Consider the following 56,662-nt stretch of genomic DNA (forward strand, 5'->3'; position numbering starts at 1 on the left):
CTCGCCAGCGGCGCTGCTGACCTGGATCCTGGTCGGCCCGTGGCAGGGACGCAAAGTTCTGACTGCGCGGCTTGGCGAAGACGCCGGTGATCCGATCGACGAATTGCTCAACGCGGCGATGGCCTTTGCCGCCAGCCATGTGCCCAGCCTGGCGGGGTTCCTGCACTGGTTTGCCGCTGGCGACGGCGATGTGAAACGCGAAGCCGGCGGGCAGGGCGGCCTCGTGCGCGTGATGACGGTGCATGGCTCAAAAGGTTTGCAGGCGCCGATCGTGATCCTGGCCGATGCGACCGCCAATCCCGACAATGCGCGCAGTGCGCCGGTCGATCTGGACGATGGCGACACGCGGACCGTACCCCTGCCGCCGTTGCGCAAGGACGAAAAATCCTCAGCGATCCGCCTGGCCGAAACCGCGGCGAAAGAGGCCGACCGCGCCGAACACTGGCGCCTGTTGTACGTCGCGATGACCAGAGCCGAAGAGGCGCTGTTCGTGACCGGCGCGCTCGGGCCGGCCGACAAGGGCGTGGTGCCGATCGAAAGCTGGTTCGGCGCGCTGGCACCGGTGATGAACGATGCGGCGCCGCTGCCCGACCTGATCTGGGGGCGGCGCTGGCAACGCGGCGCGCTGGCCGCGCTGCCCCCGCGCGATCCGGGTACGCGCGCGGCCGAACCGGTCGCACTCCCCGAGACCCTGCGCAAACCGATCGGCCCCGAACCGCGCCCGTTGCGCCCGCTGGCGCCAAGCGCGTTGGGCGAAGACGCCGCGCCATCGGCCCCGACCCGGGCCGGGCCCGGCGCGCGCCAGGCCGCGCGGCGCGGCACATTGCTGCACCGCCTGCTCGAACGCCTGCCCGATGTCGAGCCGATCATACGCGAACCGGCGGCGCTGGCGTGGCTGGCACGGATGGCGGCGGACATGCCCGAGCCCGAGCGCGCCGCGATGGCGCGATCGGCGCTGGCGGTGATCGCCGAGCCGCAGTGGCAGGCGGTGTTCGGCCCCGGATCACTGGCCGAAGTGCCGATCGCCGCGCTGGTTGGTGCGCGCATGGTCAATGGCACGATCGATCGCCTGTTGATCACGCCCGACGCAATCCGCATCGTCGATTTCAAGACCGATCGCCGCCCGCCCGATGGCCTGGGCGCGATACCGACGGCCTATCTGCGGCAGATGGCGGCCTATGTCGCCGCGCTGAAGGTCATTTACCCCGGCCGTGCTGTCAGCGCTGCGCTGTTGTATACCGCTACACCGCAGCTTTTCGCCGTGCCCAACGATCTGCTCGCTGCGCAAAAGCTGGGCCTCGGCGCCGACGAGGAAACCTTTTCCCCCTGAAGCGCGTTGCACCCGTTGCAAGCGCCGCGCGGCACCCTAGATTACGCGGTACACAAATTCATGCGGAGTTCCCAATCATGTCGACCAAAGCCGTCACCGATGCCAGCTTCGCCACGGACGTTCTGGCCTCCGACAAGCCCGTGCTGGTCGATTTCTGGGCGGATTGGTGCGGCCCGTGCAAGATGATCGGGCCGGCGCTTGAGGAAATCGCCGACGAACTGGCCGACAAGGTGTCGATCGTGAAGATGGACATCATGGCCAACACCACGGTCCCCGGTGAAATAGGCGTGCAGTCGATCCCTTTGCTGGTGCTGTTCAAGGACGGCAAGCCCGTCGCGCAGAAGCTGGGCGCCGCGCCGAAAAGCCAGCTGAAGGGCTGGCTTGAAAGCGCGTTGAACTGAGCTTTCGGTGGTAACGTACGCCCCACACGTTACCCTGGACTTGATCCCACAAGCGCAGGGCTAAGCGATTTTCGACCCAAATTCCGGGTCCGCTCGTCCTGAGCCTGTCGAAGGACGCGCGCAACATTCGAGCCTGGCGCTAACAACGAAGCGCATTGGGCGAACGTCGCGCGTGTCCTTCGACGGGCTCAGGATGAGCGGATGTTGGAGGTTTGGTGATTAGCCCTACGCTTTGGGGATAAAGCCCAGGATGACGAGCGAGGCGGTGTTTGGGCCTGGCCCACGTGCCGCCTCAAATAGCGGCCAACCGCGCCGCCATCGCATCAAACAACGCGGGGCTCGCCGCCGCGATCAACCCCGGCTCGAGATGCTGGTCCACCCGGTATGCGCTGCCATCGGGCCGCGCCGCGCGCCCGCCCGCTTCGTTGACGAACAGCACCCCCGCGGCGTGATCCCAGGCCAGCGTGCGTTCGAAAATCGACACATCGTTGATGCCCGTCACGATGCGCGGATACTGCTCTGCGGCACAGCGCGGAATATCGACCAGTGTGTAATGCGGCGCGATCCGCTCTTTCATCGCCGCGCGGTTCGCAGCATCGAGGAACATCAGCGAGATCGCCGCGATGGGCGGGTCTTCGCCGGTTGGGCGCGCGCGCACCGGCTCGCCATTAATCCAGGCGCCATGCCCGCGATGCGCCGAACACAGCCGCCCGGTCAGCACGTCGTAGATCCACCCGGCAACAGCCTCGCCCTGTTCGGCCAGCGCGATCAGGATGCCGAACGGCGGGCGCCCGGCGGCGAAATTGTTGGTCCCGTCGATCGGATCGATGATCCAGCACAGACCGTCGCCGAGCCGGTCGAGCACGGCCGGATCGGCATGCGCGGCCTCTTCGCCCACGATTGCCGCCTCGGGCAGCAGGCGCGACAGTGCCTCGCTCAACAGGTCTTCGGCGTGGGTGTCGGCGACAGTGACCATATCGTCAACCGCCTTGGCGGTGATGTCGCTGTCTGCCAGATGCTGATAGCGCGGCAGGATCGCATCATTGGCGACGCGGGCCAGCAAGGGCCCCATTACAGCATCCAGTTTCAGCGTCATTGTCGCCTCACGTCAGCGGGATCATCACCTGGCTGGCAAAGCCGGGCCGTTCGGTCAGGCCTGCGTACCAGTCTTCCATGTTCGGTAGCGAAGGGCGCTCAAACGGCAGCGTAAAGAAGGTATACGCATAAACACCCATGGGAATGTCGGCCAGGCCAAACGCGTTGCCCGAAAGGAACGGGCGCCGCGCCAGTTCGGCATCGAGAATGCGCGCCTGTTCGATGGTCCTGGCGATCGAGGCGATCACACCGGGGTCGGATAATTGCTTGCCCCGCCGCACCAGGCCCAGAAACGCATCGACTTGCGCATCGGCAAACCCAAAGTGCCAGTCCATCCATTTTTCCGCCTGCGCGCGCGAGGCCGCATCCGGGTGGCGGAACTGCGGCGCGTGCGCATCGGCCAGGTAGCGCAGGATGGTGTTCGATTCCCACAGCGCAAAGCCGCCAGGCACGCTGTCATCCTCGATCATCGGCACCATCGCATTGGGATTGAGCGCCAGAAACGCGTCGGTAAACCCGAACTTGCCGCCCATGTCGATGCGCCGGTGCGGCAGGTCCATCTCGATCGCGGCCCATGCGACTTTCTTCACATTGTGCGAATTCAGCCGGCCCCAGATCGTGATCATGACCGGTAGTCCGCGTTGATCGCGATGTATCCGTGCGTCAGGTCGCACGTCCACACCGTCGCGCGGCCCTGGCCCAGCCCGATATCGACCTCGACCGAAATTTCGCGGCCTTTCAGATGTGCGGCGACCGGCGCCTCGTCGTATTCGGCCAACGGCTGCCCGTCGCGCGCGGCCCATGTCCCGCCAAAGCCGATCGACAGGCGGTCGCGGTCGGCGGGCTCGCCAGCCTTGCCCACCGCCATCACCACGCGGCCCCAATTGGCATCCTCGCCCGCAATCGCGGTTTTCACCAGCGGCGAATTAGCGATCGACAGCCCGATGCGCCGCGCGCTGGAGTCATCGACCGCGCCTGTGACCGACACCGTGATGAACTTCTGCGCCCCTTCGCCGTCGCGCACGACCAGATGGGCCAGGTCGCGGCACACTGCGTGGAGTGCGGCGGCAAAGGCGTCTGCGCCGGGCGAATTCTCGTCCTCGACGCGCGGATTGCCCGCCTTGCCGGTAGCGAACGCCAGCACGGTATCGCTCGTCGAAGTATCGCTGTCGACGGTGATGCACGAAAACGTCCGTGCGTTTGCCCCCGACAGCGCGGATTGCAGGAAGGCGGGGCTGATATCGGCATCAGTAAAAATGTAACCCAGCATCGTCGCCATGTCGGGCGCGATCATCCCCGATCCCTTGATGATCGCGCTAAGCGTCACGGTCACGCCGCCGACGATCGCCGTCGCTGTCGCGCCCTTGGGAAACGTATCGGTCGTCCCGATCGTCCGCGCGGCCTCTTCCCACGATGCCTCGGGCGCAGTCAGCGCAGCGGCAATCCCGGCGATCGCCTTGTCCTTGGGCAAGGGCACGCCGATCACCCCGGTGGACGACACAAACACCTGTTCGCGAGACGCATCGAGATGCCCGGCAACCTGGTCCATGATCGCCTCGACCGCTTCGCGTCCGCGATACCCGGTAAAGGCATTGGAATTGCCTGCGTTGACGACCAGCGCGCGCGCAAACCCTTGCGCGACATTGAGCCGACCCAGCTCGACTTCGGATGAACAGCACACGTTGCGCGTGAACACGCCCGCAACCGCAGTGCCCGCGTCCAGCTCGACAAACGTCAGGTCGGTACGCCCCCAATCCTTGTACCCTGCGCGCACGGTATGCAGGCGCACACCCGCGATCGGCGGCATGACGGGGAAGGGCAGGGCGAGTGGGGAAGGGGCGTCGGACATGGCACCGGCCTTTAACCAATGCGCGCAGGCGCGTCCATGCAGTTGGCCTGCGTTCGTTTTGCTGTTGGGTGGGCCCAAGGGAAAAAGGGGTAGGAGTGGCTTTTAGATCGGCAGGTCATGCAATGTGTGCGGCACTGATAATGCTGCCGGTCACGTCAGCGTTCGCGCGCGCGAATGATCAGCCGAGCTCAAACCCGACGCCGGGTGATGCGACACCGACGTCGCCAAAGGCGCAACCGCCCAAACCGCTTGGCCACCCCGGAGAATGGGTCACAGATCTCGACTACCCCAAAAGCGCGATGCGTATCGGCGCAACGGGTTCAAGCCGACCAGGAAGCACGTCGCGATAAAAACGCGCGCGGTGATCACGGATGTCCCATGATCTCATTCAGTCGCGCAAGCATCGTGGCCGTGCGTTTGGCAATGGACGGTTAAGCAATTTGCCCCTATCTGGCACAGCGATGCGTTTCCTGCTCATCCTCCTGGCCATGATTTCGGGCCTGTCGCTGGCCGATGTGGCGGTGGCGTCCTCGCCTGCGCATGTCGTGGGTCAGGCCGAACATGCCGCTGCGGAAGTGGCACCCGCCGCGATCGCGTGCCCGGTGCGCGCGCGGATCGCGCGGGCGCAATTGCGCCTCGACACGACGCGCAGCGTTTCCCCGGTCGAGGCCGGTTTTGCGCGTTCATGCGGTGTTACCACCGCCGACCAGCCGCACGAATAGGCTTTCGGCCCGGCGCTGCACGGCGCCTGTCCCAACAATCCGGTCGGGCGAGGGCGCTAGAGGCGCCCGGCCCAGCACACTCACCATACATCCAGGAATTTTGCGTATGTTCGGCAGCATTGCCAAGGCCATGTTCGGCTCGTCCAACGACCGCTATGTCAAATCGCTCGACAAAATCGTGCGCAAGATTGCCGATTTCGAGCCCGCGATGGAGGCGTTGTCGGAAGACGCGTTGAAGGCGCAGACGCAGAAATTCCGCGATCAACTGGCCAATGGGCAGACGATCGACGACATCCTGCCCGAAGCGTTTGCGACCTGCCGCGAAGCGTCGCGCCGCGTGCTCGGCATGCGCCATTTCGATGTGCAGATGATCGGCGGGATCGTGCTCCACCGCGGCGAAATCGCCGAAATGCGCACCGGCGAGGGCAAGACGCTGGTTGCCACGCTGGCGACATATCTCAACGCGATCGAGGGCAAGGGCGTTCACGTCGTGACGGTCAACGATTACCTCGCCAAGCGCGATGCGGGCTGGATGGGGCAGATCTACGAATACCTCGGGCTGACGGTGGGCGTGATCGTGCCCAACATGAACGAGGAAGAACGCCGCATCGCCTATGACAGCGACATCACGTATGCGACGAACAACGAACTTGGCTTCGATTATCTGCGCGACAACATGAAGCACGATCGCGGGATGATGGTGCACCGCCCGTTCAATTACGCGATCGTCGATGAAGTCGATTCGATCCTGATCGACGAAGCGCGCACGCCGCTGATCATTTCGGGGCCGACGGACGACAAGAGCGACCTGTATGTCTCGGTCGATGCGGTGATCAAGCGTATCGACCCGGTGCATTACGAAGCCGACGAGAAACAGCGCAGCGTCACGCTGACCGAAGACGGCGTCGAATGGGCCGAGCGCGAGTTGGAAAAGGACGGGCTGCTCGAAGGGTCGAACCTGTATGACATGGAAAACACCATGGTCGTGCATCACCTCGACCAGGCGCTCAAAGCCAATGTGATGTTCAAGCGCGACATCGATTACATCGTGAAAGACGGCAAGATCATCATCATCGATGAAAACACCGGCCGCATGATGGATGGCCGGCGCTGGTCCAACGGGCTGCACCAGGCGGTCGAGGCCAAGGAAGGTGTGCGGATCGAGCCCGAAAACCAGACGATGGCGACGATCACGTTCCAGAATTTCTTCCGCATGTATCCCAAACTGTCTGGCATGACCGGCACGGCCGCGACCGAAGCGCCCGAATTTTTCGACATCTACAAGATGAATGTCGTCACGATCCCGACCAATGTGCCGGTGCAGCGTGTCGATGAAGAAGACGAATTCTACAAGAACACCCACGACAAATTCGGCGCGATCGCCAAGCTGATCCGCGAGAAATACGAAACCGGGCAACCGGTGCTGGTCGGCACGGTGTCGATCGAGAAATCCGAACTGTTGTCCGAATTTCTCAATGCCGAAGGCGTGGTGCACAACGTACTCAACGCGCGCTTCCACGAGCGCGAGGCGCATATCGTGGCGCAGGCGGGCAGCCTTGGCGCAGTGACCGTCGCCACCAACATGGCCGGGCGCGGCACCGACATCAAATTGGGCGGCAATGCCGAATTCCGTATCGAGGACGAATTGGCCGGTGTGCCCGACGGGCCCGAGCGCGAAGCCGCGATCGCAAAGATCGAGGCCGAAGTCGACGAAGCCAAGCGCAAGGTCGTCGAGGCTGGCGGCTTGTGCGTGATCGGCACCGAACGCCACGAAAGCCGCCGCATCGACAACCAGCTGCGCGGCCGTTCGGGCCGCCAGGGCGATCCCGGCCTGTCGAAATTCTACCTCTGTCTCGAAGATGACCTGCTGCGCATTTTCGGCCCCGACACGATGTTTTCGCGGATGATGAATGCCAATCTGGCCGATGGCGAGGCGATCGGATCGCGCTATCTGTCAAAGGCGATCGAGATCGCGCAGAAAAAGGTCGAGGCGCGCAACTACGATATCCGCAAGCAGGTCGTCGAATACGACGACGTGATGAACGACCAGCGCAAGGTGATCTACGAACAGCGGTCGGATATCATGGATTCGGCGGCGGTCGGCGATGTCGTGATCGATATGCGCCAGGATACGATCAACGCGCTGGTCGGCGATGCCTGCCCGCCGGGATCGTATCCCGAACAGTGGAATATCGAGCAGCTGAAGACCCGCACACTCGAAGTGCTGGGCCTGCTGATCCCGATCGACGAGTGGATGCAGGAAGATCACCTTGAGCCATCGGTGATCGACGAGCGCGTGTGCGCAGCGGCCGACGCCCATATGGACGCGCGGATTGCCGCGTTCGAACCTGATGCCTGGGCGAACCTGGAAAAATCGATCCTGCTCGAACGGCTCGATCATCACTGGAAAGAGCATCTGGCCACGCTCGATGCGCTGCGCCAGGTCGTGTTCCTGCGCGCCTATGCGCAGAAAACCCCGATCAACGAATACAAGCAGGAAGCGTTTGGCCTGTTCGAGAAAATGCTCGACGGCATCCGCGAAGACGTGACGCGCATATTGATGACGGCCGAATTCCGCGCCGCGCCGATGGATGCGATGCAATTGCCCGACCTGCCCGATTTCCTGACCCAGCCCAATTTCGGGGGCCCGAATTTTGGCGAGAACATGGTGTTCAGCCATCTCGATCCATTGACCGGCCAGGACGACGCCCAGAGCCTGCGAACGCCGATCCCCAGCCCAGCCTCGGCGCTCGGCCTCATCGGATCGCCGGCCATGGCCGCGGGCAATCCCTGGGCGGGCCAGGATATCAGCCGCAACGCACCATGCCCGTGCGGATCGGGCGAAAAATACAAGCACTGCCACGGCGCGACGGTCTGACGGCACACAACGCTCGCCGACCGTCGTCCCTGGCGTCTTCGTCATTCCAGCCCTGGATCAGGTCCGGAATGACGAATTTTCAGGTGCGCGCGAGCCCCGCCAATGGCGCCAGATACCGGTTCATCGCGGCGGCGATCATCGCTTGCAGATGTGGCTTCGATTCGCCGTAATAGCTGACCTCGCACCCATGCGCCTTTTCTCCGACGACCAGGGCCTGGCACACCTCGATCACATTCATCGCCGGATTGCCTGGATCAAGCAATGCCGCCAGCGCGCGAATTTCACGCCCGGTCAGATCAGGATAATACAAACCCAGCAATTTCGCGCGCGAAATGGATTTCAGCGCAGCGGTCGCGGGATCGTTGTTGAACAGCGTGACATTGGCTCCATGCCGCCGCTTTCGCAGCACCACATCGGGTATCGCGCGAAACACGGCGCCGCGCGCCACGCATTCGATCCAGAATTCATGATCGATCCCCACGCGTCCGCGCGGCGGCGGCGGATAGCGCCAATGCTGCGCGCGCAAAAACGACAGCCGCGCCATCATCGTGGGATGAATCAGCGCCGACCCGTTCAGCAACAGCAGATTGGCCTTGATCTCGCCATCGCTCAGCGGGTGCTGCGGCCGGTCGATCTCGGTGGTGATGTCCGCTTGCGTGCGAATAATCCGCGCGCCCATGATATGCACATCGGCGTGATCGTCGAGAAATTGCGCCTGGATCCGCAACCGGTCGGGCAATGCAACATCGTCCGCATCCATCACCGCGAAATAGTCGCCGGCGGCGCAGGCCATCGCAACATTGTGCGCGGTCGCAATGCCGCAATTGGCGGGCAATGTGACGACACGAAGCCGTGGATCGCGGTATTCGGCCAGAAATGCGGCAGTGCGATCGGTCGAGCCGTCATCGACCACGATCACTTCGATATCGCGCAAGGACTGCTGCAGGATCGAATCGACTGCAGCTTTCACAAACGCTGCGGCGTTGAACGCAGCGATCGACACCGAGACTTTCATTGCAATCTTTCCCCCAGGCAATAGCGCTGGCGCGAATTATAACGATGAAGCATGATCAGATTAAGGCCGTGCCGTGGGCGCTGCGCCACAGGCATTGATGGTCCACCAACGCAATTGCAGCCATCCGGTGTGCACGATCACGCAAAGCCGATCACCGGTTTGAAATGCATCATAAACCTCCCATCGCACCTCGAACTTGCCCGATGCCGTGGTGTTTCCCAACGCTCCCGCAGCACCGCCAAGCACCATGTATGATGCCGCGCCCTTGCCATGTGTCTTAAACATCTGTCTCACGACGCCTGGCACCGAGCGGGACGGTGCAGTCTCATGCATGCCATTCGCCAGCAAAACCAGGGGCTGGAAAAAAAGCACCCCTACAAACCCGCAATAAAAAAAGCGCGGAAGCAAGTCTTCGACCCAATTCGATACGCCGATAGAACCACCGTTTTGGGCCTTCACTTTCAACGCCCTGAGTATGATCGCGAACGTTGCGAAAGACAGTGCGAGCAGCGCTCCCGTGATGAAAGGTGTGAATGAAGGATAGATGTCGAGCGTCATCTCTAGCAAGAAAACGCCCGGAATTATTGTGCAGAATAGCACGAGAAACTGAAGTATGATGCGCGATGCCGGGGTCTCGCGCGTCCTCTGCATCGCCTGTGCAGGTAGAAACGCAGCACCAACAATGCCGGCCAAAGTGCCGCAAACCGCAAATCCGATCATGGTGCCAAGACTTCCGGCTCCGCCCGGTGATGGAGGCGAACGGTTGTGCTGTTTCAGGGGCGCACCCGGAATTTGCCAATTGACCGTTTGATACGCTGTATAAATACTGCCGTTCTTGCGCTCCGTCGCCAGTATCTTGTAGCGGGCGCGGCGGCGCAACAGATCGCAGGTGGCCATGTCTAGCACCGCGCTTCCGCTCGATATGGCGACTTCACAGGCAACTGGCAGGCCCGAAGCGTTCACAGTCAATTTTGCCCGGACGATACCCTGTACGTTCGCTTCTAGCGCTTGCTTCGGATAATCGGCATCGACAATAGGCGATGACGAATTGATCAAGGAAAGCCCGGGGTCCGAAACGCCAGCGCGCGGGCTGTCGGCATGCGCTGCGTGTATGGCTATCACCATCGCCAATCCAAAGGCCAAAGCGGTCCATAGCCCGCACCACCGCGCGATTTTCAAACCCATACCTGGTTCCCCCGATCAGACGGTTCTAGCGCCAGAGCGGCAAGCGAGGCAATGCGCACGCGTCCTCGCGGGACAACGCTTGCCGTCAAAAATTAAGGGATGCGGGACGTCCTTACGACGTCGCCATAATACTGGAAAAAATGGCTCCCTGAGTAGGATTCGAACCTACGACCACTCGATTAACAGTCGAGAGCTCTACCGCTGAGCTATCAGGGAACGGCCCGGTTGCCCGGGGCAGGAGCGCGCTAATAACAGGCGAGCAGGGTTTGGCAAGCACCCAAATCGCGAGTTATGCGCAAAACGCTGATCACCAGTCGCATCTCTGTTTGCGAAAAACCGGTGCCCGCTTTTTCGCGCGATGCTCAGACCATGAACTGTTCGGCAAAGATGCGCTCGTCCAGGCTCTTGCCCTTGTCGAACAGCAGCGTCAGCTCGTGTTCGGGCCAGGCGCGCACGCGCACTTCGCTGATATCGCGCACTTCGGTCTGGTCGGCCACGACCGAGACCGGGCGTTTGACGGATTCGCGCGCGCGGAAAATGATCTCGGCATTGTCGGGCAGGATGGCGCCGTGCCAGCGGCGCGGGCGGAATGGGCTGATCGGGGTCAGCGCCAGCATTTTGGACCCCAGCGGCAGAATCGGGCCATTGGCCGACAAGTTATAGGCAGTCGACCCGGCAGGTGTCGCGACCAGCACGCCGTCGCAGCTCAGTTCGGGAATACGGACTTTGCCGTTCACGACGATTTCCAGCTTGGCCGTCTGGCGCGTTTCGCGCAGCAGCGACACTTCGTTGATGGCCCACGACGTGGTGACGGTGCCGCCATTGGTTGTTGCCTCCATCCACAGCGGGGACACCGCGATCGAGCGCGCGCGCGCGACACGTTCTTCCAGCGTGCGGCTCGATTTGTGGCGGTTCATCAGAAAGCCCACGGTGCCCAGGTTCAGGCCATAGACCGGCCGCACGCGCTCGGTTTCGAGCATGGTGTGCAGCACCTGCAGCATGAAGCCATCGCCGCCCAGCGCCACCACGATATCCGCCTGCTCCAAATCGGCCCAGTCATGGCTTTTGCGCAATTCGGCCTCGGCCTCTTGCGCGCGATCGGTCGGAGAGGCGACCAGCGCGAGCCGGGGCGGGGTTACGGGCATTTGGAAACTGGTCCCTCTGGTTGGTCTGCGCAGCGCGGCGAGACACTGTGACCGGGTCTATGGACCGCCCCATTGTGGTGCAATCCTTAATGACCCGTCGATTTGATCATATCGTGCGTTGATGAATTGCACAAAGTCTTCGACTATGGCGCAACACGATGGGGTCAAATTGCAATCATGCCTGAGTTTTCCGATTTTCTGACCGGTCTGGTCGGCGCCGGACCCGCGCGCGACTGGCTGGAAATGGCGGCCGGCACCGGGGCGGCCAAGGCGATGCTGATCAGCCTGCCGCGTCTGCAATCGGTCAATCTGGCTTACGGCAAGACCGCGGGCGATCAGGTGCTGGTCGAAATGGCGCATCGCATTCGCGAATTTGCCGAAAGCGAAATCGGCCCCGATACCCTGATCGCGCGCCTGGCCGGCGGTCAGTTCCTGATCGCTGCGCGCGGCACGATCGATGGCGATCGCTGGCACTACCTGGCCGAAGCGCTGGGCCGGGTGATCGGCAACGTGCAGACAGTCGAGGACGAGGCGCTGCATCTGGTGCCGCGCATCGCGCTGGCCGATGCGCAGGCAGGCGACAATGGCGAGACGATCATCGACCGACTGGCGCAGGCCGCCGCGCAACTGGAACGGCTGCCCGGGCGGCGCGTCATGTGGGCGGATGAAGGCGAGACCGTGCCGGGCGGCAGCATCGCGCTGCTGGAGGCGGACCTGCTTGGCGCGATGCACCGCGACGAAATCGCGATCCTGTTCCAGCCGCAGTTCGACATCCGCACCGGCGCGCTGTCGGGCGCCGAAGCGCTGGCACGGTGGCAACATCCGCGCTTTGGGCGGATCGCGGCGGAGACGTTGTTTGCCGTGGCCGATCGCGGCGATCACGTGGCGCAACTGTCGCACCATATCGCCAGGCGCGCGCTCGCGCTGGCGGCACGCTGGCCGGCAGGGCCGCTGCGGATGTCGCTGAACATCACGGCCGAGGATTTTGCGCAAGGCGATGTCGCAGGGCGCGTGCGCACGCTGCTGGCGCAAAGCGGATTTGCGGCCAGCCGGTTGACGCTGGAAATCACCGAACAGTCGCTGATCGGCGATTTCGATGCGAGCGCGCTCGCCTTGCGGGCGCTGGCCGATGACGGCGTGCAGATCGCGCTGGATGATTTCGGCACCGGGTATTCGAATTTCCGCGCCTTGAAAGTGCTGCCGCTCGATACGTTGAAGCTCGATCGCTCGCTCGTGCGCGATATCGCGCACGATCCGCGCGACCGTGCGATCGTGGCGGCGATGATCGCGATGGCGCGCACGCTCGATCTGAAAGTCATTGCCGAAGGGATCGAGACCGAGGCGCAACTGGCCATCCTGGGCGAACTGGGATGCGATCTGTTCCAGGGGTTTTTGCGCGCCGGGCCGGTTTCACCGCAGGAGTTTGCGGATTTGGCCGCCGAACAAAGCCCGCTCCTGCTTTAGCGCCGCCCCTCAGGGGAGGGCTTTTTCACGCGGCTTTCTTCGCTGCTTTCAGCACGATTGCCGACAGCCCGCGGGTCAATTGGACCAGGCCGTTCAGGCGCGCTTCGGCATTGCCCCAGGCGCGCTGGATCACCATCTTGTTGTCGGGGCGCAATTTGGCGACGCCGTTCAGGCGTTGCACATAGGCGAACAGGCCCTGCGGATCGGCGAACGTATCGCCGTGGAAACTGACCAGCACGCCCTTGGCGCCGACATCGATCTTGCTGATGCCGGCGACGATTGCCTGGCGCTTGACCTCGATCAGGCGCAGCAGGTTGACGGTCGGCGGCGGCAGGGGGCCGAAGCGGTCGATCATTTCGGCGGCCAGCGCCTCGACCGCTTCAGGCCCCTCGGCATCGTTCATCCGGCGATACAGCGCCATGCGCACGGCGAGATCGGGCACGTAGTCCTCGGGGATCATGATCGGCGCATCGACGGTGATCTGCGGGTTAAGCGCGCCGCGCTCTCGCAAGGCGCTGAAATCGCCCGCCTTGGCTGCCATGATCGCGTCTTCGAGCATCGATTGATACAGTTCGAAGCCGACTTCCTTGATATGCCCCGATTGTTCGTCGCCCAGCAGATTGCCGGCGCCGCGCAGATCGAGATCGTGACTGGCCAACTGGAACCCGGCGCCCAGTGAATCCAGATCGCCCAGGACTTTCAGGCGTTTTTCCGCAATCGGCGTCAGCGCGTGACCTTCTGGGTAGACCAGATAGGCATAGGCGCGCAGCTTTCCGCGACCGACCCGCCCGCGCAACTGGTACAATTGCGCCAGGCCGAAACGATCGGCGCGGTGCAGGATGATCGTGTTGGCGCTGGGGATATCGATCCCGCTTTCGATGATCGTCGTCGACAGCAGCACTTCGTATTTGCGCTCGTAAAACGCGCCCATGCGGTCTTCGACTTCGGTCGGGCTCATCTGGCCATGCGCGGATACGGCGCGGATTTCGGGGACGTTGAGCCGCAGCCATTCTTCCATTTCAGGCATGTCCGCGATGCGCGGTACCACGATGAAACTTTGCCCGCCGCGCTGGTGTTCGCGCAACAGCGCCTCGCGCATCACCAGATCGTCCCACGGCATCACATACGTGCGCACGGCGAGCCGGTCGACAGGCGGCGTTGCAATCGTGGTCAGTTCGCGCAGGCCCGACATCGCCATCTGCAAGGTGCGCGGGATCGGCGTCGCGGTCAGCGTGAGCACGTGGACATCGGCCTTCAGCTCTTTCAGCCGCTCCTTGTGCGTCACGCCAAACCGCTGTTCCTCATCGACGATGACGAGACCCAGGTTGCGGAACGCGATCGATTTTGCCAGCAACGCATGCGTGCCGATCACCACGTCGATCGTGCCGCTGGTCAGCCCGGCGCGCGTTTCGGCCGCTTCCTTGGCGGGCACCAGCCGCGACAGGCGGCCGACATTGAGCGGAAAGCCCGAAAACCGTTCGACAAACGACGTGTAATGCTGGCGCGCGAGCAAGGTCGTCGGCGCGATCACTGCGACCTGACGCCCGGCCATTGCCGCAACGAACGCGGCGCGCAAGGCCACCTCGGTCTTGCCGAAGCCGACATCGCCGCACACCAGCCGGTCCATCGGCTTGCCCGAAGCCAGATCGCCCAGCACGTCGTCGATCGCGCGCTCCTGGTCGTCGGTCTCGGTCCATGGAAACCGATCGACAAACGGGCCGAAGCTGGCGGGATCCACATCGAGCACATCGGCCTGGCGCAGCGCGCGCAACGCCGCGGTCGACATCAATTGCCCGGCCATTTCCAGAATGCGCTCGCGCATCCGCGCCTTGCGCTTCTGCCAGCCTTCACCGCCCAGCCGGTCGAGCGCGACATTGTCGTTGTCATTGCCATAACGCGACAGCACGTCGAGATTTTCGACCGGAATATACAGCTTGTCATTGCCGGCATACGTCAGCTGTACACAGTCGTGCGGGCTGTCGCCGACGCGGATCGGCTCCAGCCCTTCGTAACGCCCGATGCCGTGTTCCATATGCACGACAAGGTCGCCGGGATTGAGCGCGGACAGCTCGGCCAGGAATGCGTCGGCATCCTTGCGCTTGCGTTTGCGCCGCACCAGCCGGTCGCCCAGGATGTCCTGCTCGGTGATCAGTTCCAGATCGTCGCGGGCAAACCCGTGATCGAGCGGCAGGACGACGGCCGCGATCTTGCCCGTTGCGGCCAGGCCCAGCGCCTCCTGCCAGGTTTCGGCCATCACGGGCTTGGCCTTGCCCGCATCGCCCAGCAGCGACGCCAGCCGCGAGCGCGATCCCGATGAATAGGCCGCCAGGATCGGTTTCAGCCCGCGCGTGGCAAGCGCAGAAAGATGGCGTGCAGCGGCTTCGTATACATTGCTGCCCTGCGCGCGTTCGGGCGTGAAATCGTGCGCGCTGGCAAAACCGAAATCGAGCACGCGTGCCGATTCCGGCTCGGCAAAGATCGACAGGCGATGGACCGGCCAACCCGCCAGCGCGCGTTCGAATTCGTCGTTGCCCAGATACAGCGACGCGGCATCGAGCGGACGATAGTGGCCGGCCTGCGCCCGCGCGGATTCGACACGCGCCTGATAGTAATCGTGAATATCCGACAGCCGCGTTTCCGCAGCCTTTGCCGCGCCCGCGTCGAACAGCACCAGGTCGCCTTCGCCCAGATGGTCGAACAGCGTGACCATGCGGTCTTCGAACAACGGCAGCCAGTGCTCCATCCCGGCGAGCCGGCGCCCGTCGCTGACCGCCTGGTACAGCGCGTCGCCGGTGGCACTGGCGCCGAAAATTTCGCGATAGCGGCTGCGAAACCGTTTGATGCTGGTTTCGTCGAGCAGGGCTTCGCTGGCCGGAATCAGCATGTGGCTGTCAACCGGCTGCACCGAACGCTGCGTGGTGGGGTCGAACAGGCGCAGCGTTTCCAGCTCGTCGCCAAAGAAATCGAGCCGCAACCCGTGGTCGAGCCCGCTGGGGAACAGATCGAACACGCCGCCGCGCACCGCGTATTCGCCGGCATCGATCACCGTGTCGGCGCGCATGTACCCCTGGCGCTGCAGCAGCGCGATCAGGCTGTCACGGCCGATTTCCATTCCGGGTTTGAGCACGCGGGTCGATTCGCGGATGCGGAACGGCGTCAGCACCCGCTGCAACACCGCCGCGACCGTGGTGACGAGCAATTGCGGGCCGGTCTGCTTGACTTGCAGCCGCGACAACGCGGAAAGGCGCCGCGCGCTGACCGACAGCGCCGGCGATGCGCGATCGAACGGCAGGCAGTCCCACGCAGGAAAGTCGATCACATCGAGTTCGGGCGCAAAGAATGTGGCAGTATCGACGACCGAACGCATCGCGGCTTCATCGGTGGCAATGAAGACGGCGCGGCCTTTGGCGGCACGTGCCAGATCGGCGAGCACCAGCGGTTGTGCACCGCGCGCGATCGAGGCCAGCGTCAGCGGGCTGGTGGCGGACAGGATACGGGCAAGTTCAGGCATCGGTTATGGCGGCGTCAGCGCGGAATTTCGACATAGTCGAGCCGGATCATCGCATCCATCATCGTCCCGGCATACAGGGGCGGGACGGGCAGGGTGCCCAGCGCCCAGGTCATGATGTCGACGTCTTCTTCCTCGACCATGCGTTCGAACAGGTCGATGTCGGACTCGCTCCATGTCGCATGATGCCGATCGAAAAAGCACCCGATCATGTAATCCGCTTCGCGCGTGCCCCGGTGCCAGGCGCGGAATTTCAATCGGCGAAGACGGTCGCTGGTTTGCATCGCCGTCGCCTAGGCCAAAGGGGCGGCGGCTGCAACATTTGCGACGTTTGTCGCGTTGCTTCTCGCATGAGCGTTCGCCCCAACCTACGTCATCCCGGGCTTGACCCGGGATTGTGCTTTTTCTCTACGCAGCCTGTCTGGGCTGCGTATGCCGGGGCGCGGTTACGCGCGTGTACACGCGTCACCGGATCGGTTGGCGCAAAAAGAAGCACAATCCCGGATCAAGTCCGGGATGACGTGGGGTGATGGAGTTTCAAGATCATCAGGCGTGCCGCAATTTATGGTTACGGTCGCGCCATCGGTTCTTCCCCCAACTTGGCGAAGACCACGGTGGCGCAACGCCGCACCCCCGGTTAAGGATCGGCGACCATGCGGCCCGATCTGCTCAATCCCCTGTTTGCCGAGAGCGCTGGCCTGAAAGGTGTCGGGCCGGGGCTCGCGCGTCCGCTCGACCGGCTCGGGCTGACGCGGGTGCGCGATCTGGCGTATCATCTGCCCGACCGGTTCGTGGCGCGGCGGGTGGTGGCGCGACTCGACGATGCGGCGGTGGGCGAAAATATCGTGATCGCGCTGACCATCCGCGAGCATCGTGCCGCTGCTGGTCGCGGTCCGCTGCGCGTGATGGCGCAAGACGACACGGGCGACGTGATCGCGCTGACATTTTTTGGCCGCGCGTCGTATTCGGCGCGCAAGAGCCTGCCGAGCGGAGAGCGGCGCTGGGTGGCAGGGCGGCTCGACCAGTTTGGCCAGCAGCGCCAGATCGTCCATCCCGATCATATCGCCGAAGACAGCAGCGCGCTCGCCGGGCAATTGATCGAGCCGGTCTATCCGCTGTCCGACGGCCTGACGCAGGGTCGCATTGCCGCGCTGGTGGCGCAGGCGCTCGATCATCTGCCCGACCTGCCCGAATGGATCGAGCCCGGCCTGCTGGCGCGCGAAGGTTGGCCGACTTGGCGAGAGGCGCTGATCGCGGCGCACAAGGGCGAGGACAAGGCAGCGCGCGATCGCCTGGCTTATGACGAACTGCTCGCGCAAAGCCTGGCGCTGATGCTGGTGCGCGCCGGCAACCGTGCGCGGCGCGGTGTGCCGCTGCGCGGCAATGGCACCTTGCGCGACCGGCTGAACCTGCCGTTTTCGCTGACCGGCGCGCAGACCCGCGCGATTGCCGAGATCGAGGGCGATGTGGCGCAGGGCGCGCCGATGTTGCGCCTGCTGCAGGGCGACGTCGGTTCGGGCAAGACTGCGGTCGCCTTGCACGCGATGCTGATCGCGGTGGAAGCGGGAACGCAGGCGGCGCTGCTGGCGCCGACCGAGATTCTGGCGCGACAGCATGGCGAGACGCTGGCGCGGATGGCGGCGGGCACCGGGGTTACCGTCGCCCTGCTGACGGGGCGCGACAAGGGCAAGGCGCGCGAGGCGACGCTGATGGGTCTGATCGACGGGTCGATCCAGATCTGCGTCGGCACGCATGCGATCTTTCAGGAGGCGGTGGCCTACAAGAACCTGGCGCTGGTGGTGATCGACGAGCAGCATCGGTTCGGCGTGGGGCAGCGGCTGTTGTTGACGCAAAAGGCGCGGACCACCGCGCATTGCCTGGCGATGACGGCGACCCCGATCCCGCGCACGCTGACGTTGGCGCAATATGGCGAAATGGATGTGTCACGGCTCGACGAAATGCCGCCCGGGCGACAGCCGATCGATACCCGCGTGGTATCAACCGATCGGCTTGACGAGGTCATCGCCGGTGTCGGGCGCCACATTGCCGCAGGGGGCCAGGCCTATTGGGTGTGCCCGATGGTGCGTGAGCTGGAAACGCAGGACATCGCCGCCGCCGAGGCGCGCCATGCGCAATTGAAGGAACGCTTCGGCGCCGGTGTCGAACTGGTCCACGGCCAGATGCGGCCCGAACACAAAGACGCCGGCATGGAACGTTTTGCGCGCGGGGATGCCGGCCTGCTGGTGGCAACGACAGTGATCGAAGTCGGCGTCGACGTGCCCAATGCGACGTTGATGGTGATCGAGCAGGCCGAACGCTTTGGCCTGGCGCAATTGCACCAATTGCGCGGGCGAGTCGGGCGCGGCAGCGGCAAATCGACGTGCCTGCTGCTGCGCGGCGACGCGTTGTCGGAAACCGGGCGCGAGCGCCTGGCGTTGATGCGCGAATCGCAAGACGGGTTTCGCCTGGCCGAAGAAGATTTGCGGCTGCGCGGCGGCGGGGAATTGCTCGGCACGCGCCAGTCGGGCGATACGCCGTTTCGCGTGGCCAATTTCGAACAGATCGCCCGGTTGCTGCACGTGGCGCACGACGACGCGCGGCTGCTGATGGAACGTGATGGTGGCCTCGACAGCCCGCGCGGCGAGGCGGCGCGGACCTTGCTGTATCTGTTCGAGCGCGACTGGGGCGTGCAATTGCTGCGCGGCGGCTAGCACATTGCCCATCCGGGCACAGGCGCCGGCTGCCCATTCCGCCTATTGTAGGCACATGAACCCTATTCCCCCCAACGCGCGCCTGCTCGGTCTGGCCGGGCTCCTGCCTCAACTTGCGGCCTTGCTGGCTGTGCTGAAAGGCGGACCCGCCGCGTGGACTGCGCTCGGACTGGCGTATGGCTATGCCGCGCTGATCTTCAGTTTTCTGGGTGGAATATGGTGGGGAATCGGGCTGGCACTGCCGCAAATGCCGCGCTGGATATTCATCGCGGCGGTCACGCCCAGCCTGATCGCGCTGGCGCTGTGGTTTCCGTGGATGATGGGCTGGTCGTGGCCGGGTCCCGAGCTGATTACGCTCGGCCTGCTGCTTGCGGCATCGCCTCTGGTTGACCGCGCGATCGGGTTTGCGCCTGCCGGGTGGATGCGGTTGCGCTGGCAATTGTCGCTGGGGCTGGGCGGGCTGTCGGTGCTGATCGGCCTGATCGGATAACACCGGCCGCGCCCGGAACAGGCGCGACCGGCCCGGCGCTTATTTCGCTTTTTCGAACGCGGCGCTGATCTTGAGATGCACCGTATCGCTGACGACCGGCACATATTTCGACACGCCGAAATCGGAACGGTTGAGCTCACCCGTGGCATCGAAACCGACGGTATAGGCCTTGCTCATCGGGTTGCTGCCGGCGCCATGGAAATGCGCGGACAGCACCAGCGGCTTGGTGACGCCGTGCAGCGTGATCTGGCCGTGGATCTGGGCGGTTTCGGGCCCGGTGCGGATCACTTTGTCCGACACGAAGCGGATCGCGGGATACTTTGCGGCGTCGAACCAGTCGGCACTGGTCAATTCGCCATCCAGTTTGGCATTGGTCGTCGAGATACCGGCAACGGGTAGCGAAATATCGAGCCGGGTGGCACCCAGCGCCCTGGGATCGAGCGTCATCGTGCCGGTCGCGTTGGGGATCACGCCGAAAAACGTACTGAAACCGAAATGGTCGACACTGAATTCGACGAGCGTGTGGTGGCTTTCCACGACGTAACTGCCGGCTTCGACCATGGCAGCGGTCGGCCTGCCAGCGGTTGGCCTTGGAGTCTGCGCGACAATGGCAGCCGGCGCGCCGGCAAGCATGGCGGCGGCGATCATGAGGGACAATTTGAGACGCATATCGAATACTCCTGCAAAAGGGGAAAGTTCAGGCGAGACTGGCGATCGCTGCCTTGGCTTCGGTCACGGCGGCGGCGGCGGCTTCAGGGCCGAACGCAAGGCCTTCTGCCGTCACGGTTTCGACATCGGTCATGCCAAGGAAGCTGAGCAACGCCTTCGTGTGCGCGATGGCAAACGGAAAATGCGCGGCCTCGTCGTATTTGCCGGCGCGCGCATGGGCCAGAATGGCGTGCTTGCCCTTGACCAGGCCTTCTGGGCCGGCGGCGCTGTACTGGAACGTGGTCCCGGCGCGCGCGACATAGTCGAACCAGGCCTTCAGCGTCGACGGCATGCCGAAATTGTACAGCGGCAGGCCGATCACGATCGTATCGGCAGCAAACAGCTCGGTGATCAGCGTATCCTGCAATGCGCGCGCTTCGACAAAATCGTCGCCTTCGGGCGCCTGGCGGCCGATCCCGGCCAGGCTGGCCGACGTGACATGCGGCACCGGCGCCGTGTCGAGATTGCGCTCCACGACGGTCGCATCGGGATGCGCGGCAAGATACGCATCGATCAGGGCATTGCTGACCGAGGCGTCGCCGGTGGCGGCGCTGCGGATGGCAAGAATTTTGGTCATCGTCATAGTCCTTTGAAATGCGACATCGGCCGATTGGGACCTAACGCGATAATGTCCGATGGACAGTGCCGAAATTTGCACACCAACGCTGCCGAAATCGACAATTGCGTCTTTGTCGATCGGGGTCGTGTCGGCGTGCAATGTGGCAGGGTGAATACGAAGGCTGGCAACGAACCATCACATGACGGCGTGAAAGGCTTTTCCGACCCCGGCTGTGACCGCCATTGCCAATGTCCCGAACACCACCACCCGCACGACGCCGGGCAGGATCGCGGCACCACCGGCGCGCGCACCAAGCGCTCCGAGCACGGCGAGCATCGCAATCGACACGCCGAACAGCGCGTAAAGGACAGTCGGCGCGGTGAAATAGACCCCGGCCAGCAGCGGCGCGATACCGCCGGAAATAAAGCTCAGTGCCGAAGCGGCGGCTGCCTGGAACGGATTTGCCGCATTGTGCTCGGTAATCCCGAGTTCGTCACGGGCATGCGCGTCGAGTGCATCGGTTTTCGTCAAAGCCCGCGCCACCTCGTTCGCCAGATTCTGGTCCAGCCCCCGTTCGCGGTAGATCCGCGCGAGTTCATCGAATTCGCGGCGCGGATGCCGTTCGAGCGCGCGCTTTTCGCGGTCAAGATCCGCGTTTTCGGAATCCGCCTGGCTTGAAACGGAGACATATTCGCCCGCGGCCATCGACATCGCACCCGCCGCGATCCCCGCCACGCCGGTCAGGATCAGCTGACTGGGTGAAACCGACGCTGCCGCCACGCCGGCCATCAGGCTCGCCGTCGACAAGAGCCCGTCATTGGCGCCCAGCACGGCGGCGCGCAACCATCCGGCGCGATTGGTATAGTGACCCTCGCCGATTTCATGATCAGGCGCGTCGTGCGCTGCAGCCTTCGACGCATCGGTATCCAGCGCTAAGGCAGATTGGGTCATACAGCAGTCTCCATCGGCTTGGTCGCCGATGACGCATCAACGCCCGTTTTCCTGTCGGGTTCCTGCTGCCCGAAATGCCCAGGAGATGGCCCGCCGAACCGGGGCCCGCGCACGGTTCAATCAGAACCATGGAGCGCTGTCTTTATGACACCTAAGGTATTGCAATATTGGTCGGGGAGAGAGGATTCGAACCTCCGGCCCCTGCCACCCGAAGACAGTGCTCTACCAGGCTGAGCTACTCCCCGACCGAATGCAGATATGCGACTTTCGCCGCCCGTCTGCGAGGCAGGCGCGCGATATACGCAGCGCCCCGCCGCGTGGCAAGCCGGAAAAGACGATGCCCCGCGTCGCGCATTCCACAACAAACCATCGCTTTGCGCTTGGGCGAACCGCATCTGGCGCGCTAAGTCTGGGGGCATGCCGAGCCTCCATTATGAAACGCAGTACCTCGACCTGATGCGCCATATCTGGACGCAGGGCAACGAACGGGTCGATCGCACCGGGGTCGGCACGCGGTCGGTGTTCGGCACGCAATTGCGGTTCGACCTGTCGCAGGGCCAGATGCCGTTGCTGACGACCAAGCGCGTCTATTGGAAAACCGCAACGCGCGAATTCCTGTGGTTTCTGACCGCCGACACCAATATCCGCACGCTGTGCGCACAAGGCGTGGAAATCTGGACCGACTGGCCGCTCGCCCGCTACCGCCGCGAAACCGGGGACGCCATCGATCGCGCGGCGTTTTCGCGGCGGATTGTCGACGATCCCGATTTTGCCGCGCAATGGGGCGATCTGGGCCCGGTCTATGGCAAGCAATGGGTCGACTGGCCGATGTACGAGGCCGCAGGCGACGGCCTGTTTCGCAAGCGTGCGCATGGCGTGAACCAGATTGCCGAGCTGGTGCACGGGTTGCGCACCAATCCCGGCAGTCGGCGGCACATCGTCGAAGGGTGGAATGTCGCCGAGCTCGATCAGATGGCGCTGCCGCCGTGCCACAAGACCTATCAGTTCCATGTTGCCGACGGGCGGCTGTCGGGCGTGATGTACCAGCGCAGTTGCGATGTCGCGCTGGGCCTGCCGTTCAATCTGTGGGGCGCGGCGCTGTTCATCGCGATGGTGGCGCAGCAATGCGACCTGCAACCCGGTGAACTGGTGTGGATGGGCGGCGATACGCATCTCTATCTTAACCATGCCGATCTGGTCGAGGCGCAGCTGGCACGCGTGCCTGCGGGCGCGCCGCGCATGACGATCGCGCGGCGGCCCGACACCATTTTCGACTATACGATCGACGATTTTGCGGTGCATGATTATCATCCGCAAGGGCATCTGGCAGCGCCCGTCGCCGTCTGATGCGCGTCGATTGACCGGTCTGCGGTCTTGTAATATAATTACGCCATCATAAAATAATCAATCGCACGCGAGTCTCGACGTGGAAACTTCCGGAGCAGGATCGGCATGACCGAAGGCAATCTGCCAAAGCTGACGCTGCATGTGCCCGAGCCGCGCTACCGGCCGGGCGACGTCGTCGATTACAGCAGTCTGGCGATCCCGCCGGCAGGCGCACAGCCGCGACCCGACGAGACGTGCGCGCCTGTCGATACGCATCCGCTGTGCCTCGATATGGTGCGCGTGCTGGGCGATGACGATCGCGCACATGGGCCGTGGAATCCCGGGCTCGATGCCGCAACGCTGATCCGCATGCTGCGCCTGATGGCGCTGACCCGCGCGTTCGATGCGCGGATGGTGCGCGCGCAGCGCCAGGGCAAGACCAGTTTCTATATGAAATGCTCGGGCGAAGAGGCGACCTCGATCGCGACCGCGATGGCGCTGGCGAGCGACGACATGGTGTTCCCGAGTTACCGCCAGCAGGGGGTGTTCCTCGCGCGCGGCGTGCCGATGACCGAAATGGTCAACCAGATATTCTCGAACCGGGCCGACACGCTGAAAGGGCGGCAATTGCCGATCATGTATTCGGCGCGCGACCAGTCGATGTTCTCGATCTCGGGCAACCTGGCGACCCAGTATCCGCAGGCGGTGGGGTGGGCGATGGCCAGCGCGATAAAGAACGACAGCCGCATCGCCACCGCATTCCTGGGCGAGGGATCTAGCGCCGAAGGCGATTTTCATTCCGCGCTGACGTTTGCCGCAGTCTACAATGCGCCAGTCGTGTTCAACCTGATCAACAACCAGTGGGCAATCTCCAGCTTTTCCGGCTTTGCCGGCAGCGAGCGCACGACTTTTGCCGCGCGCGCGATCGGCTATGGCATCGCGGGTCTGCGCATCGATGGCAACGATCCGCTGGCGGTGTTTGCCGCGGTGCGCTGGGCCGCCGACCGCGCGCGGGCGAACGCGGGGCCGACGTTGATCGAGCATTTCACCTATCGCGCCGAGGGGCATTCGACATCCGACGATCCCGGGCAGTATCGCTCCACGGCCGAGGGCAGCGACTGGCCGCTGGGCGATCCGGTCAATCGCCTGATGCGCCACCTGATCGCGCTGGGCGTGTGGGATGCCGAAAAGCACGCAGGCATGGATGCCGAAGTCGATACCGAAGTGCGCGCCGCCGTCCGCGCCGCCGAAGCCAACGGCACATTGGGGCATGGATTGCACCACCCGTTCCGCACGATGTTCGAAGACGTGTTCGAAACGCTGCCCTGGCACCTGGTCGAACAAAGCGAACAGGCGATCCACGAACGCCGCGTCAAATGGCCCGACTGGAGCGATGATGCCGATGTGGGAGACGCCCGATGACTGATCTGTCCGCGCCCGACCCCGAGGGCACCCGCCGCATGTCGATGATCGAGGCGATCAACGATGCGCTCGACGTGATGATGGACCGCGATCCCGATGTCGTGATCATGGGGGAAGACGTCGGCTATTTCGGCGGCGTGTTTCGCGCGACCGCCGGCCTGCAGAAAAAGTACGGCAAGACGCGCGTATTCGATACGCCGATTTCGGAATGCGGGATCATTGGCGTCGCGGTGGGGATGGGGGCCTATGGTTTGCGCCCGGTGCCCGAAATCCAGTTTGCCGATTATATCTATCCCGGCCTCGATCAGCTGGTGTCGGAGGCAGCGCGGCTGCGCTATCGCTCGGCGGGGCAATTCACTGCGCCGATGACCGTGCGCACGCCGTTTGGCGGCGGCATTTTCGGCGGACAGACCCACAGTCAGAGCCCCGAGGCACTGTTCACGCATGTCGCGGGGATCAAGACCGTGGTGCCGAGCACGCCGCACGACGCCAAGGGCCTGCTGATCGCGGCAATCGAAGACAACGATCCGGTGATCTTCTTCGAGCCCAAGCGCTTGTACAACGGGCCGTTCAGCGGGCACTATGACGAACCGGCCGTGCCCTGGGCGCGCCATCCCGACAGTGTGGTGCCGGCCGGGCACTACCGCGTGCCGCTGGGTCAGGCGCGGATCGTGCGCGAGGGCGAGGCGGTGACCGTGCTGGCCTATGGCACGATGGTCCATGTCGTGCGCGAAGTGGCCGAGCGGCAGGGGATCGACGCCGAAGTGATCGACTTGCGCACGCTGGTGCCGCTCGACATCGGGGCCATCGTCAAGTCCGTGAACAAGACCGGCAAATGCCTGATCGTCCACGAAGCGACGCGCACCGGCGGATTTGGCGCCGAATTGAGCGCGCTGGTGCAGGAACGCTGCTTCCACGCGCTGGAAGCGCCGATCGAGCGCGTTACCGGGTTCGACACGCCGTATCCACACAGCCTGGAATGGGCGTATTTTCCCGGGCCAGTGCGGATCGGCGAGGCGTTTGCCCGCCTGATTGCCGCGTAATGTTCAGCTTTAGTCGGGTGACCGTATCATGAGCCGTTATACCTTCCGCCTCCCCGATATCGGCGAGGGCATTGCCGAGGCCGAAATCGTCGCCTGGCATATCAAGATCGGCGATATCGTGGCCGAGGATGGCCCGCTGGCCGATGTGATGACCGACAAGGCGACGGTCGAAATGGAAAGCCCGGTCGCCGGGCGCGTGGTCGAGATTGCCGGAGACGTTGGCGACCGGATCGCGATCGGCTCTGCGCTGGTGGTGATCGAGATCGAGGGCGATGGCGATGGCGATGCGGCCCAAGCTGCGTCTGCACCTGCGGCTACACCTGTGCCGGTGAAGGCCGAAACGCCGAAGCCTGTCGCAACGCCCGAGCCTGTGGCCGCACCGCCCCCGCCGCCTGTTGCGGCTCCGGCACCCGCTGCGCCCACTGCGCGCGTGCTGGCCAGTCCGGCGGTGCGTGCGCGTGCGCAAGATCTGGGGATCGACCTGGCCAAGGTCCAGCCCGGGCCCGAGGGGCGCGTGCGCCACGGTGATCTCGACCAGTATATCGCCTATAACGCCGGCGGATTTGCGCCGGCAGGGGCAAAGCGTGCCGACGAGGCGATCAAGGTCATCGGCATGCGCCGCCGGATCGCCGACAACATGGCGGCGTCGAAGCGCAATATTCCGCATTTTTCCTACGTCGAGGAAATCGACGTGACCGAGCTCGAACGCGTCCGCGCCGAACTGAATGCAGCGCACAGCGGCCGGGGCAAGCTGACGCTGCTGCCGTTCATGATCACCGCGATCTGCCGCGCGGTGCCCGATTTCCCGATGATCAATGCGCGCTACGACGATGAGGCCGGTGTGGTCACGCGCTATGGCGCGGTGCATCTGGGGCTGGCGACGCAGACGCCCGGCGGTCTGATGGTCCCGGTGATCCGCGATGCGCAGGATCGCAATCTTTGGCAGCTCGCGCGCGAAATCGGTCGCCTGGCCGAAGCGGCGCGCAATGGTTCGATCGCGGCCGGCGAAATGTCGGGCTCGACGCTGACGGTGACCAGCCTGGGACCTTTGGGCGGCATTGCGACAACACCGGTCATCAATCGGCCCGAAGTCGCGATCATCGGGCCAAACCGGATCGTCGAACGGCCGATGTTCGTGCCCGACGGTCACGGCGGCGAACGCCTGGCCAAGCGCAAACTGATGAACCTGTCGATCAGCTGCGACCACCGCGTGGTCGATGGCTGGGACGCGGCGAGCTTTGTCCAGGCGATGCGCAAACTGATCGAGGCGCCGTCGCTGCTGCTGGTGTAGTACGCGCACCAAACCCCACCGCTATGGGACAGGGTCAGAAATCTACCGCACTGTCCCGCGATAGGTGATCTGGCCCGTACCGCCCGGCACGCGCCAGCGGACATGCGTGACATCGCCGGGCAGGGCATGGCGCCAGCCATCGCCATCGTGCACCATCAACGCGCCCAGCGGCCCCCACGCATGCCCGCCATCGACCGAAACATCCTCGGACGGCGTGCCCAGGCCCGCCTGATACGCAACACTGCGCGGCACCGGATTGACCACGGTAAAGCCCTGGCGATCGCCGCCGGACCAGCTGACCACGAACACCAGCCTGTCGCCCGGATGCAGCGCATCGGTGCGCTCGAGAATGCGTGCCCGGCGCCCGCCCGGGGCCGGTTCGAACCGTTCGACAAACACATCGCCAGCCAGCTGCACTTTGGCGGGATTACGCGCCTGATCGGCACCTGGGCCGGGTGCCGCGACGACCGCGACAGGCATCGCGCCGGCAATCATCCACAGGCTGTCTCGTATGCGCAAAGGCTTGCCCCCAAACCACGAATTCCTGTCGCTTCGCTACCCTATCGTGGCGAAGATCCCGTTAACGACAGGATGCGACGGCGGTGTCGGCAAAAAGTTTTATGGTGCTTTGTTGACAGGCAAGGTGGGGTGCCATAGAGGAGCCGGCTCCCAAGCGGGAACGCGGGTGTAGCTCAGTTGGTTAGAGTGCCGGCCTGTCACGCCGGAGGTCGCGGGTTCAAGTCCCGTCACTCGCGCCATTACCGCTTTTTGGGACATACATGCCATGGCTGTGCGGGTGTAGCTCAGTTGGTTAGAGTGCCGGCCTGTCACGCCGGAGGTCGCGGGTTCAAGTCCCGTCACTCGCGCCATGGCCTGGTGATATCGAACCTGTTTGGCAACGCTCAGCGGTTATGCGACCGGGCTCACGATGCCGGCGCAGACCAGCGGCCGGTTTCCATCCAGATCAGAAATCGTCTCAGCGGCAGCAGCCAGATCGTGCCCAGCACCAGATAGACCAGCGTCTGCGCCAGCACAGGCCATGTGCTCAGCATTCCACCCAGTTGTGCCACCAGCATGGCGTAGACCCCAAGCACCAGCAGCAATCCGAGAATGCCGACCGGCTTGCGCCAGGTCGGGCGGCGCGCGTCGATATCGGTGTCGATCATGTGCTTGCGCTTTCGAATGGGCCATGCAGCCGGGTAGGCGTAATGACCGCGCTCAGCGGCAGGTCATGGTCCTCGTTCGGCAGATCATCGACCAGCTGGCAATCCCACGCCAGGCCGATCGCGATCGTGCCGGGATGCGCGGCCAGCCAGCGGTCGTAATGTCCGCCGCCCTGGCCGAGCCGGGCGCCGGCATCGGTAAACCCGACCAGCGGCACGAACAGCACATCGGGCGTGAGTGCGGGCGCAGCGGCGGCAGGCTGCGCCACGCCAAACGCACCCGGCTCGAGCAATTCATCGAGATGCGGTGATGTCCACTGGCGAAACACCATCGCGCTGTCGCGATCGGCGAACCACGGCAGGGCAATCTTGTGGCCGGCCTCGTGAAAATACCGCGCATAGCCAAGCGCTGGCGCTTCGCCGTGCGCGGCGACATACAGCCCGATGGTGGCTGTTGCAGGGATCATCGACAGCAAGGCGGCGGGCGGGCGCATCAGCACCAGCGCCAGAATGCGCGGATCGAGCGCATCGGCATGCGCACGACGAGCCGCGCGCAGCGATTTGCGCAACGCAGACTTGGAAAACGCCGTGTCGGTCCCGGGCCTGGGCGTTGCATTATCGGGCGTGAGGTCGCTCATCCGCGTCCTGATCAATCTAGGGGGGTGACGGGCCCACCATGGGTCGTTTGCTCGGAAAATCCTCTGACGCGCTCACGTCAGGTGGGGACCATGTGTCCCGGACCAAGATCCGGGCCAGGGACAGCCCCCAAGGATTGCTTATAGCCTCAGGGATATTCATGCGGCTCGTACCGGGCAGAACCCGTCGCCTGTGTATTTAGGGTGTCTGTGGCCAATGCTCAAGCCTTGCGGCAAGCTTTTCCACGCGATCGGCCAGCACGGCGACACGAGCGACCACTTCGGGTGCAATTTCGGCAATGACAGGCACAGGTGCCGCAACGGCCGGGGCAGTGGCTGGGGCAGGGGCAGGGGCAGGGGCAGCTGCCACAGGAGGCTTTCCTTGCAACGTGTGCAATTCGTCCGCCAGCATCAGCGCGGTGACCAGCAGCATCCGCGCCTCGGTCTGGCCCTGGCCGACACCGAGTTTGCTGACGCGCTCGTCGATCATGCCTGCCAGCATCCGCAGATGCGGTTCTTCGTCCGCACCGACCGAAATCACGTGATTACGCCCGCCAATCGACAGCGAGACGTTACGCGGTGCTCTATCGCTCATGACGGATCCGCCTGATCGGGGGCTTTCTGGGGCAGATTGGCAAGCAACAGATCCAGTTGCTGCAATTCGTTGCTGACCGTATCTTTCAGCCGCCGGTGCCGCGCTTTCAGCGCTTCCAGCTCGGTCAGTGCGGCATCGCGCGCGGTGGCGGCCTGTTCCAGCCGGTCCAGCGCCAGTGCAATCCGGTCGAGATCGTCATGCAGATTTTCGGGGCTCGCATTGGATGTCATGCATCTGTCGCTAGCACATCGCGGGGCCTGCGCAAGCGTCACGCGCCGGGGCGTGCAATGGCCACCGTCGTGCCCGCAGCCATGCCTTTCGAAACACGCGCACGGTTGACAGCGCAAACGTATTTCCGCCAATGCATAGGAATGCACAAGTTGCTCCGCTGCGTGCCGCATGGCACGTCGTCCCAACCTTGACGGTGGTTGCGCCCTGTCCCAAGACGCCCCTGCCGAATCAGTCCCACGCGCGCTTGGCGGCGCGCCACATCAGGTTGCCCCCATCGGTATGACACGTGAATTTTCCGGCTCGTCCAATGTCACGCCCGCCTTCACGCCCATGGCAAACGCCATCCGCGCGCTTGCGATGGATGCCGTCCAGGCTGCCAATTCGGGGCATCCCGGCATGCCGATGGGCATGGCCGATGTCGCCACGGTGTTGTGGTCGCAATTCCTGAAGTTCGATCCCGATGCACCGCGCTGGCCCGATCGCGACCGGTTCATCCTGTCGGCGGGCCATGGCTCGATGCTGTTGTATTCGGCGCTGTATCTGACAGGTTATGCCAAGCCGGCGCTCGACGACATCCGCAAATTTCGGCAGCTCGACAGCGTTTGCGCCGGACATCCCGAAAACTTTCTCATCCCCGGCGCCGAATGCACCACCGGGCCTTTGGGCCAGGGCTTTGCCATGGCGGTCGGCATGGCAATCGCCGAGCGCCACCTGAACGCCGAATTCGGCGATGCGCTGGTCGACCACCGCACCTGGGTGATCGCTGGCGACGGCTGCCTGATGGAAGGCATCAACCACGAAGCGGTGGGCCTTGCGGGCACGCTCGGGCTGGGCCGGCTGAACGTACTGTGGGATGACAACCGCATCACGATCGACGGCGATACCAGCCTGTCGACCGTGGAAGACATCCCCGCGCGCTATCGCGCCAGTGGCTGGCACGTGACGTCGTGCGATGGCTATGACCACGCCGATATCGCACGCGCCATGGCCGAGGCTCTGGCCGATCCGCGCCCCTCGCTGATCGCGTGCCACACGATCATCGGCAAGGGCGCGCCTAACAAACAGGGCAGCCACACTGTCCACGGCAGCCCGCTCGGCGCGGAAGAAATCGCCGCAGCGCGCAAAAATCTGGGCTGGACAGCGGCGCCGTTCGAGATCCCTGCTGAAATCCTCGACGATTGGCGTGCCACCGGCGATCGCGGACGCAAGGCCCACTCTGAATGGGAAGCGGCGACTGCTGCACACCCGCAGCGAGCCGCATTCGATGCACGCATGGCGGGCGACCTGCCCGACATGAGCCAGGCGACCGCCGCATTCGCCACCTGGTTTGCCGAACCCCGCAAAGTCGCAACGCGCAAGGCGTCGGAACTGTCGCTCGAAGTGCTGGCGCCGGTGGTGCCCGCGCTGTTCGGTGGCTCGGCCGATCTTACGGGGTCGAACCTCACCCAGGTCAAATCGACGCCGTCGTTCGGCAAGAACGCCTATGGCGGCCGGCATGTCCACTACGGCATCCGCGAATTCGGCATGGCCGCCGCGATGAACGGCGCCGCGCTGCACGGCGGTCTGATCCCCTATGGCGGCACGTTCCTGGTGTTTTCGGATTATTGCCGCAATGCGATCCGCCTGTCGGCGCTGCAGCATGCGCGGGTCATCTATGTGATGACGCACGATTCCATCGGGCTTGGCGAAGACGGCCCGACGCATCAGCCGGTCGAGCATGTGATGAGCCTGCGCCTGATCCCCAATCTGCATGTGTTTCGCCCGGCCGATATCATCGAAACCGCGGAGTGCTGGCAGATTGCAGTCGCCACCCACGGCCCTTCGCTGCTCGCGCTGTCGCGCCAGAACCTGCCGCAAGTGCCGCGCGACACGACCGAAAACCGCAGTGCCAAAGGCGCCTATCGCCTGGTCGCCGCAACCGCCGCGCGCAAGGTCGTGCTGGTCGCGACCGGGTCCGAAGTTGAAATCGCGATGAAGACCGCCGCTGCGCTCGAAGTGCAGGGGATCGGCGCCGATGTCGTGTCGATGCCGTGTTCGGAACTGTTCGATGGCCAGGATGCAGCCTATCGCGCCGACGTGCTGCCCAAAGACGTGCTCAAGGTCTCGATCGAGGCCGGCGTCACGATGGGCTGGCAGAAATATGTCGGCGACGGCCTGACCGTCGGCATCGACACCTTTGGCGCATCGGCGCCTGCCGATCAGCTTTACGATCATTTCGGCCTGACCGCCGACAAGATCGTCCCGCAAATTCTCGCCCGGATCGCATAAGCCGGCACACCCAACTCTACGCAAGGAACGGATCATGGCCATCAAAGTCGCAATCAACGGTTTCGGCCGCATCGGCCGCAATGTCGCGCGCGCCATCCTCGAGCGCCCCGATTGCGGGCTGGAACTGGTCGCGATCAACGATTTGGCCAGCGCCGAAGCCAATGCCCGCCTGTTCAAGCGCGACAGCGTCCACGGCGCGTATCCCGGCACGGTCGAAGTCGATGGCACCGACCTGATCATTGATGGACACCGGATCAAGGTGACGGCCGAGCGCGACCCGGCCAAACTGCCGCACGGCGTGGATGGCGTTGACATTGCGCTGGAATGCACCGGCTTTTTCGCCGATCGCGCCGGCGGGCAGAAGCACCTCGATGCCGGCGCCAAGCGCGTGCTGATCTCGGCGCCGGGCAAGGATGTCGACCTGACGGTGGTCTACGGCGTGAACCACGAGAAGCTCGACGGCAGCCATCTGATCGTGTCGAACGCCTCGTGCACCACCAACTGCCTCGCGCCGCTTGCCAAAGTGCTGAATGACAGCATCGGCATCGAGCGCGGGCTGATGACCACGATCCACAGCTATACCAACGACCAGAAGATCCTCGATCAGATCCATTCGGACCCGCGCCGCGCCCGCGCCGCCGCGATGAACATGATCCCCACCACCACCGGTGCCGCGCGCGCCGTGGGTGAAGTGCTGCCCGAACTCAAGGGCAAGCTCGATGGCTCGTCGATCCGCGTGCCGACACCCAACGTGTCGGTCGTCGATCTGACTTTTACGCCCAAGCGCGACACGACCGCCGCCGAAGTCAACGAACTGCTGAAAGCGGCAGCCGAAGGCCCGCTGAAGGGCGTGCTGGCCTATACCACCGAGCCGCTGGTTTCGATCGATTTCAATCACGATCCGGCCTCGTCGACGATCGACAGCCTGGAAACCAGCGTGATCGACGGCAAACTGGTGCGCGTGCTGTCATGGTACGACAACGAATGGGGTTTTTCGAACCGCATGGTCGACACCGCCGGCGTCATGGGGCGCAGCCTCTAAAAAAATCCTCCCCGGGACGGGGAGGGGGACCACGCGAAGCGGTGGTGGAGGGGCGGTGCCTCATGATGCCAACATCGCGATGACGCGTTGAACCCATTCGCTGCCGCGCCCGGTCCCTGGTGACCCACGCGAACGCCACCGATAGCCGAGAGGCCCCTCCACCACGCTGCGCGCGGTCCCCCTCCCCCAAGGGGGAGGATTAGGAAAAACAGTATGACTTTCAAGACGCTGGATGACCTGGGCGACCTCACTGGCAAAGCCGTGCTGGTGCGCGAAGACCTCAACGTGCCGATGGCCGATGGCCGCGTGACCGATGCCACGCGCCTGCGCGCCACGGTGCAGACGCTGGCCGAACTCGCCGACAAAGGCGCCAAAGTGCTGGTGCTGGCGCATTTCGGGCGCCCCAAAGGCACCGCCAGCGCGGCCAATTCGCTACAGCAGATCGTGCCCGCGTTGCAGGACGTACTCGGCCGCCCGGTCGGGTTCATCGCCGATTGCGCGGGGCCCGTCGCCGAGGCGGCCGTGGCCGATCTTGCGCCCGGATCGATCACCGTGCTGGAAAACACGCGCTTCCACGCGGGCGAGGAAACCAACGATCCGGCGCTGGTTGCTGCGATCGCCAGGCTTGGCGATGCCTATGTCAACGATGCGTTTTCGGCAGCACACCGCGCGCATGCCTCGACCGAAGGCCTGGCGCATGTCCTGCCCGCTTATGCCGGGCGCGCGATGCAGGCCGAACTCGTCGCGCTGGAACGCGCGCTGGGCAATCCCGAGCATCCGGTGGCAGCCGTCGTCGGCGGCGCCAAAGTGTCGTCGAAGCTTGACGTGCTGCAACATCTGGTGGGCCAGGTCGATCACCTGATCATCGGGGGCGGCATGGCCAATACGTTTCTGGCCGCGCGCGGCATCGACGTCGGCAAATCGCTATGCGAACATGATCTGAAAGACACTGCCGAAGCGATCCTCGATGCTGCGGACAAGGCCGGATGCACCGTGCACCTGCCATACGACGCGCTGGTGTCGACCACCTTTGCCGCCAATCCGCCGTCGCTGCGCGTGACGAACGTGCATGAAGTGGCGGCCGACGAAATGATCCTCGACGTGGGACCTCAGGCGACCGAAGCGCTGGCCGATGTGTTGAAGACATGCCGCACGCTGGTGTGGAACGGCCCGCTGGGCGCATTCGAAATGGAACCGTTCGACACCGCAACCGTCGCCCTGGCACGATCGGCAGCAGCCTTATGCAAGGAAGGCGCACTGATCTGCGTCGCCGGCGGCGGCGACACGGTCGCCGCGCTCAACCATGCCGGTGTTGCAGGCGATTTCTCGTATGTCTCGACCGCTGGCGGTGCATTTCTGGAATGGATGGAAGGCAAGGAATTGCCTGGCGTCGCAGCGCTGAACACCTGAAAATGCCCTCCCTTGGGGGAGGGCATTACATGGTGCCGGACGCTACCGTGCCACAAAAGCCGCAGTGGTTGTCGTTGCGGAAACCGGCTCTCGCAACAGCGGCAGCAGAAGCGTGTTCAGATCGTCGATATCGAACGCCCCGGCTTTGGCATAGCGCAACACCCCCGCGCGATCGATGATGAAATTCGTCGGCACACCGCCCAGCGGGGCATAAGGCCCTTTCAACCGGTGCACCGGGATCAGCGCCATTGCCGCGAACAATTTACGCATCTGGTATTCCGGTACCGAATCTTCTGTGGTTGCGGCCAGCACGACCAGTCCGTGATCTTTCTGAAAGCGATAAAAGCCATCGAGCAGCGGCAATTCCTTGCGGCACGGCACGCACCATGTCGCCCAGAAATTGATTACCACGACCTGCCCGCGCAACGAGGCAAGGTCGAATTTCGCGTGGCTGACCGTTTCGATCTGCGCATCGGGCGCAGGTTGGCCGACTTTGGGCGTTGCCGCGACCGCAGGCACGGCCAGCAAGAGGGCCGTCAGGATTGGAAAAAAGCGCATTGATCCCCCACATGGCAGGATGCAATGACGCCCGATATTGCGCGGGGCGTCAAGCGATCGTGGTGCAAAAAGACGATAAGGCCTGTGTTGCGCTGCAACCAACTTGGCGCTAGGACGATGCAAGCGCATAGGTATGCATCGGCCGGGCGGTACGCGCGCCCGGCATCCGACTGCCATATCGATCCTTAGGGAAAGCACGGAAAAACTGGTTATGAACCACGCCGAACAGACACAGAAAATTGCCGCAGGCCAAGGCTTTATCGCTGCGCTGGATCAGTCTGGCGGATCGACGCCAAAGGCGCTCAAGGCCTATGGCGTTGCGGACGATGCCTGGTCGAACGACACCGAAATGTACGCGTTGATTCACGCGATGCGCACCCGCATCATCACCGCGCCATCGTTCAGCAGCGGAAAGATCATCGGCGCAATCCTGTTCGAACGCACGATGGATGGCCAGATCGACGGCCAGCCGGTGCCGAGCGTGTTGACCGCGCAGGGCATCGTGCCGTTCCTGAAGATCGACAAGGGCCTCGAAGACGAAGCCGACGGCGTGCAGCTGATGAAACCGATCCCCGGCCTGGCCGACTTGCTCGCCCGCGCCAAAGGCCTCGGTGTGTTCGGCACGAAGGAGCGCTCGGTCATCAATTCGGCGAATGCCAAGGGCATCGCCGCGATCGTCAAGCAGCAGTTCGCCGTCGCGCAAGAGGTGCTCGATGCCGGCCTGATGCCGATCCTCGAGCCGGAAACGAACATCAAGAGCACCACCCGCGCCGAGTGCGACGCACTGCTGACCAGCGAAATCCTGGCCGCGCTGAACGCCCTGCCCGCTGGCGTCAAAGTCATGCTCAAGCTGTCGTTGCCGGCAGTACCTGGCACTTATGCGCCGTTGATCGCGCATCCTGCCGTGCTGAAAGTCGTGGCGCTGTCGGGTGGTTATGCGCGGGCCGAGGCCTGTGCCGAGCTGGCCAAAAATCCCGGGATTATCGCCAGCTTCAGCCGCGCGTTGCTCGATGATCTGCGCGTGGACATGACCGACGCGCAGTTCGACGCGACGCTTGGCACCGCGATCGACGAAATCTATGCCGGCTCGACTGTAAAGAGCGCGCCTGTCGCTGCTTGATCTTCACGAGAGGATGTGAAGAAAGCGCCCCTCACCCCGGCAAACGGGGGAGGGGCGTTTTCATTTCGGGGAGTTGCAATTCGCTCGGCTTGCTCTAGCGCAGCGCGCATGACCGCACCCGATTGCCAGCTCTACCTGATCTCGCCGCTCGATGTTTCGGGCGATTTTGCCGCCCGCCTGGCCCGCGCGCTTGATGCCGGCCCGGTGGCCGCGTTCCAGTTCCGCGTCAAAGGTATCGACGAACACGCCGCGGTCAAACTGGCCGAGCCGTTGCAGGCGATCTGCGCGCAGCATGATGTCGCCTTCATCGTCAACGATTCGATCAGCCTGGCCAAGCGTCTGGGCGCTGACGGTGTCCATCTGGGGCAGGACGATGGCGAAGTCGCCGATGCGCGCCAGCGCCTGGGCAAGGAGGCGCAGATCGGCGTCGCGTGCAAGGACAGCCGCCATCTTGCGATGGAAGCGGGCGAGGCCGGCGCGGATTATGTATCGTTCGGCGCGTTTTATCCCTCGACGACCAAAGTCACGACGGTACAGGCCGATATCGAGCTGCTGTCGTGGTGGTCGAACCTGTTCGAAATTCCGGTGGTCGCGATCGGCGGGATCACGCCCGCCAACTGCGCGCCGCTGGTCGCGGCGGGCGCCGATTTCCTGGCGGTGTGCAACGGCGTGTGGGGCGGTGACGAAGCGCAGGCGGTAGCCGATTTCGCCAGGGCAATGACCGGCGTCGCGCGCTGACAATTCCTTTTTCCGTCTCCGGGAATGACGACAGTTTGAAAGGTTACTGCGCCGCGGCGTCCGGATCGGCGTCGTGCGCGCCTTGCTCGCGGGCGTCTGCATCACGATCGTTGCCGGCTTCCAGTGCGCTGGCGCTGCTCTGGCGTACGCAGCGGTCGGATGTGCGCTGTCCGCTGGCATTGATCGGATGCAGGATGCCCAGGCCCACCAGGATGTATTTGCGCGAGCGAAACGGCCCGCTGGTCATCATCAGGTCATTGCCGAGCAGCAGATAACTGCCGCCCACGCCCTTGGCCGTGCGATAGCTCGAATCGGGGACGATCCGGAAGCTGTCGTCCAGCAAGCGCCGGGGCGCGGTTTCCGCATCGCCCTTGGTCTCGCACACCCAATAGCCAAGCAGCAGCGTACGCAGCAGGCCGCCGGGCGCGGCATGCGCAGCCGTCGGCACGAGCGCGGCCATCAGCAAAAGGACCAGCGAGCGGAGCGGGGCAGAGTGTTTCATCACGCAAGCGCGCTACCACATCGCAGCGACTTGAAGCAATCGGCGCCAGCGTCTAAGGGCAGCGATCTTATCCTGACAGCCGTTCAACTTTTTTAGGGCTCTTTCCATCATGAAGATCAGCGGCGTGGACATCCGTCCGGGCAATATCCTGGAATACGAAAAGGGCATCTGGAAAGTTGCCAAGACCCAGCATACCCAGCCCGGCAAGGGCGGCGCGTTCATGCAGGTCGAAATGAAAAACCTGATCGACGGGCGCAAGACCAACGTGCGGTTCCGTTCGCAGGATACGATCGAGCGCGTCCGGCTCGATACGAAGGACTTCCAGTTCCTCTACGCAGAGGGCGATGACCTTGTGTTCATGGATGTCGAAAACTACGACCAGATTACGCTGCCGGCCGATCTGCTGGGCGATGCTGCGGCATTTCTGCAGGACGGCATGACCGTGCTGCTCGAAATGTATGACGAACGCCCGATTTCGGTGCAGCTGCCCGACCAGGTCGAAGCGACGATCGTCGAAGCCGATGCCGTGGTCAAAGGCCAGACGGCCTCGTCGAGCTACAAGCCCGCGATCCTCGACAACGGCGTGCGCGTGATGGTGCCGCCGCATATTTCGAGCGGCACGCGGATCATCGTCGACGTCTACGAGCGCAGCTACGTCAGCAAGGTGGCCTGAACCGATGGCTGTCATTTCCGGTCTCGTTCGCGTGATGGAGCGCGCCGCCCGCAAGGCCGGCACGCGCCTGCGCCGCGACTTTGGCGAAGTCGAACATCTCCAGGTCAGCCGCAAGGGGCCGGGCGATTTCGTGTCGAAGGCGGACCAGCATGCCGAACGCACGATCTACGACGAATTGCTGCTGGCGCGCCCCGACTGGGGCTTTGTCATGGAAGAGGGCGGCACGATCGAGGGCGACCCGCGCAAACCGCGCTGGATCGTCGATCCGCTCGATGGCACGACCAATTTCCTGCACAGCATTCCGCATTTCGCGATCTCGATCGCGGTGCAGGAACCGGCGCTTGACGGCAAGGGGGCCGATGGTTCGGGCTGGGGCGATGTGATCGCAGGCCTGGTCTATCAGCCGATCACCGATGAAAGCTTCTGGGCCGAAAAAACACGCGGTGCCTGGCTGCACGACCGGCGTCTGCGTGTTTCGGCACGGCGCAATCTCGATGAGGCGCTGATCGGCACCGGCATTCCTTTTTCCAACCGCGGCGACGCCGGGCAGTGGTCGCGGATCTACGCCGAAATCGGCCCGCGCGTGGCGGGTATCCGGCGCAACGGCGCAGCATCGCTCGATCTGGCGTGGGTTGCGGCCGGGCGGTTCGACGGATTTTGGGAAACCGATCTGCAGATCTGGGATTCGGCCGCCGGTTGCCTGCTCGTTCGCGAAGCCGGCGGGTTCGTTTCCGATTTCCGGGGTCGTTCGCTGCCGATCTGTGCAGAAAGCGTGCTGGCCGGTACCGACGGACTGCATGCGCGTTTGCACAAGTTGCTGGCGGGCGCGATGAAACCGAGTGCAAATCCGGTTGATCAGGGCGGCGCGGTCGGCTAGCGCTTCGCCCGGTATTGCCCCTGTGGTGGAATGGTAGACGCGTCCGACTCAAAATCGGATGGAGAGATCCGTGCCAGTTCGAGTCTGGCCAGGGGCACCAAATTACGAAACGCTGCAATCTAAAAGCCCCCCCGTCAGGGGCTACGGTATTCCCATCGTAACATGCTCGTCATTCCTGCGGACGCAGGAGACGCAGTCCAGCGCAGCTAATCCAGGCTGAGCGCCAAGCACAAACTTCAGCACGTGGCGCTCAGTCTGCATTAGCTGCGCTGGACTGCGTCTCCCGCTTCCGCGGGAATGACAAATAAAGGTAAGGTGAACTCCGTACCTCAGTACCTCAGCTGTCGATCGCGGCCATCGATGCGTAGCGATCACCGACCGCCGCGCCGGCGGGGATGATCTGATCGATCCGCGCAAGATCTGCCGCGTCGAGGGTTACATCCAGCGCACCGATATTCTCGTCGAGATATTTGCGGCGCTTCGTCCCCGGGATCGGCGCGATATCATCACCTTGCGCCAGCACCCATGCGAGCGCCAATTGTGCCGGAGCGCAGCCCTTTTCCCTGGCCATCGCCTCGATCGCATGCACCAGTTCGATATTGCGATCAAACGCAGCGCCCTGAAACCGCGGCGAATTCCGGCGAAAATCGTCCTGTGGCAGATCGTCGGGCGTCTTGATCTGTCCGGTCAGAAAACCGCGCCCCAGCGGGCTGTACGGTACAAACCCGATGCCCAGCTCACGCAACAGCGGCAGAATCTCTGCCTCCGGCTCACGGCTCCACAGCGAGTATTCCGTCTGCAGTGCAGAGATCGGATGCACCGCATGCGCGCGGCGGATTGTCGCGGGTGACGCCTCGGACAAGCCCAGATAGCGCACTTTGCCTGCCGTCACGAGTTCGGCCATCGCACCCACCGTATCCTCGATCGGCACGTTCGGATCGACGCGGTGCTGATAATACAGGTCGATCACGTCGAGCCCGAGACGCTTCAGGCTGGCATCGCAGGCCTTGTGCACGTAATCGGGCCGGCCGTTGATCCCGTCGAAACTGCCGCCCGGGCCGCGCATATTGCCGAATTTTGTCGCCAGCACGATTTTATCGCGGTTGGCTTTGGCAAAAGGCCCGATCAGTTCTTCATTCGCGCCCGATCCGTACATGTCGGCGGTATCGAAAAAGGTAACGCCATGCGCCAGCGCATGGTCGAGAGTCGCGACCGATTCGGTATCGTTCTGCTCGCCGTAAAACTCCGACATGCCCATGCAGCCGAGGCCGAGTGCCGATACCTCCAGGCCTTGCGAGCCCAGTTTGCGTAGTTCCATGCGTGTTCTCCTAGCTGTCGGTCGGATAAGCTGCGGGCGGCGATGAAGGTCCGCCCGCCCGTGCGATTTCGCGCCGAAGCGGTCGCGCATCTGCACCAACCGATTGAACGTATATGATTTGTGCGCGTAATTTTCGCGGCAGGCATGTAACCATATCATGATGCCGAACGTATGGCATCATGTGGAACCTGTTAGTCTTCCACGCTTGATCAACGGTGGTGTTTTTATGCAATATGATCGTCGTTCGATGGTTGCGGTTTTGCTGGCGGGCACGGTTGCCGTCGCCAGCGGCGCCGCGCGCGCTGCGGCAGGGTTTACGCTGACCGATGCGCAGTGGCGCAAGAAATTGAGCCCGGAGGCCTATGACGTAATGCGTCATGCCGGCACCGAGCGGCCATTTACCAGCCCGTTGCTGAACGAGCATCGGGCGGGGCAATTCGCCTGTGCCGGGTGTGACCTCGCGCTGTTCGGTTCGCACACGAAATTCGACAGCGGCACGGGCTGGCCCAGTTTCTGGCAGCCGCTGCCTCATGCGGTCGCGACCACGACCGACCGCGGCTTTGGCGAAGTGCGCACCGAAGTGCATTGCGCGCGCTGCGCCAGCCACCTGGGACACGTGTTCAACGATGGCCCGAAACCGACCGGCCTGCGCTATTGCATGGACGGTGTCGCCTTGACCTTTCACGCAGGAGCACCCGCATGACCCGTATCGTTCTGGCAGCAACGCTCGGCCTGGCCGCGTCGCTCGGCGTGATCAGCGCGTGCTCGGGTGCGGTGGCCTCGACGCGGCCGTTTCCCGAACCGGCGGCCGAGGCCGTTGGCGCCGGCGGCAAAGTCGCGGTGCTCGCGGGCGGCTGTTTCTGGGGCATGGAAGGCGTGTTCGAACATGTGAAGGGCGTCAGCCATGTGACTGCGGGCTATACCGGCGGCACCCGCGCACAGGCGGATTACCAGACGGTGTCGACCGAGACGACCAACCACGCCGAATCGATCCGCATCGAATACGACCCGGCGGTGATCAGCTATGGCCACCTGCTCGAAATCTACTTTGCCGCCGCGCACGATCCGACGCAGGTCAATGGCCAGAATCCCGACGAGGGTCGCAGCTATCGCTCGGCGATCTTCCCGCAGAACCCCGAACAGCGCGCGATTGCCACACAGTACATCGCCGCGTTGAACCAGGCGCATGTCTTCGGCAAGCCGATCGCCACAAAGCTGGAGACGGGCACCTTCTACCCCGCCGAGGAATACCACCAGCAGTTCATGCGCCGGCACCCGGATCATCCGTATATTCGCGCCTGGGACAATGCACGGGTGGCCAACCTGCACGCGCGCTTTCCGCAGTATTACAAGGCGTAAGTAAGTCGAGTTACGCTCACCCCACCGTCACCCCGGATCAAGTCCGGGGCGACGGTCGCGGGGGCGCAGCGTGTCTCAGTCCAAAGTCTCGCCAGGTTTGCGGCCAGCCTCGATCGCAGCAGCGATCTGGTGCACCACCGGCAGCAATTGCGACACATCGTCGATCACGAAATCCGCGCCCTCTGCGCGCAATTCCGCCGTGGCTGCAGCAACCCGGTCCGCGCGCGTCGCATCATCGAGCGCCGCAAATTCATCACGATCCAACCCGACCGAATTGCCCGACGCCGCAATGCCTACCGTCCAGCATCCGGCGTGACGCCCTTCGGCAATGCCCACCGGCGCGTCGTCGACCTTGATCGCCGCCGATGCCGGCCACACGTCCAATCCGATCAGCGCGGCCCAGGTCATCAATGGGGCAGGGCGGCCGCTTGGCGTATCGCCGGCGCAGATCACGACTTCGGGCGCATACCCCTGCCTGGCCGCCGCAGTGCGGATCGCGGCCATCATCTCGGGGGTGTACCCGGTGCCCGAACCCACTTTGACGCCCAGCGCCAGCAGCGCGGCATAAGCGGCCGCTGCGCCGGGGATCAGTTCGGCGGCCGCCTGCGCCGCCGCGACCATCGCCGGTTCGACCAGCGCATAGATGCGTTCGATATCGTGCGCATCGGGTGCCTTGCCGAAATGCGCAGACCAGCGCGCGACGATGCCGGGTTCGTGGAGCAGCGCGGTCACATGATCAAGCTTCGCCCGCCCCATGTCGGCGCGCGCTTCGGCTTCGCTGATAGGCACGCCTTGCTGCGCAAACACCTGCGTCAGCGCGTTGACCGGCGCCTTGCAGCCGAAATCGACCATCGTTCCGGCCCAGTCGAAAATCACTGCTTTGACTGCAAACGTCATGTCGAGGTTCCCATCAATTGGTTCAGCACTTTTTCGGCAATGCCGAACGAAGTCGAGGCACCGGTTCCGCCGGTGACGATCACGAGCCGCACATTGTCGTCCGGGGTATCCACCAGATGCGTGCGATCATCCGCGCTCGCATAAGTCCCGACCCAGCGCTCGATCACCGCAGGCGCGGGGCCCCCGGTGGCGCGCGCATACTCATCCAGGATATCGTGTTCGGCGCTGGCAGGCGCAAACGGGCCGGGCAGGTCCGCATAATGGTGGCTGTCGCCCACGATCAGCGTGCCGTCGCTGCCTTGCGCGACGATCAGATGCACGCCGTTGGCATAATGGCGTGGCTGCTCGGCGATCAGCTTCGCCTTCAGCGCCGCCGCCTCGGGCAAGGCGGCGTAGCCGGTATAGCGGGTCAGCGACAGATCGCTCATCAGCGCGCCGGGCAGGCGAAAGCCCGGATCGGCGAGCCGCAGCATCGACAGCCGGCAGCGGCGCAAATTGTACGCCGCGATCCGGTCTGGCCACAGCGTCGAAAAATCGTCGCCGGGGCACACGACGACATGCCCGGCCGCAACATCGCCGCGCGAGGTGTGCAGCACCGGCGGCAGGCTGGAATACGCAGCGGTCTCAGTCAAAATGTCGATGCCCAGGTGCTCTTGCGCCCAGCGGGTCAGCAGCGGAATCGCATCGCGCGATTCCACGCGCAATTCGTGCGGGCTGTATAGCGCGCCCAGCAGGTCGGTGCCGCCCAGACCACCCATGTCGGCACGAAAGGCATCGGCAGAGATCCGCCGGCACCCTTCGCCCATTTCGGTATTCAAAAACGCATCGATCACCGCCAGCGCCTCGGGGGACCGTGCGGCGAGATACAGTCCGCGATGCTCGATCGCAATCCCGGCCTGTGGCGCAATGTCCGCCCAGACATCGCGCGTGCGCCGGGCCAGCGCCCAGGATTCGCCGCGTTCCTGGCCGGTCACGGTGACAAAGCCGAAATTGCGGACCGATGCGCCATTGGCGCGGCATTCACGCTCGATCACGATGACGCGCATGCCCCGGCGCGCTGCCGTGATCGCATGGGCCAGCCCCATGATCCCGCCGCCGACCACTGCCAGATCGTACACTTTGCTCATGGTTCGCCCGGCATCCCTGTCATTACCAACTTGTCATTACGAAACGGGGCAGCACCATCGCTGGTACCGCCCCGTCTGTCACGCTGTATGGCGCAAAAGGCCTCAGAACGACGTCCCGATCTTCATCCCGTACGTCAGCGGACGGGTCGGCACTTCGGACTTGATGAACTGCGCCGTCGAGGTGAACGTCGAAGCATGCGTGTTGGTCAGGTTTTCGCCGAAGATCGACACGGTCCAGTTGTCGTGCTTGAAGCCGACCTGCGCATCGAGCGTCGCATACGCCGGCAGATAGAAGCGATAGACCGTCGAGCCCGGGGTCGTCGTGCCGGTGGCTGTCGGATAGGTCGAAGGCTCGGTATACATGCCACTGATATACGACACGCCGCTCGATACGTACCAGGCCATCGTGTCGCTCGTCGACCAGTCATATCGACCACGCAGGCTGGCCTGCACATGCGGGCTGAACGGCGTGATGCTGCCGACCGTACCGAACGGGCTCATCACGTTCTGTCTGCCGGCTGCGGTGTAATAATACATCAATTGCTGGCCGAAATTGACCGAGGCGGGATTGTTGACCGGCAGCAACGGTGCGCTCGACTGCTTGCTGTCGTTATAGGTGATGCCACCCTGGATCGACAGGCCCGTGATCGGGCGTGCGACCAGTTGTGCCTCGGCGCCCTTGATATGATAGCTGGGCCCGTTGGTCACGAACGACGTGTTGCCATAGCCGCCGGCCGGGTTGAACACGCCAATCGGCGGGTTGTTCCAGACCATGTAGTACCCGGACAGGTTGAACTGCACCTTGCGGTCGAACAGATCGGTCTTGATCCCGGCTTCCCAGTTGGTCAGCTTGTCGGGGTTGTAGACGAGCGGGCGGAAATACTGGCCCACGCCGTTCTGGTCGGGCAGGATGTAATACCCGCGACGGTTGAACCCGCCCGGGCGGAAGCCCTGGCTGAACACCGCATAAAGCAGGGTGTGATCCGCCGGCTTCCACGTCAGTTCGGCTTTGCTCTTGAACCCGTGATACGTCGTGTGGTCGTTGTCGCCGTCGATGCTGTGGTTGCCGCCGTTCTTGGGGTCGATCGGACAAGCCAGGACCTGATAGCAGGCAGTGTACGTTTCGAATTGCGAACCGAGTTCGTATTCCTTGTAATTGTAATAGCGCGTGCCGCCCGTCAAAGTCAGGTTGGGCAGGATGTCGAAATCGACCGAGCCGAAAAATGCATACTGGCGATAGCCGCGCTGCGTGTCTTCACCAAAGGTCGTGCCCGAAGGTTCCAGCCCTGGCTCATTTGCAGTCGTGCCGGGATACGTCGAAACCTGGCCGACACACGCCACGTTGGCTGTAATCTGGGCCTGCGTACAGCCCGGGATCGAAGTGTAGTTGAAGCGCTGGATATCGTAGATCTTGTAGTTTTCGTAATACGCACCGACGATGCCACGGATGCGTTTGCCTTCGGGGCTCTGGATGCGCAATTCCTCGCTATGATGCGTGTTGCGAATCTGGTCGTTCCAGTTGGCGACGGGCGAATAGCAATACGTGTTCGGACCTTTGTTGAACCCTGTCGCACCGGTACACTGGTAATACATGCCGCCCGGCGTGCGCGAATAGTTGCTGTAGTCCTGCTGCTCGTTGATGTGGCGCGTCATGTACGAACCGGTATAGACCAGTTTGAAATCGCCGATCTTGCCGTTCAGGGTCCACGCCGTGTTCCAGTACGTGTCGACGTTATACGATGGCGAAAATGTCGTGGTCTGCAGGTTGCCCAGCGCCTGACCATCCGAACCGTTGGGATACGACGCAAACGTGCCCTCTGCATCGACTTTCTGATAGCTTTCGGCCACCAGCAGGTTCCAGTCGGGGACGATGTCCCACAGCGCTTCGATGCGGCCACCGATGTAATCGACCGGGTTGTAGTTCTTTTTCACCTGGTCGGCGTTGTTGTACTGGCCGTTGTCCGACTGGTTGGTCGCGCTGGGCGTATAGTGATACGCTACCGCGCCGGTGTCGGTCGCGCGGCGGGTAAACGTCGAATAGACGTTGTCGATATAGCCGCCGTGATGATCGTCATAGATCGTCGCGCGGACGGCGACCTTGTCGCTGATGACCGGCACGTTGATCGTGGCGTTGAAGGCGCCGTTGGGGGCGCCGCCGGCGGTGCCGCCAAAGCTGCCTTCCATATGGCCTTCGAACTTGCCGAGTTTGGGCTTGTTGGTGATGTAACGCACCGCGCCGGCTTCGGCGCCGCCGCCAAACAGCGTACCTTGTGGTCCTTCGAGCACTTCGACGCGTTCGAGATCGGCGACATAGACGTCGGCATTGCGTGCCGGAAACTGCATCGACTGGTCATCGAGGTACAGCGCCACGTTGGGGAAGGGGGCAATCGTGCCCGACGACTGGTTGCCGGCCGCGCCGGTCGACAGACCGCGCATGAAAATCGCGCCCTGACCAGGACCATTGCTGGCAAAGGTCACGTTCGGGGTATATTTCAGCAGGTCGCTGAACGTCGTGACGTTCAACTTGCCCAGCGCATCGCCGCCGAACGCCTGCAATGTCATCGGGACGTTCTGGATCGATTCGTTGCGGCGCGTCGCGGTCACGACGATTTCACCGGTCGGGATTTCGGCAGTCGTCGCCGGAGCGGCGTCAGCGGCGGCAGGCGCATCTGCGGCATGGGCGGCGGTGCCAAGCCCGGACAGAGCCAAGACTGCACAACCGGTGAACAAGGCCTGCTTGAGCGAACGCGTATCGGTTTTCATGTTCTAAAACCCCCCTGGGTGCGTGGATGCCGGACCGCTGAGGGGCCGGTTTCTGAGGGGCGTATGGGAGGCAAATATGACAGACCAAAGTGACCGGAGGTGATACTGACTTCAGGGAGTCACATGCAGAGTTGCCCAAAGTAACACTTTGGGACTGTTGCAAAAATGCAACTTTGGGATTTCGCGCGCCGGCGCAGAATGGGGCGACACCATCGCCGGAGCCAGCCCGTCATTCGGATCGGGATCACCGAGACTAGGTGATCAGGACATGGAGCTAATTTTCAAAAGTGGTTCAGCGCTAACGTATTCAACGGTCGCGTCCCGTGACGTGGTGTAGGTTTTGACGGTAGCGCTGCTGGCCGGACGCGCGCTTTCGATATTGCGCGGTAGCGGCCGGCCAGTGGCGCGGGTGGTCACCGTGATTTTCGGATAGGTTTGGGTTGCGAAGCTCGAACCTGGAGAACCACGATGACCGATTCCATGATGCACTTGCGCGCGTTGGTCGAGAAGGCCCCTGACGCGGATATTTTGCGCGACATGATCTCGTTTGCCGCCGGGCGGTTGATGGAGATGGAAGTCGGCGGCCTGACGGGCGCTGGTCACGGCGAGAAGTCCGCGGACCGGCTTGTCCAGCGCAACGGCTATCGCGATCGCGACTGGCAGACCCGCGCCGGCACGGTCGAGCTGCGCATCCCGAAACTGCGCAAAGGCAGCTATTTTCCCGGCTTTCTTGAACCGCGCCGCATGGCCGAGCGGGCACTGACGGCGGTCATCCAGGAAGCTTATGTGCAGGGCATCTCCACCCGGTCGGTTGATGACCTGGTCAAGGCGCTGGGCATGGATGGCATCTCCAAAAGCCAGGTCAGCCGCTTGTGTGAAGAGCTCGACGAGAAAGTGCATGCCTTCCTCGACCGCCCGATCGAGGGCGACTGGCCATACCTGTGGATCGACGCCACTTACGTCAAAGTCCGCCAGAATGGCCGGATCGTCTCGGTCGCGGTGATCATCGCGGTTGGCGTCAACAACGATGGGCGCCGCGAAGTGCTCGGCATGGACATCGGGCCCTCGGAGGCCGAGCCGTTCTGGACGGCCTTTCTGCGCAAGCTGACGCGCCGGGGGCTGCGCGGGGTGAAGCTGGTGATCTCCGACGCTCACGAAGGCATTAGGGCGTAGACTCATTACGCAGCGCACAGATGCGAGCGCCGCACCGCATCATACGAACCCTCGAACCCTTCACGCAGCAGCAGATCGTGGATCCGCGTCATCCGCAGCCGGTCACGCCGATGCCGCGCTTCGTTCTCGCTCAGCAGCGTATCGAGCCGTTCCTGAAACGGCCCGATCCGGGGCAAAGGCTGAACCGTGCGATGATAGTCAAACGCCCCTTCCGGGGCATTGATCGCTTTGCGCACCACCTTGCGCGACAGCCGCAAATCCCGCGCGATCTCCCTGATCGCTTTGCCGCCCGCGTGCTCGCGCCTGATGCGTACAACTGTCTCCACAACCAACATCCCGATCTCGCCACCTGAAAATCCAGGCCGCTGTCTAAACCATCGGATTGGTGGTTCCCTTTTGGACGCCGATCACCCCGCTAACAGGGCTCTTTTTGCACGCCGATCCACATTCATCGGCACCGCCTTTGCGCAAGAGACGCCCGAGGCAGCCAGTCAGCAATGGCGCTCCGTTGCCGATCAGATGCGACCAAAACTGCCAAAACTCGCTGCTCTGATGGACGATGCCGAGCCCGATGTGCTGGCCTACATGACCTTCCCGAAGGAACACCGGGCCAAGCTGCACAGCACGAATCCCATCGAACGCCTGAACGGCGAGATCAAACGCCGCACCGAAGTCGTTGGCATCTTTCCAAACGAAGCGGCTATCACCCGCCTGATCGGTGCCATTCTCATGGAACAGTCCGATGAATGGGCTGTCCAGCGCGCACGCTACATGACACTTGAAACCATGGCTCCGGTAAGCGACAATCCAATCGTCATGCTCTCGGCTGTGCCCGGCGCATGACCGGCTCAAACTGATGCCGAAATTGGCGGTGGTCCAGATAAGCTACACCACGCCGAGGGACACGATCTATTCAACATCGCTCAAGTGAAAAGTCAAACGCGCCAGGTTTCGATCGCGTCGCCAAGCGCCTCGGTTAATTCGCCTAGCCACGGGGCATAAGGCTTCCACTGATCGACGCCATCGCGACTGATGGGGCGGCGCACTTGTTCGGAACTGGGGGTGCGCACGCTGCGGGTATTCTGGTGGAAATTGAGGCAAGCGTCTTCGAATGGCAGGGCACAATGATCGAGCATACGCCGTATCTGGCCTTCGGGGTCATCGATCAGGTCTTCGTTGATGACGCGCAGGACACGGCCCGGCAGAACCTTGTCCCAATGGCGCATCAGGTCGAGATACGTGCGGTAATAGCGCGCAATATCTTCGATCGAATACGTGAATTCCTGCCCTTGCGCGAACAGCTGTTTCAGATTGGAAAAACAGCAATCCATCGGATTTCGCCGCGCATCGATGATCCTGGCATTGGGCAGGATCAGATGGATCAACCCGATATGCCGGAAATTGTTGGGCATCTTGTCGATGAAGCGCGCCCGGCCGAGCACGCGATAAGGACGAGTCTCTAAAATATACCGTTCTGCCATACTTCGTACTGCAGCGGCATCTAGGTCCGGCAATACACCGGGATAGCGGGGATTGACGAAGTCCAGTTCGCGGCCCTGCAATTCATGGACAATGCGCTGGATATCGGGCAGTTCTTGCGTGCCTTCGACTTGGCTGTGCGACGCGAGGATCTGCTCGACCAAGGTTGAGCCCGAACGCGGCAGGCCCAACACAAATATCGGATCGGGCGTTGGATCGCCCCAACGATTGCGTTCGGCAAAGAACACGGGTGCACACACGCGTTTTTGTTCACGTGTGTTGGTTTCCAAAATCTCGGGCCGATATTTGCTGTCCGCACGGCGCGCGCCGTTGCCACGTAAATAGGCGGCCCATGAAGCGGCGTAGTCGCTGCGGTCCTCCAGGGCCTTTCCCAACGCAAACGACAAATGGATCCGGTCGGTTGCCGATGTTGTCGTACTGATTTCAGCACGTGTCATTGCGGCAATCTGATCTTCCGTAAAGCGATATATCTTGAGATTGGCCAGGCTCCACCAGGCCTCTCCGAAATCAGGTCTCGCTCCGATCGAGGCATGATACGCTGTGAGCGTGCCGGGCAAGTCACCGACAGCCTTTAGAGCGTGGCCCAACCATAAATTGAACTCTGCGCGGCGCATTTGCGCTTGCGGCATCGTATCGTGGATATTCTCAAGGATACTGCGAAAAATACTGATAGCCTGCTCGTGCTCACCGAGCCCGATCGCTATTGCAGCAGCATGAGAACGATAATGTTCGTTCAAGGGATCCAGAGCAAGCAGCGGCACCAGCGCATTGCGAGCAAACGCATAATTGTGACGCGCAATCAAAGTCTGCACGTACTCGTTGCGCGCTTCGTGATGATCGGGCACCAGCGTCAGCACACCGGCAAGGAGCATCTCGGCATCGTCGTAGACTTCGTGAACGCAGCCAATCTGCGCAAGCAGTCGCATGGCTTCCGGATGATCGCCGTGGGTCAGCAGAAATTCGCGCACCATCATTTCGGCCGCTTCGATTTCGCCGTCGCCGAACAGCATTTTGGCGCGCAGCACGGGTGGGGGTAGACTGGCAAGATGCGCCGATTGTCCTGCCGCTCGCGCGGCACTTGTGGTATCGCCAGTCATACGGAACAGCCCGTCCAGCATTCGCCAGGCCATTGGCAGTGCGGGATTAAGCGTTACTGCCGTTTGCAACGCAGCAATCGCGTTTTGTGAATCACGCATTGCGACATGGCACAGGCCCCGTTCCTGCCACAATTGGCTGAAGTCGGGCCGCAGCGCATCCAGGCGGCCCAGCATTTCGAGCGCTTCGGCTGTGCGTTGCAAATGGCGCAGCGCGATTGCAGCGATCAGCAGCAAGTCGCGGTTTGCCGGATAAGTCGCCAGCAATCGGCGTGCGGCGTCCAGCGCGGCCTCATGATCACCCTGCGCTTGCATGTCTCTGACTTGCAAAACTTTCGCTTCCAGCACCGACATGACAGGGGCTGACCGGGTTGGTTGCGTAGCCATAGTTCCCGCCTCTCTGGTCAATCAAAACGTCTTTGTCAAAGCCATCCTGGTCAAAACCATTTTGTCAGTGACAAGGCGCGAAGCGGGTAAAACTAACTGGGGCGACACCCAAAAGATGCCGCCCCTGCTGTCTTATCCCATTCAATTGGAAACAGTATCAGAACTTGGTGCTGATTTTAATCCCGTAGATAAGCGGACGAACCGGGGTCTGCAACTTGATATATTCGCCCGATGTCGTGAATGTGCTGGCATGGGTATTGGTAAGGTTGTCGCCGAAGATTGTCACAGTGACGTTATCGTGGCTAAAGCCGATTGATGCATCCAGCAACGCATAGCCGGCCATCTTGTATCGTAGCACGGTCGTACCCGGAATGATCGTACCGTTTGCACTCAATGAGTTGGACGAAGAGGGATCGCTCGGCTTACTGGTATAACCCGACGGATAAGTGGAAGGTTCGTTATATTGCGAACCGGTATAGGACACGCCTGCTGCCACGAACCAATTAAAATCGTTCTTGCCGGCCCATTCATAACGGCTGCGGAAATTGGCCTGCACGTGCGGGCTGAACGGCGTGATCCCACCGACCGTGCCGAACGGGCTGGATACTGGGTTGGAAATCGGCTTTCCATAGTTGACTGAGGTGGGGTCTGTGACAAATCCACCAAACACAGTGGACAGGCATTTCCCCAAATCCGTAGCTTTTGGCTCGTTCACAATGAAACAGGGCGCATTGGACTGCTTGCTGTCGTTATAAGTCGCGGTTCCCTGAAGCGAAAGACCAGCGAGCGGGCGCGCGACAATCTGCGCTTCAACGCCCTTGATATGATAATTGGGACCGTTGGTAGCGAACGCAGTGTTGCCATAGCCTCCAGCCGGATTGAAGAAACCAAGCTGCGTGTTTTCCCAGACCATGTAATAGGCGGACAGATTGAACTGCACCTTGCGATCGAACAAGTCGGTCTTCAGGCCTAATTCCCAGTTTGTCAACGTGTCGGGCTTATAAGGCGCCGGAACATTAAGCTGGTAATTCGGCGTTGAGTTTGCTGGCCGGTTTGCAACAGGAGTGCCTGCGGAGTTTATATAAGGGAACGTTGCGTCCTGCACGCGGTCGGAAGGACCACGATTGAAACCGCCAGGCCGGAATCCCTGGCTGAACAATCCATAGAGCAGCGTATGTTCCTTGGGCTTCCAGGTTATCACCGCCTTGCTCTTAAAGCCATGGTACGTGCTGTTCAGGCCATACTGCGAAAGATTGCCCGGACCCGGAGTGTAATAGGTCTGTGCACAGTTGATAGATGTCGGTTGCTGATAGCAGTTGTAGCCGTTGGTCTCATAGACCGAACCTGTCTCATATTCCTTATAATTGTAGTAGCGCGTGCCACCCGTCAAGGTCAAGTTCGAAGTAACATCAAAATCAACCGAACCGAATGCGGCGTATTGCCTGTATCCGCGCTGCGTATCTTCACCAAAAGCCTCCGCGGGCTGGCGCAGCCCAGGCTGGTTTGCAATTGAGCCCGCAATCGGACCATTGACGCCGGAACAATTCAGCCCCGATGCTGCAATCTGGCTATGGGTTTGATTGGATGGACAAGCCGGGATTGTCTTGTAATCCCAGTCGTTGACGTCCTGGATCTTGAACTGTTCATAATACGCACCCAGAATAGCGCGGATGCGACTCTTTTCTGGCGTGGTTATGCGGAATTCATGGCTTTGGTGCGTGGTGCGGATGTTATCCGTCCAATACGCATTCGGCGCATAACAATAAGGTTGGTTGCCCTTACCCCAATAAGTGCTGCCACCGGTGCATTGATAATAGGCGCCAAACGCAGCGCGCGCATAGTTAGTATAATCAGCCTGTTGCGAGATATGCCGTGCCATATAGGCCCCGGTGTAGATAACCTTGAAATCGCCAATTTTTCCGTTCAGTGTCCAAGCTGTGTTCCAGTAAGTATCCTTACTATAATTCGGCTCAAACAACGTAGATTGCAAGTTGCCCAGCGGCGCATAGTCATAACTGTATGACTGGGTTTGAAACGAACCTTGAGATTCAAGTTTCTGGTAGGATTCGGTGATCAGCAGGCTCCAGTCCGGCGCAAGATTGGCAAGGGCCTCAATTCGTCCGCCGATGTAATCAACCGGATTGGAATTTTTCTTGACCTGATCAGCATTGTTGTACTGTCCGTTGTTGGACTGCTGCGACGCTGGAAGCGTCTGATAACCTATGCCATTGGCGTTGGCGGGCGTGCCAAAATACTGGTTGCCGAGGTCGGTGTTTTGGCGCGTGAAAGTAGAATAGACGTTGTCGATATAACCGCCATGGTGATCATCATAAATAACCGCACGAACCGCGAATTTATCCTGAATGACCGGAATATTGATCATTGCATTGAAAGCCGCATTTGGCGCGCCACCAGCGGTGCCACCGAAGCTGCCTTCCATTTTGCCTTCGAACTTGTCGAGTTTCGGCTTGGCCGTGATATAGCGCACAGCGCCAGCCTGGGCACCGCCGCCGAATAGCGTACCCTGCGGACCTTCGAGCACCTCGACGCGTTCGATGTCGGCAACATAAATGTCGGCGTTATGGGCCGGAAACTGCATCGACTGATCGTCGAGATAAAGTGCGACGTTCGGGAATCCGCCGATCGTTCCGGCTGATTGTTCACCGGCGTAACCAGCCGACAGCCCGCGCATGAAGATCGCGCCTTGGCCCGGGCCGTTGTTCCCGAACGTTACGTTGGGGGTGTATTTCAACAAATCGTTGAACGTGGTCACGTTCAGCTTGCTGAGCGAATCCGCGCTGAGCGCCTGCAGCGTCATCGGCACGTCCTGCAGCGATTCATTGCGGCGCTGCGCGGTCACGATGATTTCGCCATTGTTGGTGGCCACTGCCGGCGTCTCTGCCGCAGCAGTCTGCTGGGCATGGGCAGTTCCGGCCATCGCAAACAGTGCGGAGCCCGCGAAAAGACCGGTCTTCAGAATCTGGATACTGTTTCTCATAAGAACCCCCCTGGGTTATGCCTTGCCGACACTGCAGCCATAACGAATGGACGCGCGTTGATCCTGCGTGAGCAGAACCTGCATGTGTCGATTTGCAATGCCCTCGTGCCGTGGTCCGGCTTGTTGAAACGGCAGCTGGTTGTGTTCTGCCTATCCCTGAGGATGGGTTATGCCGTTCGGTTCCCGATGATACAAGCCATTATGAGAATTTATGAGGGGGCTATGACCTTGGTGATTTGCGGCCGAAATCGCTTGGGCTCGCCGGAGTGAAAGCTGTTATCAATAGCAGTATATATTTCTTTATGACGTACATATTACAAATATATTTGTTAGATAAAGCCAAATATCTCTGAATAAATACAAATTCCACAGCGTATATGGCGATTTCCGAGCGATAAATATTGTAATTGTATCAACGACGATACTTGCCCTGATTTGCACATTGCGACCGATGCCGGCCCGACGCCAACGAACCGCTCCAGCTTGACTGACGGTTTTGTCTGAGACGACGGAACCGCGCTCGCTTCGCGTGGCTTCCTGACGAGCCGTAGGCTGCAAAACCGCGCGGTCGGCCGCTAAAAAGGGTGTTGTCTCTGTGGTTTAGCTCCGAACTGCCTAATCTGGACGATTCGCGCACCGGGCCAGGGGTGGTCCATGTCAGCCTGGCGACGATTGCAGCGCGTTGTACCCCTTGTGTTCCTGTCCGGACTTGGGCTAGGCAAAGCCATGGCCAAACCCAAGCGTCGTTATGTCTGTCAGGCCTGTGGCAGCGTCACCACGCGCTGGCAGGGCCAGTGCCCCGATTGCTCGGAATGGAACACGCTGGTCGAGGAAGCACCCGAAACGGTGTTTTCGGCGCGTCACGATCTGTCGGGCGGCGGGCGCAAGGTCGTGTTCGTGCCGCTCGATCACCCGGTCGCGCTGCCGCCGCGCCGCAAGACCGGGCTTGCCGAATTTGATCGCGCGCTCGGCGGCGGGCTGGTCGCAGGCTCCGCCGTGCTGATGGGCGGCGATCCCGGCATCGGCAAATCGACACTGTTGCTGCAGGCCGCGGCGCAGATTGCGCGTGATAACAGGGACGGGGCAGGCGCCAGCGCAGTCTATATCAGCGGCGAGGAAGCCTCGGACCAGGTGCGATTGCGCGCGGGGCGCCTGGGGCTGGGGTCCGCGCCGCTGCTGCTGGCTTCGGCGACATCGGTGCGCGATATCCTTACGACACTGGGCACGATGGCGCCGCCCGCGCTCGTGGTGATCGATTCGATCCAGACGATGCATTCGGACCAGATCGAGGGCGCACCGGGTACTGTCAGCCAGGTCCGCGCCTGCGCGTTCGAACTGATCCGCTATGCCAAGGACAGCGGCGCGGCGGTCGTGCTGGTCGGCCATGTGACCAAGGACGGCTCGATCGCGGGGCCGCGCGTGCTGGAACACATGGTCGATGTGGTGATGAGTTTCGAAGGCGAGCGCAGCCACCAGTACCGTATCCTGCGCGCGATCAAGAACCGCTTCGGCGCGGTCGACGAAATCGGCGTGTTCGCGATGGCCGGCGCCGGGCTGGAAGAAGTCAGCAATCCCTCGCTGCTGTTCCTGTCCGGACGGTCCGAGCCCGTACCCGGCAGCGCGATCTTTCCCGCGCTGGAAGGGACGCGCCCGGTGCTCGTGGAAATCCAGGCGCTGACCGTGCGGCTTGCCAGCGGGGCAACGCCGCGCCGCGCGGTGGTGGGCTGGGATAGCGGGCGTCTGGCGATGCTGCTGGCCGTGCTGGAGGCGCGTTGCGGGTTGAATTTTTCTTCGGCCGAGGTCTATCTCAATGTCGCCGGCGGATACCGGCTAACCGATCCGGCGGCGGACCTGGCTGTGGCTGCCGCGCTGGTGTCGGCATTGGCAGACAAGCCGCTGCCCGCCGACGCGGTGTGGTTTGGCGAAGTGTCGCTGGCGGGCGAGGTGCGCCCGGTCGCGCATTCGGCGATCCGCCTGCGTGAGGCCGCCAAGCTGGGCTTTGGCAAGACGTATGGGCCAGCCATCAATGACAGCGACGCGGGCGCACACCATACCGCGCTGACGCTGTTGCCAAATCTCGTTGACCGGATCGTGGGCGCAGATTAACCAAGGGCCATGAGCGGCTTTGACTATCTGGTCTTCCTGGTTGTCGGCCTGGCCGCGATCATGGGCTTTTTTCGCGGCTTTGTCGAAGAAGTGCTGGCGCTGGCCGCGTGGTGCCTGGCGATGATGGCGGTCCATTACGGGCACGAATTGCTTGCCGATCTGCTCACGCCCTATGTTCACAACGACACCGGCGCCGCGGTGCTGGCGTTTGCGATCCTGCTGGCGGTGCCCTATTTCGCGATGAAGCTGCTCGCGCGCAGTGTCGGCAGCGCCAGTCGCAGTTCGATGCTCGGCCCGATCGATCGCGTGCTTGGGTTCGGGTTCGGCGCGCTCAAGGGCTTTGTCGTGATGGTCCTGGCGTTTTCGCTGCTGGTGCTGTGTTACGATGTGGTCTGGGGCGCCAAAGGCCGCCCGCTGTGGATCCGCGAGGCACGGACGTATCCATTCCTCAATGCCGCCAGCGAAGAACTGCTGTCGATGGTCGCCGCGCGGCGCAGCGATGCCGTCGCAAGTGGCGGCGATGCCGGCGCTTCGGATGATTCCACCGAAATCGAGCCCACGCACGCGCCGCACCGGCACCACCGTCATCCGCCGGCTGACGCCGAATGACCGCGCGCACGACGCTGTACACGCCCGCCGTGCTGGCGGCGGCGACCGGCCTGGCCGCCTGGCCGTGGCACGATGCGGCGCCGCATGTGGGGCAGGCGCGTTCGCGCACCTGTGGCAGCACGCTGACGATGGGGCTGACGCTCGATACCGCCGGCCGCGTCTGCGCGATCGGCATCCGCGCGCATGCCTGCGCCATCGGGCAGGCGTCGGCCAGCGCATTTGCCCGGGGCGCCATCGGACAGACGGGCGACGATATCGCCCGCGGCCGCGCAGAACTGGGCGCATGGCTGGCGGGCGATGGCGACATTCCACCGCTGGCCGCGCAATGGCCGGACCTCACCATCATCGCCCATGCGCGCGCACTGTCTTCGCGCCATGGCGCCATCATGCTGGCCTGGGATGCCGCGCTCGACGCGCTGAAGCCGG

Annotated in this window: 47 protein-coding genes, 5 tRNA genes and 3 pseudogenes (2 of these 55 only partly in view); 28 read left to right on the top strand and 27 right to left on the bottom strand. The window is 62.8% G+C overall.

Going from position 1 to position 56,662, the window contains the following annotated elements:
* Both addA and trxA read left to right on the top strand, forming a co-directional pair.
* A protein-coding gene (gene addA, locus ACOOE2_RS09955; protein WP_420382858.1) for a double-strand break repair helicase AddA crosses the window boundary here: on the top strand, positions 1-1,330 show its 3' portion. It extends 2,168 nt beyond the left edge of the window; 1,330 of the gene's 3,498 nt are visible here — the last part of the coding sequence; its start codon lies beyond the left edge, outside the window; its stop codon occupies positions 1,328-1,330.
* A gap of 77 nt (positions 1,331-1,407) precedes the next feature.
* Positions 1,408-1,731, top strand: a complete 324-nt coding sequence (gene trxA / locus ACOOE2_RS09960; protein WP_420382859.1) for a thioredoxin — start codon at positions 1,408-1,410, stop codon at positions 1,729-1,731.
* Positions 1,732-2,023: 292 nt separating this feature from the next.
* On the opposite strand, the gene ACOOE2_RS09965 is transcribed toward trxA, so the two are convergent.
* From ACOOE2_RS09965 to argJ, 3 genes are read right to left on the bottom strand one after another with little or no spacing between them, the layout of a single operon-like run.
* Positions 2,024-2,827 (bottom strand): inositol monophosphatase family protein, encoded by an 804-nt coding sequence (locus tag ACOOE2_RS09965; protein ID WP_420382860.1) that lies wholly within the window; start codon positions 2,825-2,827, stop codon positions 2,024-2,026.
* A gap of 7 nt (positions 2,828-2,834) precedes the next feature.
* Entirely contained in the window at positions 2,835-3,452 is a 618-nt protein-coding gene (locus tag ACOOE2_RS09970) for a glutathione S-transferase family protein (RefSeq protein WP_420382861.1), read from the bottom strand.
* Entirely contained in the window at positions 3,449-4,675 is a 1,227-nt protein-coding gene (gene argJ / locus ACOOE2_RS09975) for a bifunctional glutamate N-acetyltransferase/amino-acid acetyltransferase ArgJ (protein WP_420382862.1), read from the bottom strand. Before argJ ends, ACOOE2_RS09970 begins: the two co-directional genes overlap by 4 nt.
* A 461-nt stretch (positions 4,676-5,136) precedes the next feature.
* Here argJ and ACOOE2_RS09980 point away from each other — a divergent pair, with 461 nt between their 5' ends.
* Complete coding sequence (locus tag ACOOE2_RS09980) at positions 5,137-5,397, top strand: hypothetical protein (RefSeq protein ID WP_420382863.1); 261 nt, start codon at positions 5,137-5,139, stop codon at positions 5,395-5,397.
* 106 nt (positions 5,398-5,503) lie between these two features.
* Complete coding sequence (gene secA, locus ACOOE2_RS09985) at positions 5,504-8,275, top strand: preprotein translocase subunit SecA (protein WP_420382864.1); 2,772 nt, start codon at positions 5,504-5,506, stop codon at positions 8,273-8,275.
* Between the two features lie 79 nt (positions 8,276-8,354).
* Here secA and ACOOE2_RS09990 read toward each other — a convergent pair whose 3' ends face one another.
* The 4 genes from ACOOE2_RS09990 to ACOOE2_RS10005 form a co-directional block, all read right to left on the bottom strand.
* A complete protein-coding gene (locus ACOOE2_RS09990) occupies positions 8,355-9,290 on the bottom strand; it encodes a glycosyltransferase family 2 protein (RefSeq protein WP_420382865.1) in 936 nt (311 codons plus the stop codon).
* A 60-nt stretch (positions 9,291-9,350) separates the two neighbouring features.
* The gene (locus tag ACOOE2_RS09995; protein WP_420382866.1) at positions 9,351-10,475 is read right to left on the bottom strand and encodes an energy transducer TonB; all 1,125 of its coding nucleotides are present in this window, start codon (positions 10,473-10,475) and stop codon (positions 9,351-9,353) included.
* Between the two features lie 141 nt (positions 10,476-10,616).
* A tRNA-Asn gene (locus ACOOE2_RS10000) sits at positions 10,617-10,691 on the bottom strand.
* Positions 10,692-10,837: 146 nt separating this feature from the next.
* Positions 10,838-11,620, bottom strand: coding sequence for an NAD kinase (locus ACOOE2_RS10005; protein ID WP_420382867.1), 783 nt, complete (start codon positions 11,618-11,620; stop codon positions 10,838-10,840).
* A 177-nt stretch (positions 11,621-11,797) separates the two neighbouring features.
* On the opposite strand from ACOOE2_RS10005, the gene ACOOE2_RS10010 reads away from it, so the two are divergent.
* Positions 11,798-13,084 (top strand): EAL domain-containing protein, encoded by a 1,287-nt coding sequence (locus ACOOE2_RS10010; protein ID WP_420382868.1) that lies wholly within the window; start codon positions 11,798-11,800, stop codon positions 13,082-13,084.
* Between the two features lie 25 nt (positions 13,085-13,109).
* Here ACOOE2_RS10010 and mfd read toward each other — a convergent pair whose 3' ends face one another.
* Together mfd and ACOOE2_RS10020 are read right to left on the bottom strand one after the other, a co-directional pair.
* On the bottom strand, positions 13,110-16,595 hold the full coding sequence (gene mfd, locus ACOOE2_RS10015) for a transcription-repair coupling factor (protein WP_420382869.1): 3,486 nt from the start codon (positions 16,593-16,595) through the stop codon (positions 13,110-13,112).
* Positions 16,596-16,609: 14 nt separating this feature from the next.
* Positions 16,610-16,876: a succinate dehydrogenase assembly factor 2 gene (locus tag ACOOE2_RS10020; protein ID WP_420382870.1), complete on the bottom strand. Its 267-nt coding sequence runs from the start codon at positions 16,874-16,876 to the stop codon at positions 16,610-16,612.
* A 369-nt stretch (positions 16,877-17,245) separates the two neighbouring features.
* Between ACOOE2_RS10020 and recG the strand changes: the two genes are divergently transcribed.
* Complete coding sequence (recG, locus tag ACOOE2_RS10025) at positions 17,246-19,303, top strand: ATP-dependent DNA helicase RecG (RefSeq protein WP_420382871.1); 2,058 nt, start codon at positions 17,246-17,248, stop codon at positions 19,301-19,303.
* Between the two features lie 55 nt (positions 19,304-19,358).
* Positions 19,359-19,793, top strand: coding sequence for a DUF3429 domain-containing protein (locus ACOOE2_RS10030; RefSeq protein ID WP_420382872.1), 435 nt, complete (start codon positions 19,359-19,361; stop codon positions 19,791-19,793).
* A gap of 39 nt (positions 19,794-19,832) precedes the next feature.
* Here ACOOE2_RS10030 and ACOOE2_RS10035 read toward each other — a convergent pair whose 3' ends face one another.
* The 4 genes from ACOOE2_RS10035 to ACOOE2_RS10050 all read right to left on the bottom strand — a co-directional run bounded on the left by ACOOE2_RS10035 (position 19,833) and on the right by ACOOE2_RS10050 (position 22,256).
* A complete protein-coding gene (locus tag ACOOE2_RS10035; protein ID WP_420382873.1) occupies positions 19,833-20,462 on the bottom strand; it encodes a YceI family protein in 630 nt (209 codons plus the stop codon).
* Between the two features lie 28 nt (positions 20,463-20,490).
* The gene (locus ACOOE2_RS10040) at positions 20,491-21,078 is read right to left on the bottom strand and encodes an FMN-dependent NADH-azoreductase (RefSeq protein ID WP_420382874.1); all 588 of its coding nucleotides are present in this window, start codon (positions 21,076-21,078) and stop codon (positions 20,491-20,493) included.
* Between the two features lie 177 nt (positions 21,079-21,255).
* Positions 21,256-22,011: a VIT1/CCC1 transporter family protein gene (locus ACOOE2_RS10045; protein ID WP_420382875.1), complete on the bottom strand. Its 756-nt coding sequence runs from the start codon at positions 22,009-22,011 to the stop codon at positions 21,256-21,258.
* Positions 22,012-22,179: 168 nt separating this feature from the next.
* Positions 22,180-22,256: transfer RNA gene (locus ACOOE2_RS10050), tRNA-Pro, on the bottom strand.
* Positions 22,257-22,428: 172 nt separating this feature from the next.
* On the opposite strand from ACOOE2_RS10050, the gene thyA reads away from it, so the two are divergent.
* The 4 genes from thyA to ACOOE2_RS10070 all read left to right on the top strand — a co-directional run bounded on the left by thyA (position 22,429) and on the right by ACOOE2_RS10070 (position 27,093).
* On the top strand, positions 22,429-23,358 hold the full coding sequence (gene thyA / locus ACOOE2_RS10055; protein WP_420382876.1) for a thymidylate synthase: 930 nt from the start codon (positions 22,429-22,431) through the stop codon (positions 23,356-23,358).
* 105 nt (positions 23,359-23,463) lie between these two features.
* Positions 23,464-24,759, top strand: a complete 1,296-nt coding sequence (locus ACOOE2_RS10060) for a 3-methyl-2-oxobutanoate dehydrogenase (2-methylpropanoyl-transferring) subunit alpha (protein ID WP_420382877.1) — start codon at positions 23,464-23,466, stop codon at positions 24,757-24,759.
* Positions 24,756-25,802, top strand: coding sequence for an alpha-ketoacid dehydrogenase subunit beta (locus tag ACOOE2_RS10065; RefSeq protein ID WP_420382878.1), 1,047 nt, complete (start codon positions 24,756-24,758; stop codon positions 25,800-25,802). Before ACOOE2_RS10060 ends, ACOOE2_RS10065 begins: the two co-directional genes overlap by 4 nt.
* Before the next feature lie 28 nt (positions 25,803-25,830).
* Positions 25,831-27,093 (top strand): dihydrolipoamide acetyltransferase family protein, encoded by a 1,263-nt coding sequence (locus ACOOE2_RS10070; protein WP_420382879.1) that lies wholly within the window; start codon positions 25,831-25,833, stop codon positions 27,091-27,093.
* Positions 27,094-27,135: 42 nt separating this feature from the next.
* Here ACOOE2_RS10070 and ACOOE2_RS10075 read toward each other — a convergent pair whose 3' ends face one another.
* Positions 27,136-27,612, bottom strand: a complete 477-nt coding sequence (locus tag ACOOE2_RS10075) for a hypothetical protein (protein ID WP_420382880.1) — start codon at positions 27,610-27,612, stop codon at positions 27,136-27,138.
* A gap of 162 nt (positions 27,613-27,774) precedes the next feature.
* Between ACOOE2_RS10075 and ACOOE2_RS10080 the strand changes: the two genes are divergently transcribed.
* Positions 27,775-27,851, top strand: a tRNA-Asp gene (locus tag ACOOE2_RS10080).
* Between the two features lie 34 nt (positions 27,852-27,885).
* A tRNA-Asp gene (locus tag ACOOE2_RS10085) sits at positions 27,886-27,962 on the top strand.
* A 54-nt stretch (positions 27,963-28,016) separates the two neighbouring features.
* Here ACOOE2_RS10085 and ACOOE2_RS10090 read toward each other — a convergent pair.
* From ACOOE2_RS10090 to ACOOE2_RS10105, 4 genes are all read right to left on the bottom strand, one after another.
* On the bottom strand, positions 28,017-28,259 hold the full coding sequence (locus ACOOE2_RS10090; protein WP_420382881.1) for a DUF2842 domain-containing protein: 243 nt from the start codon (positions 28,257-28,259) through the stop codon (positions 28,017-28,019).
* Complete coding sequence (locus tag ACOOE2_RS10095; RefSeq protein ID WP_420382882.1) at positions 28,256-28,894, bottom strand: 5-formyltetrahydrofolate cyclo-ligase; 639 nt, start codon at positions 28,892-28,894, stop codon at positions 28,256-28,258. Before ACOOE2_RS10095 ends, ACOOE2_RS10090 begins: the two co-directional genes overlap by 4 nt.
* A gap of 196 nt (positions 28,895-29,090) precedes the next feature.
* Complete coding sequence (locus ACOOE2_RS10100; RefSeq protein ID WP_420382883.1) at positions 29,091-29,486, bottom strand: cell division protein ZapA; 396 nt, start codon at positions 29,484-29,486, stop codon at positions 29,091-29,093.
* Positions 29,483-29,716, bottom strand: coding sequence for a hypothetical protein (locus ACOOE2_RS10105; RefSeq protein ID WP_420382884.1), 234 nt, complete (start codon positions 29,714-29,716; stop codon positions 29,483-29,485). Before ACOOE2_RS10105 ends, ACOOE2_RS10100 begins: the two co-directional genes overlap by 4 nt.
* A 280-nt stretch (positions 29,717-29,996) precedes the next feature.
* Between ACOOE2_RS10105 and tkt the strand changes: the two genes are divergently transcribed.
* The 3 genes from tkt (at position 29,997) to ACOOE2_RS10120 (ending at position 34,437) form a co-directional block, all read left to right on the top strand.
* Positions 29,997-31,985, top strand: a complete 1,989-nt coding sequence (tkt, locus tag ACOOE2_RS10110; protein ID WP_420382885.1) for a transketolase — start codon at positions 29,997-29,999, stop codon at positions 31,983-31,985.
* A gap of 34 nt (positions 31,986-32,019) precedes the next feature.
* Entirely contained in the window at positions 32,020-33,027 is a 1,008-nt protein-coding gene (gene gap, locus ACOOE2_RS10115; RefSeq protein ID WP_420382886.1) for a type I glyceraldehyde-3-phosphate dehydrogenase, read from the top strand.
* Positions 33,028-33,240: 213 nt separating this feature from the next.
* Entirely contained in the window at positions 33,241-34,437 is a 1,197-nt protein-coding gene (locus ACOOE2_RS10120; RefSeq protein ID WP_420382887.1) for a phosphoglycerate kinase, read from the top strand.
* A gap of 42 nt (positions 34,438-34,479) precedes the next feature.
* On the opposite strand, the gene ACOOE2_RS10125 is transcribed toward ACOOE2_RS10120, so the two are convergent.
* The gene (locus tag ACOOE2_RS10125) at positions 34,480-34,995 is read right to left on the bottom strand and encodes a TlpA family protein disulfide reductase (RefSeq protein ID WP_420382888.1); all 516 of its coding nucleotides are present in this window, start codon (positions 34,993-34,995) and stop codon (positions 34,480-34,482) included.
* Positions 34,996-35,206: 211 nt separating this feature from the next.
* On the opposite strand from ACOOE2_RS10125, the gene ACOOE2_RS10130 reads away from it, so the two are divergent.
* Both ACOOE2_RS10130 and thiE read left to right on the top strand, forming a co-directional pair.
* Complete coding sequence (locus ACOOE2_RS10130) at positions 35,207-36,115, top strand: fructose bisphosphate aldolase (protein ID WP_420382889.1); 909 nt, start codon at positions 35,207-35,209, stop codon at positions 36,113-36,115.
* A gap of 108 nt (positions 36,116-36,223) precedes the next feature.
* On the top strand, positions 36,224-36,853 hold the full coding sequence (gene thiE / locus ACOOE2_RS10135; RefSeq protein WP_420382890.1) for a thiamine phosphate synthase: 630 nt from the start codon (positions 36,224-36,226) through the stop codon (positions 36,851-36,853).
* Between the two features lie 43 nt (positions 36,854-36,896).
* Here the strand turns inward: thiE and ACOOE2_RS10140 are convergent, their stop codons facing one another.
* Complete coding sequence (locus tag ACOOE2_RS10140; RefSeq protein ID WP_420382891.1) at positions 36,897-37,355, bottom strand: hypothetical protein; 459 nt, start codon at positions 37,353-37,355, stop codon at positions 36,897-36,899.
* Positions 37,356-37,464: 109 nt separating this feature from the next.
* Between ACOOE2_RS10140 and efp the strand changes: the two genes are divergently transcribed.
* From efp to ACOOE2_RS10155, 3 genes are all read left to right on the top strand, one after another.
* Entirely contained in the window at positions 37,465-38,028 is a 564-nt protein-coding gene (efp, locus tag ACOOE2_RS10145; protein WP_420382892.1) for an elongation factor P, read from the top strand.
* A 4-nt stretch (positions 38,029-38,032) separates the two neighbouring features.
* Positions 38,033-38,905, top strand: coding sequence for an inositol monophosphatase family protein (locus ACOOE2_RS10150; RefSeq protein WP_420382893.1), 873 nt, complete (start codon positions 38,033-38,035; stop codon positions 38,903-38,905).
* Positions 38,906-38,921: 16 nt separating this feature from the next.
* Positions 38,922-39,005: transfer RNA gene (locus ACOOE2_RS10155), tRNA-Leu, on the top strand.
* Positions 39,006-39,242: 237 nt separating this feature from the next.
* On the opposite strand, the gene ACOOE2_RS10160 is transcribed toward ACOOE2_RS10155, so the two are convergent.
* Positions 39,243-40,223: an aldo/keto reductase gene (locus ACOOE2_RS10160; protein ID WP_420382894.1), complete on the bottom strand. Its 981-nt coding sequence runs from the start codon at positions 40,221-40,223 to the stop codon at positions 39,243-39,245.
* Positions 40,224-40,470: 247 nt separating this feature from the next.
* On the opposite strand from ACOOE2_RS10160, the gene msrB reads away from it, so the two are divergent.
* Together msrB and msrA are read left to right on the top strand one after the other, a co-directional pair.
* Complete coding sequence (gene msrB, locus ACOOE2_RS10165) at positions 40,471-40,926, top strand: peptide-methionine (R)-S-oxide reductase MsrB (protein WP_420382895.1); 456 nt, start codon at positions 40,471-40,473, stop codon at positions 40,924-40,926.
* Complete coding sequence (gene msrA, locus ACOOE2_RS10170) at positions 40,923-41,582, top strand: peptide-methionine (S)-S-oxide reductase MsrA (RefSeq protein WP_420382896.1); 660 nt, start codon at positions 40,923-40,925, stop codon at positions 41,580-41,582. The genes msrB and msrA overlap by 4 nt, the downstream gene beginning before the upstream one ends.
* Before the next feature lie 75 nt (positions 41,583-41,657).
* Here the strand turns inward: msrA and phnX are convergent, their stop codons facing one another.
* The 3 genes from phnX to ACOOE2_RS10185 all read right to left on the bottom strand — a co-directional run bounded on the left by phnX (position 41,658) and on the right by ACOOE2_RS10185 (position 46,369).
* Positions 41,658-42,479: a phosphonoacetaldehyde hydrolase gene (gene phnX / locus ACOOE2_RS10175; protein ID WP_420382897.1), complete on the bottom strand. Its 822-nt coding sequence runs from the start codon at positions 42,477-42,479 to the stop codon at positions 41,658-41,660.
* Complete coding sequence (locus ACOOE2_RS10180; RefSeq protein WP_420382898.1) at positions 42,476-43,606, bottom strand: TIGR03364 family FAD-dependent oxidoreductase; 1,131 nt, start codon at positions 43,604-43,606, stop codon at positions 42,476-42,478. Before ACOOE2_RS10180 ends, phnX begins: the two co-directional genes overlap by 4 nt.
* A gap of 102 nt (positions 43,607-43,708) precedes the next feature.
* Positions 43,709-46,369, bottom strand: coding sequence for a TonB-dependent receptor (locus ACOOE2_RS10185; protein WP_420382899.1), 2,661 nt, complete (start codon positions 46,367-46,369; stop codon positions 43,709-43,711).
* Positions 46,370-46,837: 468 nt separating this feature from the next.
* Here ACOOE2_RS10185 and ACOOE2_RS10190 point away from each other — a divergent pair.
* Positions 46,838-47,539, top strand: a pseudogene (locus ACOOE2_RS10190) (IS256 family transposase); the annotation flags it as partial.
* Positions 47,540-47,568: 29 nt separating this feature from the next.
* On the opposite strand, the pseudogene ACOOE2_RS10195 reads toward ACOOE2_RS10190, so the two are convergent.
* A pseudogene (locus ACOOE2_RS10195) lies at positions 47,569-47,877 on the bottom strand (IS21 family transposase); the annotation flags it as partial.
* 115 nt (positions 47,878-47,992) lie between these two features.
* On the opposite strand from ACOOE2_RS10195, the pseudogene ACOOE2_RS10200 reads away from it, so the two are divergent.
* A pseudogene (locus ACOOE2_RS10200) lies at positions 47,993-48,385 on the top strand (transposase); the annotation flags it as partial.
* 92 nt (positions 48,386-48,477) lie between these two features.
* Here the strand turns inward: ACOOE2_RS10200 and ACOOE2_RS10205 are convergent.
* Both ACOOE2_RS10205 and ACOOE2_RS10210 read right to left on the bottom strand, forming a co-directional pair.
* Positions 48,478-50,490: a sulfotransferase gene (locus ACOOE2_RS10205; protein ID WP_420382900.1), complete on the bottom strand. Its 2,013-nt coding sequence runs from the start codon at positions 50,488-50,490 to the stop codon at positions 48,478-48,480.
* A 190-nt stretch (positions 50,491-50,680) separates the two neighbouring features.
* The gene (locus ACOOE2_RS10210) at positions 50,681-53,521 is read right to left on the bottom strand and encodes a TonB-dependent receptor (protein ID WP_420382901.1); all 2,841 of its coding nucleotides are present in this window, start codon (positions 53,519-53,521) and stop codon (positions 50,681-50,683) included.
* Between the two features lie 726 nt (positions 53,522-54,247).
* Between ACOOE2_RS10210 and radA the strand changes: the two genes are divergently transcribed.
* The 3 genes in view from radA to ACOOE2_RS10225 are tightly spaced (at most 9 nt apart) and all read left to right on the top strand, a layout consistent with a single transcriptional unit that may run on beyond the window.
* Complete coding sequence (gene radA, locus ACOOE2_RS10215; protein ID WP_420382902.1) at positions 54,248-55,627, top strand: DNA repair protein RadA; 1,380 nt, start codon at positions 54,248-54,250, stop codon at positions 55,625-55,627.
* Positions 55,628-55,636: 9 nt separating this feature from the next.
* Positions 55,637-56,236, top strand: coding sequence for a CvpA family protein (locus ACOOE2_RS10220; protein ID WP_420382903.1), 600 nt, complete (start codon positions 55,637-55,639; stop codon positions 56,234-56,236).
* A protein-coding gene (locus ACOOE2_RS10225) for an iron-sulfur cluster assembly scaffold protein (RefSeq protein WP_420382904.1) crosses the window boundary here: on the top strand, positions 56,233-56,662 show its 5' portion. The gene runs 11 nt beyond the window's last position; only the first 430 of its 441 coding nucleotides appear in the window; the start codon lies at positions 56,233-56,235; its stop codon lies off the right edge, out of view. The genes ACOOE2_RS10220 and ACOOE2_RS10225 overlap by 4 nt, the downstream gene beginning before the upstream one ends.

It is taken from the genome of Novosphingobium sp., from assembly GCF_965214355.1.
Classification (GTDB): Bacteria; Pseudomonadota; Alphaproteobacteria; order Sphingomonadales; family Sphingomonadaceae; genus Novosphingobium.

Coding starts and splice junctions, on each gene's coding strand:
- argJ (WP_420382862.1), bottom strand. CDS start 4,675: ATGTCCGACGCCCCTTCCCCACTCGCCCTGCCCTTCCCCGTCATGCCG.
- ACOOE2_RS10205 (WP_420382900.1), bottom strand. CDS start 50,490: ATGTCGGTGCTGGAAGCGAAAGTTTTGCAAGTCAGAGACATGCAAGCG.
- ACOOE2_RS10160 (WP_420382894.1), bottom strand. CDS start 40,223: ATGGAACTACGCAAACTGGGCTCGCAAGGCCTGGAGGTATCGGCACTC.
- ACOOE2_RS10020 (WP_420382870.1), bottom strand. CDS start 16,876: ATGCAAACCAGCGACCGTCTTCGCCGATTGAAATTCCGCGCCTGGCAC.
- ACOOE2_RS10140 (WP_420382891.1), bottom strand. CDS start 37,355: ATGAAACACTCTGCCCCGCTCCGCTCGCTGGTCCTTTTGCTGATGGCC.
- mfd (WP_420382869.1), bottom strand. CDS start 16,595: ATGCCTGAACTTGCCCGTATCCTGTCCGCCACCAGCCCGCTGACGCTG.
- ACOOE2_RS10125 (WP_420382888.1), bottom strand. CDS start 34,995: ATGCGCTTTTTTCCAATCCTGACGGCCCTCTTGCTGGCCGTGCCTGCG.
- thyA (WP_420382876.1), top strand. CDS start 22,429: ATGCCGAGCCTCCATTATGAAACGCAGTACCTCGACCTGATGCGCCAT.
- ACOOE2_RS10150 (WP_420382893.1), top strand. CDS start 38,033: ATGGCTGTCATTTCCGGTCTCGTTCGCGTGATGGAGCGCGCCGCCCGC.
- phnX (WP_420382897.1), bottom strand. CDS start 42,479: ATGACGTTTGCAGTCAAAGCAGTGATTTTCGACTGGGCCGGAACGATG.
- ACOOE2_RS09980 (WP_420382863.1), top strand. CDS start 5,137: ATGCGTTTCCTGCTCATCCTCCTGGCCATGATTTCGGGCCTGTCGCTG.
- ACOOE2_RS10045 (WP_420382875.1), bottom strand. CDS start 22,011: ATGACCCAATCTGCCTTAGCGCTGGATACCGATGCGTCGAAGGCTGCA.
- ACOOE2_RS10065 (WP_420382878.1), top strand. CDS start 24,756: ATGACTGATCTGTCCGCGCCCGACCCCGAGGGCACCCGCCGCATGTCG.
- thiE (WP_420382890.1), top strand. CDS start 36,224: ATGACCGCACCCGATTGCCAGCTCTACCTGATCTCGCCGCTCGATGTT.
- ACOOE2_RS10130 (WP_420382889.1), top strand. CDS start 35,207: ATGAACCACGCCGAACAGACACAGAAAATTGCCGCAGGCCAAGGCTTT.
- radA (WP_420382902.1), top strand. CDS start 54,248: ATGGCCAAACCCAAGCGTCGTTATGTCTGTCAGGCCTGTGGCAGCGTC.
- ACOOE2_RS09995 (WP_420382866.1), bottom strand. CDS start 10,475: ATGGGTTTGAAAATCGCGCGGTGGTGCGGGCTATGGACCGCTTTGGCC.
- ACOOE2_RS10220 (WP_420382903.1), top strand. CDS start 55,637: ATGAGCGGCTTTGACTATCTGGTCTTCCTGGTTGTCGGCCTGGCCGCG.
- ACOOE2_RS10030 (WP_420382872.1), top strand. CDS start 19,359: ATGAACCCTATTCCCCCCAACGCGCGCCTGCTCGGTCTGGCCGGGCTC.
- ACOOE2_RS10010 (WP_420382868.1), top strand. CDS start 11,798: ATGCCTGAGTTTTCCGATTTTCTGACCGGTCTGGTCGGCGCCGGACCC.
- efp (WP_420382892.1), top strand. CDS start 37,465: ATGAAGATCAGCGGCGTGGACATCCGTCCGGGCAATATCCTGGAATAC.
- ACOOE2_RS10100 (WP_420382883.1), bottom strand. CDS start 29,486: ATGAGCGATAGAGCACCGCGTAACGTCTCGCTGTCGATTGGCGGGCGT.
- ACOOE2_RS10185 (WP_420382899.1), bottom strand. CDS start 46,369: ATGAAAACCGATACGCGTTCGCTCAAGCAGGCCTTGTTCACCGGTTGT.
- ACOOE2_RS09970 (WP_420382861.1), bottom strand. CDS start 3,452: ATGATCACGATCTGGGGCCGGCTGAATTCGCACAATGTGAAGAAAGTC.
- recG (WP_420382871.1), top strand. CDS start 17,246: ATGCGGCCCGATCTGCTCAATCCCCTGTTTGCCGAGAGCGCTGGCCTG.
- trxA (WP_420382859.1), top strand. CDS start 1,408: ATGTCGACCAAAGCCGTCACCGATGCCAGCTTCGCCACGGACGTTCTG.
- ACOOE2_RS10090 (WP_420382881.1), bottom strand. CDS start 28,259: ATGATCGACACCGATATCGACGCGCGCCGCCCGACCTGGCGCAAGCCG.
- ACOOE2_RS10105 (WP_420382884.1), bottom strand. CDS start 29,716: ATGACATCCAATGCGAGCCCCGAAAATCTGCATGACGATCTCGACCGG.
- ACOOE2_RS10120 (WP_420382887.1), top strand. CDS start 33,241: ATGACTTTCAAGACGCTGGATGACCTGGGCGACCTCACTGGCAAAGCC.
- msrB (WP_420382895.1), top strand. CDS start 40,471: ATGGTTGCGGTTTTGCTGGCGGGCACGGTTGCCGTCGCCAGCGGCGCC.
- ACOOE2_RS10180 (WP_420382898.1), bottom strand. CDS start 43,606: ATGAGCAAAGTGTACGATCTGGCAGTGGTCGGCGGCGGGATCATGGGG.
- ACOOE2_RS10070 (WP_420382879.1), top strand. CDS start 25,831: ATGAGCCGTTATACCTTCCGCCTCCCCGATATCGGCGAGGGCATTGCC.
- ACOOE2_RS10040 (WP_420382874.1), bottom strand. CDS start 21,078: ATGACCAAAATTCTTGCCATCCGCAGCGCCGCCACCGGCGACGCCTCG.
- ACOOE2_RS10210 (WP_420382901.1), bottom strand. CDS start 53,521: ATGAGAAACAGTATCCAGATTCTGAAGACCGGTCTTTTCGCGGGCTCC.
- ACOOE2_RS09965 (WP_420382860.1), bottom strand. CDS start 2,827: ATGACGCTGAAACTGGATGCTGTAATGGGGCCCTTGCTGGCCCGCGTC.
- msrA (WP_420382896.1), top strand. CDS start 40,923: ATGACCCGTATCGTTCTGGCAGCAACGCTCGGCCTGGCCGCGTCGCTC.
- ACOOE2_RS10095 (WP_420382882.1), bottom strand. CDS start 28,894: ATGAGCGACCTCACGCCCGATAATGCAACGCCCAGGCCCGGGACCGAC.
- secA (WP_420382864.1), top strand. CDS start 5,504: ATGTTCGGCAGCATTGCCAAGGCCATGTTCGGCTCGTCCAACGACCGC.
- gap (WP_420382886.1), top strand. CDS start 32,020: ATGGCCATCAAAGTCGCAATCAACGGTTTCGGCCGCATCGGCCGCAAT.
- ACOOE2_RS09990 (WP_420382865.1), bottom strand. CDS start 9,290: ATGAAAGTCTCGGTGTCGATCGCTGCGTTCAACGCCGCAGCGTTTGTG.
- ACOOE2_RS10035 (WP_420382873.1), bottom strand. CDS start 20,462: ATGCGTCTCAAATTGTCCCTCATGATCGCCGCCGCCATGCTTGCCGGC.
- ACOOE2_RS10005 (WP_420382867.1), bottom strand. CDS start 11,620: ATGCCCGTAACCCCGCCCCGGCTCGCGCTGGTCGCCTCTCCGACCGAT.
- tkt (WP_420382885.1), top strand. CDS start 29,997: ATGACACGTGAATTTTCCGGCTCGTCCAATGTCACGCCCGCCTTCACG.
- ACOOE2_RS10060 (WP_420382877.1), top strand. CDS start 23,464: ATGACCGAAGGCAATCTGCCAAAGCTGACGCTGCATGTGCCCGAGCCG.